The sequence below is a fragment of the Bacillus sp. KS1 genome, assembly GCF_020075515.1.
In the GTDB taxonomy this organism is placed as follows: domain Bacteria; phylum Bacillota; class Bacilli; order Bacillales; family Bacillaceae; genus Bacillus; species Bacillus velezensis.
Window position 1 is genome coordinate 115344 of sequence record NZ_JACAWW010000013.1, and the last position, 44734, is coordinate 160077.

General features: G+C 43.9%; 41 protein-coding genes and 1 tRNA gene (1 of these 42 running past the window's edge). 13 read left to right on the forward strand and 29 right to left on the reverse strand.

Features of this window, described 5'->3' with window-relative positions:
* Both HWY38_RS06455 and HWY38_RS06460 read right to left on the reverse strand, forming a co-directional pair.
* Window positions 1-567 carry the start of a DUF58 domain-containing protein gene (locus HWY38_RS06455; protein ID WP_224181478.1) on the reverse strand. 618 nt of this gene lie to the left of the window's left edge, so the window shows 567 of its 1185 coding nt (coding positions 1-567); it begins with the start codon at window positions 565-567; its stop codon lies off the left edge, out of view.
* Window positions 567-1529, reverse strand: a complete 963-nt coding sequence (locus HWY38_RS06460) for an AAA family ATPase (RefSeq protein ID WP_224181479.1) — start codon at window positions 1527-1529, stop codon at window positions 567-569. Before HWY38_RS06460 ends, HWY38_RS06455 begins: the two co-directional genes overlap by 1 nt.
* A 334-nt stretch (window positions 1530-1863) precedes the next feature.
* Here HWY38_RS06460 and gabP point away from each other — a divergent pair, with 334 nt between their 5' ends.
* From gabP to HWY38_RS06480, 4 genes are all read left to right on the forward strand, one after another.
* Entirely contained in the window at window positions 1864-3249 is a 1386-nt protein-coding gene (gabP, locus tag HWY38_RS06465; protein WP_224181480.1) for a GABA permease, read from the forward strand.
* 108 nt (window positions 3250-3357) lie between these two features.
* Window positions 3358-4896 (forward strand): outer spore coat copper-dependent laccase CotA, encoded by a 1539-nt coding sequence (gene cotA / locus HWY38_RS06470; RefSeq protein ID WP_014417082.1) that lies wholly within the window; start codon window positions 3358-3360, stop codon window positions 4894-4896.
* A gap of 201 nt (window positions 4897-5097) precedes the next feature.
* On the forward strand, window positions 5098-5307 hold the full coding sequence (locus HWY38_RS06475; RefSeq protein WP_007408879.1) for a cold-shock protein: 210 nt from the start codon (window positions 5098-5100) through the stop codon (window positions 5305-5307).
* A gap of 98 nt (window positions 5308-5405) precedes the next feature.
* Complete coding sequence (locus tag HWY38_RS06480; protein ID WP_044802062.1) at window positions 5406-5564, forward strand: hypothetical protein; 159 nt, start codon at window positions 5406-5408, stop codon at window positions 5562-5564.
* A 30-nt stretch (window positions 5565-5594) separates the two neighbouring features.
* On the opposite strand, the gene HWY38_RS06485 is transcribed toward HWY38_RS06480, so the two are convergent.
* Both HWY38_RS06485 and HWY38_RS06490 read right to left on the reverse strand, forming a co-directional pair.
* Window positions 5595-6641, reverse strand: a complete 1047-nt coding sequence (locus HWY38_RS06485; RefSeq protein WP_224181481.1) for a TolB family protein — start codon at window positions 6639-6641, stop codon at window positions 5595-5597.
* A gap of 65 nt (window positions 6642-6706) precedes the next feature.
* The gene (locus HWY38_RS06490) at window positions 6707-7075 is read right to left on the reverse strand and encodes a septal ring lytic transglycosylase RlpA family protein (protein ID WP_014417081.1); all 369 of its coding nucleotides are present in this window, start codon (window positions 7073-7075) and stop codon (window positions 6707-6709) included.
* 363 nt (window positions 7076-7438) lie between these two features.
* On the opposite strand from HWY38_RS06490, the gene HWY38_RS06495 reads away from it, so the two are divergent.
* The 4 genes from HWY38_RS06495 (at window position 7439) to HWY38_RS06510 (ending at window position 12227) form a co-directional block, all read left to right on the forward strand.
* Entirely contained in the window at window positions 7439-8479 is a 1041-nt protein-coding gene (locus HWY38_RS06495) for a 2,3-butanediol dehydrogenase (protein ID WP_007408876.1), read from the forward strand.
* A 187-nt stretch (window positions 8480-8666) separates the two neighbouring features.
* Entirely contained in the window at window positions 8667-9164 is a 498-nt protein-coding gene (locus HWY38_RS06500) for an RNA polymerase sigma factor (RefSeq protein WP_003155802.1), read from the forward strand.
* Window positions 9164-10024 carry an anti-sigma-V factor RsiV gene (gene rsiV, locus HWY38_RS06505; protein WP_045206913.1) on the forward strand — a complete coding sequence of 287 codons (861 nt, stop codon included), beginning with the start codon at window positions 9164-9166 and terminating at the stop codon, window positions 10022-10024. Before HWY38_RS06500 ends, rsiV begins: the two co-directional genes overlap by 1 nt.
* A gap of 271 nt (window positions 10025-10295) precedes the next feature.
* Entirely contained in the window at window positions 10296-12227 is a 1932-nt protein-coding gene (locus HWY38_RS06510) for an acyltransferase family protein (protein ID WP_224181482.1), read from the forward strand.
* A 42-nt stretch (window positions 12228-12269) separates the two neighbouring features.
* On the opposite strand, the gene HWY38_RS06515 is transcribed toward HWY38_RS06510, so the two are convergent.
* The 8 genes from HWY38_RS06515 to gutB form a co-directional block, all read right to left on the reverse strand.
* A complete protein-coding gene (locus tag HWY38_RS06515; protein ID WP_029973761.1) occupies window positions 12270-13274 on the reverse strand; it encodes an SPFH domain-containing protein in 1005 nt (334 codons plus the stop codon).
* Window positions 13275-13300: 26 nt separating this feature from the next.
* Complete coding sequence (locus HWY38_RS06520) at window positions 13301-14062, reverse strand: TPM domain-containing protein (RefSeq protein ID WP_101670701.1); 762 nt, start codon at window positions 14060-14062, stop codon at window positions 13301-13303.
* On the reverse strand, window positions 14062-15087 hold the full coding sequence (locus HWY38_RS06525) for a TFIIB-type zinc ribbon-containing protein (protein ID WP_003155811.1): 1026 nt from the start codon (window positions 15085-15087) through the stop codon (window positions 14062-14064). The genes HWY38_RS06520 and HWY38_RS06525 overlap by 1 nt, the downstream gene beginning before the upstream one ends.
* A 50-nt stretch (window positions 15088-15137) precedes the next feature.
* On the reverse strand, window positions 15138-15824 hold the full coding sequence (locus tag HWY38_RS06530; RefSeq protein WP_007609806.1) for a PspA/IM30 family protein: 687 nt from the start codon (window positions 15822-15824) through the stop codon (window positions 15138-15140).
* A 113-nt stretch (window positions 15825-15937) separates the two neighbouring features.
* Complete coding sequence (locus HWY38_RS06535; RefSeq protein ID WP_038463695.1) at window positions 15938-16255, reverse strand: YjdJ family protein; 318 nt, start codon at window positions 16253-16255, stop codon at window positions 15938-15940.
* Window positions 16256-16488: 233 nt separating this feature from the next.
* On the reverse strand, window positions 16489-17451 hold the full coding sequence (locus HWY38_RS06540) for a carbohydrate kinase family protein (RefSeq protein ID WP_224181483.1): 963 nt from the start codon (window positions 17449-17451) through the stop codon (window positions 16489-16491).
* A gap of 101 nt (window positions 17452-17552) precedes the next feature.
* Complete coding sequence (locus tag HWY38_RS06545) at window positions 17553-18929, reverse strand: MFS transporter (RefSeq protein ID WP_224181501.1); 1377 nt, start codon at window positions 18927-18929, stop codon at window positions 17553-17555.
* A 73-nt stretch (window positions 18930-19002) separates the two neighbouring features.
* Window positions 19003-20064 carry a sorbitol dehydrogenase gene (gene gutB / locus HWY38_RS06550; RefSeq protein WP_224181484.1) on the reverse strand — a complete coding sequence of 354 codons (1062 nt, stop codon included), beginning with the start codon at window positions 20062-20064 and terminating at the stop codon, window positions 19003-19005.
* 200 nt (window positions 20065-20264) lie between these two features.
* Between gutB and HWY38_RS06555 the strand changes: the two genes are divergently transcribed.
* A complete protein-coding gene (locus HWY38_RS06555) occupies window positions 20265-22754 on the forward strand; it encodes an NB-ARC domain-containing protein (protein WP_224181485.1) in 2490 nt (829 codons plus the stop codon).
* A 95-nt stretch (window positions 22755-22849) separates the two neighbouring features.
* Here the strand turns inward: HWY38_RS06555 and HWY38_RS06560 are convergent, their stop codons facing one another.
* The 5 genes from HWY38_RS06560 to HWY38_RS06580 all read right to left on the reverse strand — a co-directional run bounded on the left by HWY38_RS06560 (window position 22850) and on the right by HWY38_RS06580 (window position 30955).
* Window positions 22850-26008: a type I restriction endonuclease subunit R gene (locus HWY38_RS06560; RefSeq protein ID WP_095318553.1), complete on the reverse strand. Its 3159-nt coding sequence runs from the start codon at window positions 26006-26008 to the stop codon at window positions 22850-22852.
* A gap of 21 nt (window positions 26009-26029) precedes the next feature.
* Window positions 26030-27235: a restriction endonuclease subunit S gene (locus HWY38_RS19190; protein WP_224181486.1), complete on the reverse strand. Its 1206-nt coding sequence runs from the start codon at window positions 27233-27235 to the stop codon at window positions 26030-26032.
* Entirely contained in the window at window positions 27225-28817 is a 1593-nt protein-coding gene (locus HWY38_RS06570) for a type I restriction-modification system subunit M (RefSeq protein ID WP_224181487.1), read from the reverse strand. Before HWY38_RS06570 ends, HWY38_RS19190 begins: the two co-directional genes overlap by 11 nt.
* A gap of 20 nt (window positions 28818-28837) precedes the next feature.
* Window positions 28838-29407, reverse strand: a complete 570-nt coding sequence (locus HWY38_RS06575) for a restriction endonuclease subunit S (RefSeq protein ID WP_224181488.1) — start codon at window positions 29405-29407, stop codon at window positions 28838-28840.
* A 555-nt stretch (window positions 29408-29962) separates the two neighbouring features.
* Window positions 29963-30955 carry a hypothetical protein gene (locus HWY38_RS06580; RefSeq protein WP_224181489.1) on the reverse strand — a complete coding sequence of 331 codons (993 nt, stop codon included), beginning with the start codon at window positions 30953-30955 and terminating at the stop codon, window positions 29963-29965.
* A 701-nt stretch (window positions 30956-31656) separates the two neighbouring features.
* Between HWY38_RS06580 and HWY38_RS06585 the strand changes: the two genes are divergently transcribed.
* On the forward strand, window positions 31657-32739 hold the full coding sequence (locus tag HWY38_RS06585; protein WP_224181490.1) for a DNA sulfur modification protein DndB: 1083 nt from the start codon (window positions 31657-31659) through the stop codon (window positions 32737-32739).
* 524 nt (window positions 32740-33263) lie between these two features.
* Here the strand turns inward: HWY38_RS06585 and groL are convergent.
* Both groL and groES read right to left on the reverse strand, forming a co-directional pair.
* The gene (groL, locus tag HWY38_RS06590) at window positions 33264-34898 is read right to left on the reverse strand and encodes a chaperonin GroEL (protein WP_003155941.1); all 1635 of its coding nucleotides are present in this window, start codon (window positions 34896-34898) and stop codon (window positions 33264-33266) included.
* A gap of 41 nt (window positions 34899-34939) precedes the next feature.
* On the reverse strand, window positions 34940-35224 hold the full coding sequence (gene groES, locus HWY38_RS06595) for a co-chaperone GroES (protein ID WP_003155970.1): 285 nt from the start codon (window positions 35222-35224) through the stop codon (window positions 34940-34942).
* A 236-nt stretch (window positions 35225-35460) separates the two neighbouring features.
* On the opposite strand from groES, the gene HWY38_RS06600 reads away from it, so the two are divergent.
* Together HWY38_RS06600 and HWY38_RS06605 are read left to right on the forward strand one after the other, a co-directional pair.
* Entirely contained in the window at window positions 35461-36195 is a 735-nt protein-coding gene (locus HWY38_RS06600; RefSeq protein WP_224181491.1) for a CPBP family intramembrane glutamic endopeptidase, read from the forward strand.
* Window positions 36192-36383 carry a YdiK family protein gene (locus HWY38_RS06605; protein ID WP_003155975.1) on the forward strand — a complete coding sequence of 64 codons (192 nt, stop codon included), beginning with the start codon at window positions 36192-36194 and terminating at the stop codon, window positions 36381-36383. The genes HWY38_RS06600 and HWY38_RS06605 overlap by 4 nt, the downstream gene beginning before the upstream one ends.
* 37 nt (window positions 36384-36420) lie before the next feature.
* Here the strand turns inward: HWY38_RS06605 and tatC are convergent, their stop codons facing one another.
* The 4 genes from tatC to moaC are packed head-to-tail and all read right to left on the reverse strand — an operon-like array spanning window position 36421 to window position 38531.
* Complete coding sequence (gene tatC / locus HWY38_RS06610) at window positions 36421-37179, reverse strand: twin-arginine translocase subunit TatC (RefSeq protein WP_007609791.1); 759 nt, start codon at window positions 37177-37179, stop codon at window positions 36421-36423.
* A gap of 6 nt (window positions 37180-37185) precedes the next feature.
* Window positions 37186-37356, reverse strand: a complete 171-nt coding sequence (locus tag HWY38_RS06615; RefSeq protein WP_003155981.1) for a twin-arginine translocase TatA/TatE family subunit — start codon at window positions 37354-37356, stop codon at window positions 37186-37188.
* Between the two features lie 18 nt (window positions 37357-37374).
* Entirely contained in the window at window positions 37375-38022 is a 648-nt protein-coding gene (locus tag HWY38_RS06620; protein WP_003155984.1) for a redox-sensing transcriptional repressor Rex, read from the reverse strand.
* A complete protein-coding gene (moaC, locus tag HWY38_RS06625; protein ID WP_224181492.1) occupies window positions 38019-38531 on the reverse strand; it encodes a cyclic pyranopterin monophosphate synthase MoaC in 513 nt (170 codons plus the stop codon). Before moaC ends, HWY38_RS06620 begins: the two co-directional genes overlap by 4 nt.
* Window positions 38532-38670: 139 nt before the next feature.
* On the opposite strand from moaC, the gene HWY38_RS06630 reads away from it, so the two are divergent.
* Window positions 38671-40599 carry an ABC-F family ATP-binding cassette domain-containing protein gene (locus tag HWY38_RS06630; RefSeq protein WP_224181493.1) on the forward strand — a complete coding sequence of 643 codons (1929 nt, stop codon included), beginning with the start codon at window positions 38671-38673 and terminating at the stop codon, window positions 40597-40599.
* Window positions 40600-40821: 222 nt separating this feature from the next.
* Here the strand turns inward: HWY38_RS06630 and tsaD are convergent, their stop codons facing one another.
* The 6 genes from tsaD to HWY38_RS06660 all read right to left on the reverse strand — a co-directional run bounded on the left by tsaD (window position 40822) and on the right by HWY38_RS06660 (window position 44720).
* Complete coding sequence (gene tsaD, locus HWY38_RS06635) at window positions 40822-41862, reverse strand: tRNA (adenosine(37)-N6)-threonylcarbamoyltransferase complex transferase subunit TsaD (RefSeq protein WP_224181494.1); 1041 nt, start codon at window positions 41860-41862, stop codon at window positions 40822-40824.
* The gene (gene rimI, locus HWY38_RS06640) at window positions 41855-42310 is read right to left on the reverse strand and encodes a ribosomal protein S18-alanine N-acetyltransferase (protein ID WP_003155993.1); all 456 of its coding nucleotides are present in this window, start codon (window positions 42308-42310) and stop codon (window positions 41855-41857) included. Before rimI ends, tsaD begins: the two co-directional genes overlap by 8 nt.
* Before the next feature lie 10 nt (window positions 42311-42320).
* On the reverse strand, window positions 42321-43010 hold the full coding sequence (tsaB, locus tag HWY38_RS06645) for a tRNA (adenosine(37)-N6)-threonylcarbamoyltransferase complex dimerization subunit type 1 TsaB (RefSeq protein ID WP_224181495.1): 690 nt from the start codon (window positions 43008-43010) through the stop codon (window positions 42321-42323).
* On the reverse strand, window positions 42991-43467 hold the full coding sequence (gene tsaE / locus HWY38_RS06650; protein WP_224181496.1) for a tRNA (adenosine(37)-N6)-threonylcarbamoyltransferase complex ATPase subunit type 1 TsaE: 477 nt from the start codon (window positions 43465-43467) through the stop codon (window positions 42991-42993). Before tsaE ends, tsaB begins: the two co-directional genes overlap by 20 nt.
* A gap of 15 nt (window positions 43468-43482) precedes the next feature.
* Complete coding sequence (gene thiL, locus HWY38_RS06655; protein WP_224181497.1) at window positions 43483-44460, reverse strand: thiamine-phosphate kinase; 978 nt, start codon at window positions 44458-44460, stop codon at window positions 43483-43485.
* A 183-nt stretch (window positions 44461-44643) separates the two neighbouring features.
* Window positions 44644-44720 (reverse strand) — tRNA-Asp (locus tag HWY38_RS06660).
* Window positions 44721-44734: the final 14 nt, after the last annotated feature.

A 44734-nucleotide genomic window follows, 5' to 3' on the forward strand; every position in this document is an offset into this window, starting at 1 on the left:
GGCAGCCGCACCCTCTTCCCCGGAGGCAGCCTGCGGCTTATAGTGAACAGACCCGTACGCCGGGAAAACCAGAACCGTATCCGTTACGGAAAACGACGCCGTCTTGTCCAAAAGCCCGAGAACATCTCCCGTCCGCACTCTTATCGTATGTAAATGATGCTCTCCGCGCGGCACCTGCGGCAGCTCATATTGTAACGTCAGCTTCCTTTGAAACCACGGAAACACAAGCTGTTTCGCACTGCGCCTCTCGCCAAGCGTTTCCGGCATCACATCTTCAATGACCATATATGTCAGCGGAAACGGCAGGCGCCTCGTCAGCCTGATGGTGACAGACAGCCCGTCGCCTGAGGTTAACTGGGCGGAGGACACGTCACGCGTCACCTGAAACGCCCGCAGCGGGTACACAGCGACCAGCCCGGCGTAAACGGTAAACGGCAAAAACGCGTAAAATAAAAACCAGCTCACAAATCCGCCCTGAAACATGGCATAAGAAAAGACAGCCGCCGTCAGTACGGCCAACATAAGCAGCTTCCAGCCATATAGAAGCCAATGCATCTTCTTTCTCATCAGCGGACCGACATCCTTTGAACGGGCACTTTTTCCGTCTGCATGATGTCTTCTATAATCGCTTCCGGCGTCACATCGTTAAATTTCGCCTCGGCGGTCAAGATCATTCTGTGCGGCAGCGTATACGGAGCCAAATACTGGACGTCATCAGGAATGACGTAATCGCGGTCATGAAGCAGCGCGTACGCCTGCGCGGCTTTCATTAATGAGATTGAACCGCGCGGACTTACGCCCAGATGTACGGACGGATGCCGGCGGGTATGCTGAGTAATGCCGACGATATACGCTTTAATTCCATCATCCACCCGCACCTGCTCCAGTTTTTGCTGAAGGCTGATAAACTGTTCTTTAGAAATGACGGGCTCGATTGTGTCAAGCGGATTGCGCCCTTCCTGCAAAGACAGAACTTGAAGCTCTTCCTCGGCAGTCGGATAGCCCATGCGCAGCTTAAATAAAAACCGGTCAAGCTGGGCTTCGGGAAGCGGATACGTTCCTTCATATTCAACCGGGTTTTGTGTGGCCATGACGAAAAACGGCTCAGCCAGCCGCATTGTCTTTCCGTCAATCGTGACATTCCCTTCCTCCATTGCCTCAAGCAGGGAAGACTGCGTTTTCGGAGAGGTTCTGTTAATTTCATCAGCCAGCACGATATTCCCCATGATCGGTCCCGGGCGGTATTCAAATTCCATCGTTTTCGTATTATAAATAGAGACACCCGTCACATCTGACGGCAGAAGATCCGGCGTGAACTGAATCCTCTTAAAGTCAGCTCCGATCAGTTTGGCCAAAGCGCGGACCATCATCGTTTTTCCGACTCCCGGCACGTCTTCCAGCAGCACATGCCCTTTTGCGAGAATGGCGGCCAGACTGAGTATGGCGATATCCCGTTTTCCTATGATGATGTTTTCAATATGCTCAACGGCTTTCTCCAGCAGCGGATGCAGCTCTTCTTTATAAGCCATTCTTCTCCTCCTAGTCATCTCTCAAATTTCAATTATCGTAACCTAACTTTACCACAAAATATAAACAGTATAAAAAAACGTTTCCAGCGAATTGTTTCCAGTCCGAAAAAGGAAAAAGCTCCCTTTAGAAAGGAAGCTTTATTTCAGCTGGAGAGGCTCCATATGAACGTGTGAATGATCAATGGCATGTTCCTCTTTCATCCCGGCACCTTCTGCTGTACGGACGAGAAAAAATGTCATATTTTCTTACATCATTTTCAACTGCCTGTGGCATTTATGATAGAATAATACTTGTCGGAATATTCAGCATAAACAAACCAAAAGGAGGCAAAGAATGAATCAGCCTAACTCTTTATCAAAGGGATTAAAAACCCGGCATATGACTATGATTTCAATTGCCGGCGTGATCGGCGCCGGATTATTTGTCGGAAGCGGATCCGTCATTCATTCCACCGGACCCGGAGCGATTATCTCCTACGCATTAGCAGGACTATTAGTTATTTTTATTATGAGAATGCTGGGGGAAATGTCCTCCGTCAACCCGACAAGCGGTTCGTTTTCACAGTACGCGCATGACGCCATCGGTCCTTGGGCCGGTTTTACGATCGGGTGGCTGTATTGGTTTTTCTGGGTCATCGTCATTGCCATTGAAGCCATTGCAGGCGCCGGAATCATACAGTACTGGTTCCCGGGCATTCCGTTATGGCTGACGAGTCTGCTTCTGACCGTGCTGTTAACACTGACGAATATTTATTCAGTTAAATCGTTCGGCGAATTTGAATACTGGCTTTCCTTAGTGAAGGTAGCGACGATCGTTGTCTTCTTAATCGCGGGATTTGCGTTCATTTTCGGAATCGTCCCCGGCAGCAAACCGGTCGGGCTGGAAAATCTGGCGGGCAGCGGCGGATTTTTCCCTAAAGGTCCAAGTTCCGTTCTGCTTGGCATCGTCGTTGTCATTTTTTCTTTCATGGGATCTGAAATCGTCGCAATCGCAGCGGGAGAAACGTCAAATCCGGTCGAATCCGTCACAAAGGCGACCCGCTCAGTCGTTTGGCGGATCATTATTTTTTACGTCGGTTCCATTGCGGTTGTGGTCACACTGCTGCCGTGGGATTCAGCCAATATTTTGGAAAGCCCCTTCGTTGCCGTTTTGAGCCATATCGGGGTTCCCGCAGCCGCTCAAATCATGAATTTCATCGTCCTGACAGCCGTTCTGTCCTGCCTGAACTCCGGGCTTTATACGACGTCACGGATGCTGTATTCACTGGCAGAGCGAAATGAAGCGCCGCGGCGTTTTATGAAACTGAGTAAAAGAGGCGTACCGGTTCAAGCCATTATCGCCGGCACCTTTTTCTCCTATATTGCCGTTGTTATGAACTACTTTTCTCCCGACTCCGTATTTTTGTTCCTGGTCAATTCATCAGGGGCGATCGCACTGCTCGTCTATCTCGTCATCGCCGTCTCACATCTGAGAATGAGAAAGAAAATCGAACGGACAAACCCTGAATCTCTTAAAATCAAAATGTGGTTCTATCCGTACTTAACCTACCTGACGATCATCGCCATTTGCGCCATCTTGTTATCTATGCTGTTTATCAGTTCAATGCGGTCTGAATTTCTGCTGACAGGATTTATTACTCTGCTGGTACTTGCCTCATATGTATTCCGCAAAAAACAAAAACCGAAAGAGAGCGCTTCCGAAAGCCGGGTTGCGCAATAACCGCAAACACCCCCCTCAAAAAAGGGCGGGTGTTTTTTTAACCAACCTGTTCAAGGCAGCATTAACTGTAGTACAGGATTTCAATAAATGATAAGGACAGGATGAAAAATGGCACTAGAAAAATTTGCAGATGAACTGCCGATCATCGAAACACTCCAGCCGCAGAAGAAATCAGACGGCAGCACGTATTATGAAGTCACCATGAAGGAATGCTTTCACAAGCTGCACCGCGATCTCCCGCCGACCCGGCTGTGGGGGTATAACGGTTTATTTCCCGGTCCGACGATCGACGTGAACCAAGATGAGAACGTCTATATTAAATGGATGAATGACCTTCCGGATAAGCATTTTCTGCCTGTGGATCATACCATTCACCATTCAGAAAGCGGCCATCAGGAACCCGATGTCAAAACCGTCGTCCATTTACACGGAGGAGCAACCCCGCCGGACAGCGACGGCTACCCGGAAGCATGGTTCACAAAGGATTTTAAGGAAACGGGTCCTTATTTTGAGAAAGAGGTATACCATTATCCAAACAAACAGCGCGGGGCTCTGTTATGGTATCACGACCACGCCATGGCGATTACGAGGCTCAATGTGTACGCCGGGCTTGCCGGGATGTATATCATTCGCGAGCGAAAAGAAAAGCAGCTGAAGCTTCCCTCCGGAGAGTATGACGTACCGCTTATGATTTTGGACCGCACGTTAAATGACGACGGTTCCTTGTCTTATCCGAGCGGACCTGCTAACCCTTCCGAAACGCTGCCCGATCCTTCCATCGTCCCGTTTTTTTGCGGAAATACCATTCTCGTTAATGGTAAAGCGTGGCCGTATATGGAAGTTGAACCGCGGACATATCGTTTCCGCATCCTTAATGCCTCCAATACGAGAACATTTTCTCTCTCGCTCAATAACGGCGGCAAGTTTATCCAAATCGGTTCTGACGGCGGACTGCTTCCCCGCTCTGTCAAAACACAATCTATCAGCTTAGCCCCGGCAGAGCGGTATGATGTGCTCATCGATTTCTCCGCCTTTGACGGAGAACATATCATTTTAACGAACGGCACCGGCTGCGGGGGCGACGCCGATCCGGATACAGACGCCAATGTGATGCAATTCCGCGTCACAAAACCGCTGAAGGGAGAAGACACAAGCCGGAAGCCTAAATATCTTTCAACAATGCCTAATGTGACATCAAAGAGAATACACAATATCAGGACGCTTAAACTCACAAATACGCAAGACAAATACGGCCGGCCCGTTTTGACGCTGAATAACAAGCGATGGCATGATCCTGTGACAGAAGCGCCGAAGCTCGGCACAACGGAAATCTGGTCGATTATCAATCCGATGGGGGGAACCCATCCGATACACCTGCACCTTGTTTCCTTCCAAATCCTTGACCGGCGCCCTTTTGACTTAGAGCGTTATAACAAATTCGGCGACATTGTGTATACAGGGCCAGCCGTCCCGCCTCCTCCAAGTGAAAAAGGCTGGAAAGATACCGTGCAGGCGCACTCGGGAGAGGTCATCAGAATCGCGGCGACTTTCGCTCCTTACAGCGGACGCTACGTATGGCACTGTCATATTTTAGAGCACGAAGATTACGACATGATGAGACCGATGGACGTCACGGATAAGCAGTAAACAAACACCCCCCCTCCAGAAGGGGATTTTTTATTTATCCAAAAAGAAAAAATAAGAATACACTTATTTGCATATACTGTAATAACAGGAAGACGATGCACCCTCATTGGAAATCTGGATAGAAAAAGGAATTAGGAGATTAGGGAAAAGTATGAGACAATGAAGGAGTGCACGAAAATTCATAAGGGAAGAAGTGACTTTATGTCTTACTACAACAAACGTAATCAGGAACCGCTGCCTAAAGAAGATGTCAGTACATGGGAATGCACAAAAGAGGACTGTATCGGCTGGAGCAGAAAGAATTTTGCCGGCAGTGATACCCCGACTTGCCCCCTTTGCGGCAGTAAAATGATCGACGGCGTCCGTTCGTTGGTAAATCTCCAAAACAATAACCAAACGGCATCAAGTTAGACCTCCCTTTTACGAGTCTCAACATAGAGAAGGCCTCCATGTCTCATGAGAGGCCTTTGCGTTATCATGTCCTTTTATGATGCAAAGGAGCAATGAACATGAAAAACGATCGGCTGCAGAAAGATCTGAAGGAAATGGCAAAACGGCGGAAAATGAACCTTGCCGCACAGTCATTCATCGAAACGCTTCATTTTGCCGTTCCGATTCTCCGTTTTTTCAAATGGCTCGCCTCAGCCGCAGCCAGCTTTGTTCATTAAAAAACACCCAGCGGGCGCTGAGTGTTTTTTTCATGATTGGATGACGGAAAAACTGTTGATAATGCCGTTGTCATTTTCCCAGACTTTTTCGCATTTTTTCGTATCCAAATGATAAGCATAAATGGTCCGGACCTTCGCATTCCGCCCCGTTTCATCCTTCAGACGCTTAGCGCCTTTTGCTTCCGCCATGAAATAAATAATGCTGCCGTCTTTAGAAAACTGAGGCTGGGCATCAATCAGCGGAGTGAAGTCCTTCCCGTTTGTGATAATCGTTTCATCTTTTTTCGTTTTGACATTCATCAGACGGATGGACGCTTTTTGTTCCGTCCCTTTTTGGGTATAAGATGTAAAGACAAGGTTCTTTCCGTCCGGTGACACCGCCACGTCGCTGATAAACTGTTCAAGGTTTGTCAGATCCTGAAGGTGTTCGCCAGCTCCTGCTGCAAACCGGATATTCGTCGGTTCAGGGTCAATCCCCTTCTCATTTGCCTCATCCGTTTTTTGATAATCCTCTTTTACGGAATAATGCAGAAGCGCAAAATCGTTTTGGCTGCGGTTATAAAAGAAGCTGCTCACACTGTCGTCTTTCTCATCGGCGGCGGGATACAGATTTTCATAACGTTTCGTTTTCAAATCAAAAGATGCGAGACGGAAAATATCTTCATCCGCTTTTCCGAGACGGAAATAAATGTGCGACAGATCCTTTGATAAAAACAGACTGTCAGCGCTTGCCGTTCCTTTATAAAGCACCGTCTTCTTTTTCGTCTTCAGATCAAGCTTATACAGACGCATCTCATTTTGGTCATTATTCCCGACAAAATAGAGCACCTGATGGGCGTCATCCAGCGCAAACGCCGGATATGCCGAAAGCTTTTCCTCGTACAGCACGCGGCCGTCCTCGTAATATTTCGTCATCAGATCTTTGTCTGTAATGGAAACAAGCAGCTTGTCATGGCCGCCGGAGACAACGGCTTTTCCGCCGCCGTCGCTTTTTCCTTTAATCAGTAAAACGGCCGCGATGACCGCCGCCGCCAAAACGGCGGCCAGCAACACCCAGATCCATCGTTTCTTCTTCATTATCAATCTCTCCGTCAATCAGAAAAAGCAAGAATCAGTGTCCTTGCTTTTTAAGATGGTCTATTTTAATAGCTGTAGTGTCCGGATACTCTTCCTTTGCTTAACGGATATCCGAGCGCTTTGAACGCTTTCGGGCTGACATCCAATACGGCATTCGGCATACGGCCTACATCATTTTTGTATACGGTGATAACCTTTTTCGGTTTTGCTTTTGCATAAGCTCTGATTTTCGTTCCGTTTCTCGGAACGTCAAACCCTAATTTTGTCGCGCAATCCCAGTGTCCCAGTTTTTTACCGGACGATCCTTTTTTACCGACTCCATTATACCATGTAATATTTCCGTTCACTTTTTTAGCACTTGCATCAGAAGAGTAACTGATCGCTCCCAGCGTGCTTCCTGCTAAAATCAATAAGGCTAAGAATAACTTCTTCAAGCTTTCGTCCTCCTGATTCTTTATTCTAGGCAAAATTATACACCAAGAAGACGATTATAATATTTCAATCACTTTACATGTTCATTACAACGTGATGAGACATGCACATAACGACGGCACAATTTCCTGTTCTATATAATCCCATGGTAAATTATACTACAAAATTTAATTCATTAGCGTTATAATATTCATAGAGTATTTCTGCATTCAATATGGACTTTTTATAAGGCCTATTGATAGTTGCATAATATGATATATTTTGAGAAATCAGGCTTTAGGAAGCAGGCACTTTATTCCTTTTAACCGTGGTTCATATTGATCATGTACCTATACTCGTTTCAATCAGACTAGGAGTGATAATCAATGAAAGCGGCAAGATGGCACAATCAAAAAGACATTCGAATCGAAAACATTGATGAACCTAAAGCAGAACCGGGTAAAGTCAAAATTAAAGTCAAATGGTGCGGGATTTGCGGAAGCGACCTTCATGAATATTTGGGAGGCCCGATCTTTATTCCGGTCGGCAAACCTCATCCGTTAACAAACGAAATGGCGCCCGTCACGATGGGCCACGAATTCTCAGGAGAAGTCGTGGAAGTGGGCGAAGGCGTCAAAAATTACAGCGTCGGCGACCGTGTCGTCGTGGAACCGATTTTTGCCACACACGGACATCAGGGAGCCTATAACCTTGATGAACAAATGGGATTCTTAGGCTTAGCCGGAGGCGGCGGCGGATTTTCTGAATATGTATCCGTTGACGAAGAATTGCTGTTTAAGCTTCCTGAAGAGCTTTCTTACGAACAGGGCGCGCTTGTTGAGCCGTCAGCGGTAGCGCTTTACGCCGTCCGCCAAAGCAAATTAAAAGCGGGCGACAAGGCGGCGGTTTTTGGCTGCGGACCGATCGGGCTGCTTGTGATTGAAGCCCTGAAAGCGGCCGGCGCCACAGATATTTACGCGGTTGAACTTTCACCGGAACGTCAGGAAAAAGCGAAAGAACTCGGCGCTATCATCATTGATCCGTCAAAAACGGACGATGTCGTTGAAGAAATCGCTAAACGGACAAACGGCGGCGTTGATGTTTCTTATGAAGTAACAGGCGTTCCTGTCGTTCTCCGCCAGGCGATCCAGTCAACAAACATTGCCGGTGAAACGGTTATCGTCAGCATCTGGGAAAAAGGAGCGGAAATTCATCCGAACGATATCGTCATCAAAGAACGGACCGTAAAAGGCATTATCGGATACCGTGACATCTTCCCTTCCGTTCTTGCACTGATGAAAGAGGGCTACTTCTCAGCAGATAAGCTCGTCACGAAAAAAATCGTGCTCGACGATCTGATTGAAGAAGGCTTCGGCGCTTTAATCAAAGAGAAAAACCAAGTGAAAATCTTAGTCAAACCGAACTAAACCGTTCGCTGAATATCAGACACATCCGAAAAAGAGCCGTTCCGGCTCTTTTTTTCATCTCTTCGTCTTTCCTTCCTTTTCCTTTTAAAAATGATCCCCTCTGCGCAAACTATTTTTCACCCTGTCCCGTCTATCCTTAGGCAGCAGCCTATGATACGTATTTTTAAAAAAGGAGCCCTTTGAAGCAATGAAGAACGAAACAGCCAAAGCGTCGCTTGTGACGTGCATAACTGAGCGCAAGGAAGACTTTTACCGGCTTGCGTACAGTTACGTAAAGAACAAGGATGACGCGTTAGATATTGTTCAGGAATCAATTCAAAAAGCGCTGACATCAGTCGAATCCGTCAAAAACCCCGATGTGATCAAAAGCTGGTTTTATAAAATTTTAGTGCGCACGGCCATTGATTTTCTCCGCAAACAGAAAAAACTGAAAGTGATGGACGATGAAACGATCGAGTTTTTAAGCCGCGGAAAGGAAGATCACTACAAGGACACAGACCTTCACGAAGCGCTTGATGACCTGCCGCATCAATATAAAACCATTATCATTCTGCGTTTCTTTGAAGACCTGAAATTAGAAGAAATCGCGGACATCACGGGGGAAAACATCAACACCGTCAAAACACGCCTTTACAGGGGGCTGAAGCTCATGCGCATTCAGCTGACAAAGGAGGATCTTTCTTAATGGAAAAGAGATTAGAACAATTAAGAGAAGAGTATAAAAGTGTGCCCATTCCTAAGGAACTGGACAGCATTGTCGAAAAAGCCCTTCAGCAGAAACCGAAGAAAAAACGAATCGTGATGTGGCCGACATCCGCGGCAGTCGCTGCGGCCGTCTTATTTACCGCCGTTGTCAATATCAATCCGGATGCCGCACAAGCCATGTCTAAAATCCCCGTCATCGGCAAAGTCGTCCAAGCCATCACATTCACGGAGATGAAGGAAGAAAAGAACCAATCAAGCATTGATGTGAAAACGCCCGCTCTGTCCGGACTTTCCGATCATAAACTCGAAGACAGCATCAACCGGCATTATATGAAAGAAAGCAAAGAGCTGTATCGGGAATTTATGAAGGCGACCTCAAAAAGCAAAAAAGGCCACCTCAGTATTTACAGCGATTATGAAACCGTTACTGACACAGCGGATTTGATCTCAATCCGCCGTGATATCGAAAAAACGCAAGCTTCATCTTATACACAAAGCCGTTACATCACGATTGATAAAAAGAATGAGGCCGTGCTTACATTAAAGAGCTTATTTAAAGATGACCGTTATATTAAAGTCATCAGCGAAAATATTAAAGAACAAATGAAAAAACAGATGAAAGAAGATCCGAATAAAATATACTGGGTCGAAGATGATGATATGACGGAGCCTTTTAAAGCCATCCGCGCCGACCAGAATTTTTATATTACAGATAAGCACAAACTTGTTATTTCATTTGATGAATACGAAGCGGCACCCGGATATATGGGCGTTACAGAGTTTACAATACCGACCTCCGTCATCTCCAAGCTGCTTGTCGGAGACCGCTACATCAGATAAAGAAAGAAAAAAATCCATGATATCCGCAGATCATGGATTTTTTCTTTCGTCCCGCAACAGCCAAGATGCATAAGGGACCCTTTTCATATAACAGACGCCGGACGGGGGCTGAAAAGTTTAAGAAAATCACAGCATTTCATTCATTTTTTCTGAAACAAAATCCCCTTCCGAATGCGTCTAATTAACGGAACAAATGGAAGACTGTACAGAAATCTGCCATAGCCATCCGCAAAACAGCGAGAATTTCCGCACACATTATTGGAGGAATACCATGTCAGACAAGTCACTGCATCACCGCTATATTCCCGGACTGGATGGACTTCGCGCCTTTGCCGTCCTCGCAGTTATCGCATATCATCTGAATTTCAACTGGGCCGACGGCGGTTTCATTGGTGTTGATATCTTTTTTGTTTTATCGGGGTATTTAATTACATCTATTATATTGCCTGCCCAAGGCAATGCCATCACCCTTGATTTGCGTGATTTTTGGGTGCGCCGGATCAGGCGGCTTCTGCCGGCGGCTTATCTCATGATTATCACGACGGTCATTTGGGTCGTATTGTTTAACAGCGAGCTCCTGCATACCGTACGCGGGGATGCGGTCTCCTCACTTTTTTACATAAGCAATTGGTGGTTTATCTTTCATCAACTTTCTTATTTCGACAGCTTCGGCTCCCCTTCGCCATTAAAAAACCTTTGGTCGCTGGCGATTGAAGAACAGTTTTATATCATATGGCCCTTCCTGCTGCTTGCGGGAATGTACATATGTAAAACACGGGCCCGGCTTGCGGCCGCGGTCATGTTCCTCGCGTTATGTTCTGCAGTCGTAATGAGTATGATGTATGTGCCCGGCGGAGATCCGAGCCGCGTTTATTACGGGACGGATACCCGCTCATTTGAATTGCTGATCGGCTGCGCTTTAGCTTTAGTGTGGCCGATGAAACGATTATCTTCCAAACGGCTGCCGAGCAGCATGAAACACCTGCTTCACGGGACGGAGCTTGCCGCTTTTGCCGCGCTGCTGCTTTGCGTCTTTTACACAGATGAATATGAACCCTTCTTGTACAAGGGCGGCATGCTTTTGATCAGCATCACCGCAGCGGTTCTTGTCGCATGTTTATGCCATCCGAGCAGCTTTTTGGGACATGTCCTTTCATGGAAGCCGCTTCGCTGGATCGGAACGAGATCATACGGAATCTATCTTTGGCATTACCCGGTTATCGTGCTGAGCACACCCGTACAGGAAATCGGAAATCCGGTTTATTGGCACTGCGCCGTCAGAATCGGCGCCACTTTCATTCTTGCCGAGCTGTCTTACCATTTCATTGAACAGCCGATCCGCACTGCGGGCTTCCGGCCATTTTTACGCCGCGTGTTTCTGAACCGCTTTCTGGAATGGAAGACGTCCTCTGTCATCAGCAGAATGTCGCTCGGCCTTATTCTTGCCGCCATTCTCGTATTTGCGGGCGGGCTGTCAGGGATAGCCGAAGAGAAAAAACAGCCGCAATGGACGTACGCGCAAAATGATCAGCAAGAAACCGCCGCCTCTTCGCACAAAACGGCCGATCACGATCAGCCTGCAAAAGAAGAAGACAGCAAGAAAAAACACGGCGGCGAAAAAACGGATACCGCGTCAGACAAAAACAAGAAAGAACCAGCAGACAAATCAAAAACAAAGAAAAACGCAGAGAAAAAGGAACGGTCATCTCAAAAAGCGGCTGATTCAAAACAAACACAGCCTCAGCAAGACGTGCTGGCCATCGGTGACTCGGTGATGCTGGACATTGCGTCATACCTGCGGCAGTCCCTCCCTCATGTCACCATCGACGGAAAGGTAGGAAGACAAGTCTCTCAAGCACTCCAGCTCACTTCGGAATATGCGTCATTTAATCAGCCGGACAAAGCGGTCATCATCGAGTTAGGGACGAACGGCTATTTCACAAACAGCCAAATTGAATCACTGATCAGCTCCTTTTCAAAAGCCGATATCTATCTTGTCAACACGCGTGTGCCGCGGCAGTGGGAAAGCAAAGTAAACGAATCATTGCGCCGGCAGGCCGAGTCACGCAAAAATGTGACGCTTGTCGATTGGCACGCAAAAGCATTGCAGCACCCTGAATACTTCACACCGGACGGCGTCCATCTCATACCTGAGGGATCAAAAGCGCTGACATCCCTCATCGTCCAAACAATGAAATCATGACAAAAAAAAGAGGCCCAAAAAAGGCCTCTTTTTCGTATATCGTCAGGCAAGCTTCTGTCCGCAATTCGGACAAAAATTCGCGCCTTCCGTTTTCGTTCCGCAGTTCGGACAGAATTTCGGCTTAGCCGCTCCTTCCGAGCCGTTTGCCGGTGCCGTCCCCTGATTCTGCTGACTTTGATCTTGCTGCGGCTGGTTCTGCTGATTTTGGTTCATTTGGTTCATCATTTGATTTGCCACATTCATTCCCATCATCATGCCCGCCATGTCTGAGGCGGCGCCGCTTCCGTTCATTTTGCCGGATGACATTCCGTCCGTCATGGAAATCTGCTGATAGCGGTTCACATCGCCCACCATGCCGTAAGAAGCGTTTTTCGTAATCATATCCTGAACTTCCTGCGGATAGTTAAAGCTCATAATATTGAAGCCCGTAATCGACATGCCGTCTCCGATCAGCTGCATATCAAGATCTTCTTGAATCCCTTTTCCGATTTCAAAGGAATTCGACTGCAGATTGAACATGTCTTTTCCTTCTCTGGTGATCCATTTCATCAAAAGCTGATCGAGAATAGACGTAATCCGGATTTTAATGTCCTCCACTAAATAGCTGTCTTTGACACCCGCAATCTTATCAATCAATCCGATGTAGTCAATGACCTTGAAGTTAAATGTGCCGTTTGCGCGGATCGGCATACCGCCCGGCATACCTGCCGCCGGAATGTTGATAGCGTTTTTTGTGCCCCACTTCACGGTGAACTCCTTCGTATTCACAAACAGCACTTCAGCCCGCATGCCGCTGTTAAAGCCAAACTTAAACCCTTTTAGTGTAGATAGAAACGGAATGATTTCTGATTCGATATCATAATCGCCGTCATCACGGAAAATCCCTTCAATTTTCCCGTTGTATAAAAAGATGGCATCCTGTCCCGGCCGGATGATCAGACGGCTGCCTTTTTTAATTTCACGGTTGTTCCATTTATAGAAAACCATGTCGTCTCTGAATTCTTCCCATTCCACCACATTTGCTAACTGATTTCTGAAAAAACCCATGTATGCTCAAATCCTTTACATATAATTTAAAAACTTCCCTTGCTTCCGCTGTAACTCGTGCCGCCCCTCGTGACTCCGCCGTCATTGTCATTATCTTTATCAGGCTTTTTTTCTCTTGTAACGTCGGTTCGGATATATGTGTCGTGCTGGCTCAGCACTTCAGACGTATCGTGATCCATATACGTGCTGCCGGTGACGGTGACCTTGCCGCCGGAATTGTACACCATCACAGTGACGGCGATTCCGGCCGCGGCTGCGGCAATAATGAGCTGAAACCACCATGTGAGCAGCAGATTGTCAGACTTGTCGTCCGGGCTTTTCCCCATATCTTTATAAGCCAACTTGATGTAGGTCTGAAACGCCTTTTCATAATGGCCTGCGGAAATATCTGACGAGATCGTATTTCTGATCGTATTCAGCCGGCTGTTATTCAAATACGTCTCCGCCTTTTTATATCCGGAGATAAATACTTCCCGATTTTTCATATCAATGGTCAAAATCGCCGTGCTTCCGCTAAAATGACTGTCATAAAAATCACCGGCGTACTGCTCGATATCCTTACCGCCCGTTCCATTTGCGGTAAGAATGATAAAATCGGTATGGCGCTTTGCCCCGAGCTTCCCGGCCAATTCCTCAAGTTTCTTCGTTTCATCCTTCGTTAATAAATGAGCATTGTCATAAACATATTGCTTCTGTTCCGCGGCAGACGCCGATGTATGTAAACCAAAAGACAGCATCAGAAAAAGGACGAAGCAGAAGAGACACGCTTTTTTCATCGATACTTTCATCAAAAACCGCCTCCTATCATAAGTGAGACGAGTCTTAATGCTAAAAACGCACCGGCGGTTATGCCGCCGAACCACGCGGCCACTTTTCCGGCACTGATCGGCGGTTTGCCGACAACCTTGCCCGTCTGCCCGTTCATCGCAAAAATGTGTTCAGCCCGCTCATAGTCGTAGCTGACCATCCAGACCGGAAGCAGTACGTAAAAGCTGCTGATTTTATCGGTCTGAATCTGCTCATCCGTAATGTCAGCCGTCGTATATCCGGAGAAGGTGGATCTGATATAAGAATCAATATAATGGCTGATTTTATCCTTCGCCCGCGGAAAGAGATCGTCATCGGTATAATTGTACTTTTCCGCTATATATCCCGCTAAATAGGCCGTATTAAACTCCTTCAGCTCACTGTATGAGTAAGGCTCCAATTTGTCCATTAATTCATCATTCATTTTTTCTGAAGCGTCGACCGGAATTTTGAGATAATCAAGATTGATATCGCGGTACGCGTTGTAATACTCGGTCTCCGTCACCCGGTATTCTCCATCATCATAGTGATGCACTCTCGTACAAACGGCATTGACCTGAACCTTGCTGTTTAAGTCAAACATCCAAAACGGCACGTACATGCCCGTTATGCTCTTCACCCGATCGGCAGACATAAATCCTTTCGGTGTCAGACGGCCGTTTCGGCACCACTTTTTAAAAGCGCTCATGGCTTCTTCTTTACTGATCGTAAAAGGAATCACCATCGAAGGCGCGAGATTTCCCGATAATCGGTCGGCGAGAACGGCGGCTCCTCCGCAAAACCCGCACGTCGTGGCCGTCGTTTCCGCCTCAGTCATTAATACTGCGCCGCAATTCTCACACCGGTACTCGTTCGCCTCATTTTCAGAAAATCTCGTCGTTATATACTCTTTTGGCAGGCTCTCAATCTGATCCTGCCGCCCGCAGCTGTGACATGTCAGCATGCCGGATGAACTGTCAAAGACCATATCATCGCCGCAGTTCGGGCATTTATAAGAAATGATCATTCTGTTTCTCTCACTTTCTCTTTATATCGGACAAAACTGCAGCCCGCTGTCTATTGATCTTTACTGAAAAGCATTTTCTGCTTGAGCGCCGCCAATTCATCATCGACACTGCTTTGATTGCTGTCATATTTAGCCGTCAGATCGTCAATATCGTCTTTCGGAGACGCGTTCAGCTCAGCCATCGCATTGGCATGATCAAGCGCTTGGTTGACCTTGTCTTCCATTCTGCCGAAAGCTGTCATCGATTGGCCCGCATTTGACACAGAGGACCCCAATTTGTTCATTCTCTCCTGCGTCTTTGCCACAGACCACTTCGCTTTGATGGCATTTCGGCGCGACTCAAGCTCTCCGATATCAGCGACAAGCTTGTCATGCATTTTGCGCATTTGAGACGCGTTGGAAGAAGCGAGCTGATAAGCCGTCTGCAGCTCAGTCAGTCTTGATTCAACAGCCGCTTTCCTTTCCAAAAACGTCCGCGCATCGGCTTCATTGCCGGCCTGCAACGCTTTCATCGCATAACTTTCCATCTTTTCGGCATCAGCCTGGCATTCTGTTAACGCTCTTTTCGCCCGCTGTTCTTCAGCCATGACAGAAGCCGTCTCCGCTTTCACTTTTCCTAAATCATTGTTCAGATTCCGCAAATATTGATCAACCATTTTTTCAGGGTTTTCAGCTTTATCCAGCAGCGCATTGATATTGCTTGACATGATGTCTTTAAATCTTCCTAAAATACTCATTTTTCATTTTCCTCCTAAAATTAAATAGTAACAAGTTCATAGTTATATATACTGTTTTTTTCAAAAAAAGTTTCATTTTCTCATGAATTTATATATTTTATATGAAAATAGTCTCATTCAGCCCATTTGTGCCGGCGGAAATTCTTTATGACCAGATACAGTGAGAACAAAAAATAAATAAAAAGCCCGATCATCAACCCGCTCACTAACGGGTAATGCTTCGCCGCATACACAAAGAAATCCAGCTGCGAAATCTGTTCCGGACTTGTAATCGTATCCGTCCCATTCAAAAGCTTTGAGAATTTAGCCGTATAATTCCAATCAAACGAATCAGAAACAAGCTCACTCCCCTGATACCAATTGACAGCGGCGAGACAAAGAAAACAAAAAACAGAAAACGCGCATTGCACAATAAGAAAAACATGTTTCATGAAAAACATTCCTCCGCGGTTCAATATCATAGGCCGTCATACTATACATGACGGCAGCAGCAGAAACTTGGTTTTACTCAGAACTGATAAAAAAGTTATTGTATGTACTTCACAGCGGTTCAATTTACTGGATGCCTTTCTAAAGTATACCGTATATCGAAAAGGGTTTCAGACCTAAATAAAAGAGGATGCTTCCCGAAGTCCGATGACTTTCAAGAAGCATCCTCGATATTTTACAGTGATACTTCAACCTCTTTTAAACTCGGCAAAGCATCGATCGCACCGATTTTGGTGCACACGAGCGCCCCCACCTTATTGGCAAATGAGACAATATCACGCAGCTTCGCAAAATCTTCGGCTGCTGTCTGAATCTCATCGGTGCGTGCCAGCTGATACAGCGCCGCGCCGACAAACGCATCTCCCGCTCCCGTTGAGTCTATTGATGTCACCGGAATGCTCGGAATGATGTCAATATCCTTCCCATTTGAAAGAAGGGTCCCGCTTTTCCCGAGTGTCACCGCCACAATACCGGCCCCGAGCTCATGAAGAACCGCAACACCTTCTTTATGATCCTTCGCACCGCTGATGATCTCAAGCTCCTCGTCACTGACTTTCACAAAATCACTTATGGCAATGGCTTTTTTTGCGGTATTTATAAACTCTGAAACTCTTCCTTTCCATAAATCCTCACGGTAGTTAGGATCGAAGGAAATAAACTGTCCATTGTCTTTCGCAATCGACATCAGCCGTAAATAGGCTGAGCAAAACGGATCAGATAACAATGCCGTCGCTGATCCGAAATGAAGGATTTTGGCATCGTTTACCTTTTCCTGATCAATATCATCCAGTGTAAACAAAGCGTCCGCTCCTCTGTTAAACACAAAGTCGCGCTCCCCGTTTTGTTTTAATGAAACAAACGCAAGCGTTGTAGGCGCTTTCTCATCCATGACGAGCATAGAGGTATCGACGTGTACGGCGTCCAATGTCTGCTTCAGAAAATACCCGAACGGATCTTTGCCTGTTTTTCCGCTGAAAGCCGCGTCTCCGCCCAGCTTAGCAATCGCTGCCGACACATTCGCCGGTGCGCCGCCGGCACTTTTTAAGAAATTACGCCCTTCCGTCAAATCAACATCCACATCGGTACAAAAGAAATCAATTAACAATTCTCCAATACAAATAACAGATTGGCATCCCACATTATCACACTCTTTTATCAATTCTCGATTATAGTTTCAGTATAGTGTTTTCTGTCATAAATACAACCGTTTACATAGAATATTTTAAATTTTACGTATACTTATCTGGCAGCCCTTTGCTCCAGATCAGACATCATCTGCTGATATTTTTTTTCAGTTAAAGGATAAAAAGAAATAAGAATAATAGACAGCAGAATGAACAATCCCGGGATGAGCGCATTCATATTTTTAATCGCATTCAATGACGAGACCGTCTGATCGGTATTCGCGGCATATCCGGCGATTCCGAGATAAACGGCCGAAAATGACCCGGCTAACGCAACTCCGAGCTTATTGATGAAACTCATGCTCGAAATCACCACGCCATCAGCCCGGACTCCGGTTTTCCATTCCGCATAATCGACACAATCGGCAACCATTCCCCAAGCAAGCGTATTTAAAGGCGTCGTAAAAAATCCCGAAACGAAAAGCCAAAAGAAAATAAGAGGCAGCGAAGAATACGATGTAAACTGAAGGCCCGCATAAGAAATCAGCGATAACGCCGCCGTGATGATCATAACCTGATTCCGGCCCCGCTTCTCAGAAAAGAAAGGAATAAACAGATTGCTGATCAGCGCTGCGCCGAAAAACAACACGGTTCCTAAAAACACAAATTCCTTATGGCTGACGTTATACGTAAAATAGTACACCATCGTACTGAGCTTAATGTTAAACCCAATCGCAAACGCCAAAAATGCAGAAACCAAAATGAGCAAAGGCTTGTTTCGGAATAAAACAGACAACGTTTTTTTCATTCCTTGTTTTTTTCTTTTTTCAGGCTGAATCCGCTCCCGCACAGTAAAGAAACTGAACAGATTCAATGCGATGCTCACCGCCGCATAGATAAGCGCCGTCATCTGGAATCCAAACGCCTGATCTTTCCCGCCGATCAGATCTGCAAGCGGTGTCGCACAGGAAATCGATAACAGAATTCCGATATAAACCAAAATCATCCGAGTCGTCGTCAGAACCGTCCGTTCCTCCACGGAATTCGTCATCCGCCCCGTTAAGCTGTTGACCGGAATCGTCTGCATGCTGAAGGACATCCCAAGCAGAATATAAGTGATATACGCATAAACCATGTTCCCCGTCTCGCCGAAATGAGGGGTCGTGAAGCATAAGAACGTAAATAGCGCAAAAGGAAACGCCACCCACAAAAGATACGGCCTTGCCTTTCCCCATCTTGTATTCGTCTTGTCTAAAATCACGCCCATAATCGGGTCAAAAATAGCGTCCAGCACCCTTACGATAAGAAACAAAGCTGCAATGACCGCAGGCTTAATGCCGCCGACGTCTGTATAGTAGAATAATAAGTATGCGTTTACAAACTGAAAGATAATATTGTACGACATATCGCCGAATCCGTAGCCGATCCGTTCCATCCAGGACAGGCCGCGATATTTCGTCTTTACTGCCGCTGCTTTTTCTGTTTCAATCATCATTTCCCACCCCAAGAATCCGTTTTCATTTTTGATAAGCAAGAGGGAGAATGCAAAGATCCTCCCCGTTCACTCAGCGATTTGGATACACCATCACTTTTAAGCATTCATTTTTGTATTGAAAGGCCCGTTCCATCGCCTCTTGCGTCTGCTCCAGCGGATATTGGTCCGTTATAAGGTGCTTCGTGTCCACTATGCCGGAAGCGAGAAATTCAATTCCCTTCGGATACGTATTCGCATAACGGAAGATTCCATATATATCAATCTCGTTATCTGCAATAAACGGCACATTGAGCGGAATCTCGTTCTGAGAAGGCAAACCGACAATCGCCAGTTTTCCGCCCCGGCGCACGGAAGCCAGTGCGGATTGCAATGCCGCCGGATTCCCCGCTGTTTCCCAGGCAGCATCAACGCCTATGCCATTCGTGATCGTTTTGATTTCTTCACCGGCATCCTGTTCCCGGACATTGATGACATGAGTCGCTCCCATTTTTTTCGCAGCTTCTAACCGCAGCGGCTCCAAGTCGGTCACAATAATTGTGCCTGCCCCGTATGCTTTCGCTGCCGCAACGGCCATCAGACCCACAGGGCCCATTCCCATGATCGCAACCGTTGAACCGGGCTGAAGCTTCGTTCTGGCCGCCGCATGGATGCCGACAGAAAACGGCTCGATCAAAGCAGCATCTTCATAAGAAAGTGAGTCTGGGATTAAAAAAACAAAGTCCTGGCGCATTTTGATATATTGGACAAACGCGCCGTCAACCGGCGGTGTCGCCAAAAACTGTACATCCGGGCAAAGGTTATAACGCCCCTCCTTACACGCCTCACAGCGTCCGCATGTGACACCGGGTTCGACGGCGACCCGGTCTCCTATTTTAAATTGATCGACAGACGATCCGATGGCGGCAATTTCTCCCGCGCATTCATGACCGAGGATAAATGGTTTTTCCACTACATAATTGCCTATTCTGCCATTTGTATAGTAATGCAGATCAGATCCGCAAATTCCGACAGCCATCACCTTAATCAACACTTCATCATGATTGATGTCAGGCACGGGCAATGTTTCGATTTTGATTTCTCTCGTGTTGTGCATAACCGCCGCTTTCATATTTTGAGGCACTGTGTGAGTCATTTGGCAAAATCCTTTCTCTGCTTTGAAATGTAAGTGCATACATTTTTGTTTTCTCTGTTACTGCCCCCATTTTATCTGCTTTTCCATACGTTCAACAGCCTTTCCTGCTGTATAAAAGGACAGCCGCACTGTACTTTTTATTTTTTCATATACAAAAAACACTCAATTGATAAAATAGTACTAATAGGAGGTGCAGGCTAATGGCTGAACTTGAAAACCGGGCACAATTTGCAGAACTGCTGGCACCTGCCGTCAAATCGCTGAAACATCATCCTGATTTCAAAATTAAAAGGACAAAGAACGTAAAATCCGGACAGTCTTATATAGATCAAATCGCACTCCGAATAGGCGTTTCCTCTAACACGATCAAAAGCTGGATCGGACAGATGGGCGCAAACTACATTCCCGGACGAATTGACGACGGAAAGCTGTTCGGCATGATCTGGATCATTATAGAAAAGACTGACATGGATCCTGAATGGCTGACCGGCCTTCTGGAAACCACCACCATTCCCGTCATCAAACCCGCATTGCCCGTTTGGACGGCGTCTTGTCTAAAAAAAGCAAAAATACTCCGGAAAGACGGATCATTCGGAGCGCCGAGTGATGACGATGTTGAAAAAGCAGTAAAGCGGCTGTTTCATGACAGACCAAGCCACGAAACGAATGCGCTTACAAGAAAGTCCGTCACGCATAACTTACCGTCACACCGGACCGGGAACTTTATCGGACGCGGCTTTGATATGGAAGCAATCCGGCAATGGATGCTGTCTCCGTCACCGGTCTGTTTAATCACAGGCTGGGCCGGCATGGGGAAAACAACGATCGCTCTTGAAGCAGCCTACCTTTGTGCCGGCGGTTCACCAGATTGGCCGGCATTCAACAGCATCATCTGGATTAGCGCGGACTGGAAAGGATTGAGCTTCGGCGATTTTTTAAACACGATCGCCTATCAGCTCGGACGCACCGAACAAATCGACAAATCAATCAACAAAAAACGGTTCGTCGTCCGCAATGCATTAGCCGCTCATTCAAATGAAAAACCGGTATTGCTGATCGTTGACAGCATTGATACAGCGGAACGTGACATTCACGAATTTATCATCGGCCTTCCGCAAGGCGTAAAAGTCCTCCTTACGGCACGGGAAAACGTAAAACAGACATACCGGGACGGCCTCGGGGAACTGGCGGCCATCCAGCTGAGCGGCCTTGAACAAACGGATGCCCTTGAATTTTTCCATCAAGAAGTGCACCGCTGTCTGCAAACATGCAACCTCCCGCATAAACGGGAAAAGCTGGAGCAACTGTTGCAGCTATCACCTAACCTTAAGAATGAATTCGTCTCGGCAGCCGCCGGCAACCCGAAGGCCATGGCACTGAGCATTGCATACATGTCAGACGACGACATCCCCGCTCCCCAGCTCATACAAGAGCTTAAACAAGCGGGTTACTCATTATTGGAATTGTTTGAGGTTCTCTTTGGCCGCACATGGGACAGATGTCATGAAGACACACGAAAACTATGGCAGACGCTTTGCTTTTTCGCTAAGCCTCCTGATGAAAAAAGCTTGGCTCAAGCGGCCGGATTAGACGTCCGGCGGTTTCATTACGCGATTGAGCAAATGCGGTCATATGCTTTAATACAGCCGGAACGAAGCGCAGGAAGTATCCAATACGCTGCCCATCAAACCGTTGTCGCTTACGGAGAACAGCACTTATCCGAAAATCACGAATTTGCAAAAGGAGCCCGCAGCCGCTGGGCGCATTATTATATTGATTATGCGGAAACCCATATAAAGCGGGAACGGCCCAATTCTGTCTATTGGAGCTATCTGCTGGGACGGAATTTAGAGCAAATGAAAAAGGAATGGCCGAACATCCTAAAGGTCATCGAATGGTCGAGCGAAACCGGACAACATGACATCCTGATCAAACTCATCATCCGCATCAGCCATTTTCTTAGCAGAATCAACCTGCCCCTGCGAATCGAATACGGATTAAAAGCCGCCGATGCCGCCCGTCAATCAGGCGAACACACGCGGGAAGCTTACTTTCGGATCGACACGGCAGGCTGGGCGCTGATGGAAGTCAACGATTCAGACGGAGCTCTCAGGCAAATAGAAGCCGGCCTGAAGATACTCGAACAATCAGGCGCGCCGGATCACGACGACTTGAAAGTTTGGGGAACCGCCCTGCAATCGAGGCTGCTGTTAAAAATCGGAGAACCGGACAAAGCGGCAGCAATGCTGGACGGCATCAAAGATCAGCCCGTCTCCCCCATTATCCGCCACAGAGTTCTTCTGGTTCGCGGCGACCTGAGTTTCGCCCGCTCTCACTACGAAGAAGCCATCACATTATACGAAGCGGCAAATACAACCAGTGCCGCATACGGCGGCGAAAAAACGATAGAAGCCTATTTCAACCTGGGCATGGCTTACGTAAAGTGTGATCAGCTCGAAAAAGCGGAAAAAACCTTTGAACAGATGCTCTATGACAAACATAACGCCAATCAAGTTGAGTTGATCTATTACTATTACGGAATGGCACAGCTGTTGTATCGTAAAGGAGAGAAAACGAAAGCAATGGAATCGAATCAGAAGGCGATTCGTCTGATTGATTCGTGGGAGCCTGGGATTGGGATTCGGGGTGAGGTGGAGCGATTGAAAAAGGTGATTAAAGAAAACGACTAGTACGCATAGTAGTTCTGTCAGCAATCTCAAGATGTTTCTTCATAACAAACAGAATAGGCCAACTCAAGATTCGCAGTAGTTGGCCTATATAAACTTTATCTCAACTCGCCATCCAAAGGTACAATGACTTCATCTAACGTCTTTCTCCACTGACGCTTCAACTCTGGTCCGTATTTCAATGGTTTTGCATCTGAATGTACGGCTTTATACTGATCAAATTGTTTGCTATTGATGATTCCCCCGATATTCGGAATAGGAGCTGCCCCTATCACATATTGAACTGCAGATAAATGCAGTTCATCTTCTTCCACAAACCAAGTATTTGCAAATTCATGAATTGCTTTGTCTCGTGCTTTCGTGAAAAAGCTTCGTTTCACGACAAGAATATCTTCCTCTTCATCTACGTTTTTCGTATCAATGGCATTTAACATCTCACGGTATACATCTTTAACAATGTCTGATTTCTCCAGTTTTTGAAGTGCGCTTTCGATCTCATCACGGATATTCTGGTTATTGGCCGAGTATGTTTCTAATAGTCGATCAATATACGTTGAATCAATATCATAGATCTTCACTGCGTTTTCTCCGTAGAATTCAATGTCCGAAAAATCCGGCTCCGGGCCATCTTGACGCTCTTCATCTATAAGTGAACCTTTCATCGTGTTATAGATACCAATATATTCTTCTAGTGTTTCCACCTGTTCTTGAAGTGCTGCTGATTTTTCCATATCATCATTGTAGTCATCATATGTCACTAACGCTTCGTAAGAATTGTTTAGCTCTTGAAATGCTTTCACGAACTCAATTCGGGTTTCAAGAGATGTGTGCTCATCAATATCGATTGGATTGGGAATTAACGTAGTTAGCGCTTTGTGGGCCTTCTTAAAACGTTTCTTCGATTCATCATACGTTGGATAAACAAGACTAGACTCCTCTTGTGCATGAGAATATAACTTCGTCGCATTCTTTACGTTTTGTTCCATTGTAAAAGGTTTACGGAATGTTACAATTAACCCTTTAGTCTTTCCTGGATACGTACGATTGGTTCTGGAAAAGGCTTGAATCAAATTGGCATAACTTAAATTTCGATCGACAAATAACGTTTGAATCGTTGGTGCATCGAAACCTGTCAATAACCGATCGACTACAATGACTAGGTCAATTTGTTTCCCAAATTCTTTAAATTCCCCTTTTTTACGAGCTAACCGATTGTTAATATCGCCGTTATATCGTTCAATATCTTCTATCGACCAAGCAGTGTGATAGTAATCGTTATAATCCTTAATAATCTCCATCATTTCATCTTGAGTTTGCTTGGAATCTTCCTCGTTTTCTTGCATTGAATACGTAATTGCAATACGGGGAAAGTCAGGATCCTCAATTGTACGACCTGTTCGGATCGGGTGTCCCGCAAACTCTTTCGTTAACCAATCTGGACCTGTCGTCATTTCTTTAATTGCCTGATAGTAACGTTTCGCCATATCAATGGAACTCGTTGTTAAAATAGCTGATTTTTGCGGGCGGCCGTTTTGAAAATCAAATTTAATATAGGCATTATCCGGCCTAAAAATCTTATGAATGACTTTTTGAATATGTTCATCATTCTCGAACGAAGATGGTTCAAGATATGCTTCTTTTTCCATTCCATCCATTTGATCAATCATATCGTTCACTTCATCTGCACTACAATTGGCGTATTTTTCAAGATGACGCAGTTGTTCAAAAATATGATTATTTAATGAAGTGAGCTCAATCGTATCTTCGTGCTCTACTTGAAACCCTAAAACAGCACCATCGTCTAACGCATTCTTAATGGTATACGTGTGCAAAACGTCTCCATATTGGTCACGAGTGGTACGAGCTAATCGACCTTTAGCCTGTTTTTTATTTTCATTAAATATCGGTGTCCCTGTAAATCCAAACCAAGTTGAATTTGGAAAGAATCCCTTAATGACTTCCATACCTTCTGCACTTAACGCACGATGGCATTCATCCACGACAAAGACAATATGTTGTCCTAGCAGTTTCTTAAAGCGCTGAGTACCTTTTTGCTCCTCTTGCCTTTGGGCATAGCGCAAGGCAGCTTCTAGTTTTTGGCGAGTGGTAATGATCACTGTATTCGAATTGGTATCAGACAATAGAATTTGACTTAACTCCTTTGCGCTCCCAGTTCCGACAATCAAACTATTTGATTTAGCATGACCAGAAGAAATCCCCGTGTTAAACTCAGACGCAAATTTAGTAAATTCTGTCGTCGTTTGGTTATCTAAGTCTTTTCGGTCAATGAGCATAATCGTGCGGTCTACACCTGTTTTGCGGGCTAATAACTTCGTAGAAACAAAACTTGTCAACGTTTTTCCTGAGCCGGTCGCATGCCAAACATAGCCGGATTGATGTTTCATGGCAGATGTAAACAAGGCTTGGATCGCATGAATTTGATACGGTTTTAATACTATTATAGCTTTGTTGTCTTGATCCTCACTTACAATTGTATAATCGGCAATCAATCGATGGGCATCCGGAATATTTAAGACTCGTTTAACAAATTCATAAAGATTTTCTACTTTTTGATTATCCTTTGTTCGCCAGCTAAAGATCCATTTCTTATGCATATCTTTTGGTAGCGCATTGGCGAAATAGCGAGTCGTTTGTTCATTGGAAATGACAAATAACTGCAGGGTAGAAAAGATATTATTTCGAAACATTCCTTCTTCTGCGTATTTCTTAATTTGATGATAGGCTTGAAATACGCCGTCTTTGGCACTGGCCTGCTTTAATTCAATTTGAACAATAGGCAATCCATTGATAAGAAGTGTCACATCAAACCGGCGATCACGTCCATCAACATTTGTCTTTTGTTTCGCAATCTGATGAACGACTTCGTATGTAGAAATGCCGCCCCCAATATCTTGATTGGAATACAGCACCAATGACATGGAACCTAATGAAACATCTTCACGTTCAATCGTTATACGAGCAATTCCATTTGCCCCTTTGAGCCATTTAGCAGCATCAAAGGGTGTCTGTGTTTTCGATAATAACTCTGTCTTTATTGTGTCAAATTCCTTATCAGTCATTGGATGTTCTCCAATTTCTGCTAAGTTATTTTGCGTAATCTTTTGACGCAAGTTCTTCCATAGGTCTTCTTCTGATTTTAAATCAGGACGATAATTCCACTGATTATTTCCCTCGCCCAACACTTCAATCAGGCGGCGCTCTACCTCTGCTTCATCTTTATGCTGGATCGTTGCCATATTTCTCCCCCTCTTAATACGTTAGACAAACATCTTTTGTAGGAAAGCTTTTTTCGTTTCTTTTAAGGCGTCTAATTCTCGTTGATGAAGGGTGATGGTGTCGTCTAGTTGTTTGAAGAAGTTGCCGATTTTAGTTTGCTCATCTTTGCTAGAAGTGTAAGGGAACTTAATATTTTTAAAATTTTCAAAGAATAAATACTCTCTTACGCTTCCTTCCGTATTTTTTCTTACCTCATCAATAAAAAATTGCGATTTAATAAATTGTAAAATAAACTCATTATCCAATTCCTCACTCATTTTTAATATTACATAAAGTGAGCTCACAATTACTGTTTTATTGAGGTCATTGAATGCTATGGAACCAACATTTATTCTAGCTGGATTGTATGCGAATTCATTAGGATTAACTAGCTTATAAGATGTTTTATCAAGATTATCTAATCGACTCCCATCAAATTGTTCTGATTGGCTAACTAGTCCCACTTTATTACTTACAGAATATGCTGGATAATTTTCACCCATTGTATTTTTCTTACCAGCCTTCGAAATAAAGTCTTTAAACTTACGCTGTTCCCACTCTCCAGTAAATCCAGGAAACCGAACCTCCGGCACAGACTCCCCTTCTTTTGGAAACATTTTTTGCAAGAATCCCTGTTTTGTTTGTTTGAGGGTAGTTAGTTCTTGCTGATGAAGAGCGATCATGTCGTCTAGTTGTTTGCAGAAAGAACCGACTTGGATTTGTTCATCTTTATTGGTAGGTAATGGTATAATTAAATCTTTTACTATAGAGCCTGATAAATTTCCTTGTCCGCCTTGCAAGTAGGTATTAATAATTGTACTTTTTTGTTTCTTAAGCCATTGAATAATAAAGTAAGAATCATCATCGAACTTAGGTTTTATTGCTAATATTGCTTGATTAATAGCACCATGTATTTTTGCTATACCAACTTCTCCGCTAGTTGCACCATACAAAGCATACAGGATAACACCTTTTTCCACCATTTTAGCTGATGAGTTATTTAATCCATCTTCTGTTATGAACAGTTCAGTGCTTTTTGAATTAATCTCTGCAGACCTAATAAAAGGAATGCTTCCACCATAATATAATTTATTTCCTGCACTCGGTGTTCCACCTGAATAAGATTCAGTGAAATCTCCCAACTTTCGCTGTTCCCACTCTCCACTAAATCCCTCAAATCTCACTTCTGGCACTCGTTTATTTCCCACGCTTAAACACCTCTAACGCACCCTTGATCCACTCTGCATTTTCTTCATCATATTGTAGCGAAGAAATCATGTCATATAGGCTAGACTCTAATTCCTCTTTTTCTTTTCGAATGTCTTTGATTTTTGAGCCAATCGCAGCCATATCCACAGGTTCTTCTTCTTCAAAAGTATCTACGTATCGAGGAATATTCAAATTGAAATCATTCTGTTTGATTTCATCGAATGTTGCAACGTGGGCATATTTCTCAACGTCTTCTCGTTTCTTATACGTTTCGACAATTCTATCAATATGTTCTTTGGAAAGTTTATTTTGGTTCTTTCCTTTTACGAACTCTTTACTTGCATCAATAAACAACACATCACGGGTACTGCGATTTTTCTTCAAGATGATGACTGTTGTTGGAATCGATGTGCCAAAGAATAAGTTACCTGGCATACCAATCACGGCATCAATACTGCCATCTTCCAATAATTTTTTGCGTATTACACCCTCTGCCGCTCCACGGAACAGGACCCCATGCGGTAAGACGATGGCCATTGTGCCCGAATCTTTCAAATGGTAGAACCCATGTAAAAGAAAAGCAAAGTCGGCTTTTGATTTTGGCGCTAACTTGCCGTAACGATTGAAACGTGAATCATCTAAAAATGTAGCATCCGCAGACCATTTGGCAGAGTACGGCGGATTCATCAGAACAGAATCAAACGTATATGGCTCATCTGTCGGCCAATCTTTGTTCAATGTATCTCCATTGCGTAACCGCATATCTTCTTTATTCACACCATGCAAGATTAAGTTCATTTTCGCTAGGTTAAACGTCGTTGTGTTTAGCTCTTGCCCGTGGTATTTTATACTTTCTGGATGATGAATATAGTTTCGAATATTTAACATTAAAGAACCAGAACCCATCGTTGGGTCAAATACGCTAAACAATTTTTTGTCTTCTTGACCGATTGCGGCAATACGCGCCATCATGTCAGATACTTGGTGAGGCGTGTAAAACTCTCCCGCTTTCTTACCGGCTTCGGAAGCAAATTGGCCAATTAAGTACTCGTAAGCATCCCCAATCACATCTCCATCATGACTGATTACATTGACAGCATTTAATTCTTTCAGTACTTCCGTTATCGTAATGTTTCGTTGTTGATCATCTGATCCCAGTTTTTTTGATGTCAAATCCACATCATCAAACAGACCGTTGAATTGGTCATATTTCGTAGACAAATCGATAAATGCTTTATTCAAGTCATTCAGCTGAAACGTATTTTGTTTCGCTTGATTGGCTAATACATTGAATAAATGCTTTGGCGCAATATCATAACCTAATGTATCGACTAACGTCTCGATCAAATCATTTTTGATCTCTTCATCCGCTAATAAACTCCGGTACAATTGCGTTTGTTTTTCTTGTGTGTTGTATTCTTCTAAAGATTCATCTGCAATTTCAACGACTTTTTCTAATAACTTATCAGATAAGTATTTGTAAAAGATCAATCCTAATAAGTAGTTTTTATATTCTGATGCATCCATTTTGCTTCGCAAGCTGTCTGCGGCGCTAAATAATTTTGAGTGTAATTCAGCCATAGTTGTGTTCCTCACTTTTTCTATTGTTGGTCTAATCTCTTCAATGCCTCTAAATAAAGTTGCTCTTCAAGTACCGCTTGTTTCTTCGCCAAAGCTTGACGCTTTCGCAAACAGAAATAAGCATTTCCAATCGTCTGTTGTTTCTCAATACTTGGTAACTCAATTTCCAATTCTTTTAATATCGCTGGAGTCAATTTCGGTACATTACTTCCTTGCATGGAAATCGCCATTTGCTTTTTCATTGTGTGCGACTCATTTAATGCATAACATAAATATCGACGATCCAACTCATGATGTTCAATCATGAGTTTCGCAAAGTTTTGATTAATGATCTTCCCATGATTTAAGTCACTCACGATCCCAGCCTTGGAACTGACAAAGCTGAAAACAACATCCCCGACACTGCTCAAATAGTTTTCTTTATGATTTGATTGTTCAGCATCAGGACTAACTTGTGAGTCTAGAAACGAGCCATCTAAATCATTTATTAAATCCTCATATGTATAAGCAACTAATGTCGGATCATTTTTCTCATGTCCTCTAGAGAGGTTTCTCCCTATTTTAACTGTTACAATCTCTTCAAGTCGCATATCCCGCCCTCTTCAAAAAAGTATTTCTTTAGAATTACTTAGTCTAATACAATTTGAATCTTATCACTCTGAAAATACGCCGTCAATAATGTTTACGTATTTTTTAAGAATTACAAAAAAATTACTAGTTATAAAAAGTCGCCTCAATTCAAGTTGAGCAAACAATACATTGATCTAAGTAATAAGTGAGGTGACCTTTCTCCTACATATCAGAACTTAATTAGCTTGTGAATTTAAGTTCTATGCTTATGGACTTAAAAAGAAAAACTCAATCATGCAGAAATAAAGGCTATGGGCTGTCGTCTTTCAGGAATATTTTAAACAGCGGAAAAGACCTCCCGTGAATTTCCAAGAGGTCCTTCTAATCCTATTAATATTAAATGAATTCATTAAGAAGTTAGCATTTATCTACTCAAAACCTTCAGAATATCTAGAAAGAAAAATTATAACATTCCACCGATCATCTGGATCTATAGTAATAGTTAATAAAGAAATTTGTAAACCTACTTTTTAAATAAGGAAGTTGTAATAATATAATAGTTCAATAAAAGCTCTTTATTCTCCAAACAATTTTTCATAAACATTATTAAATAAATGAATTTGGGCTGTCCGAATAATCCAAATGGTGATATTATGATACTTCACCTTATTGTGTGTTGAAGTATTGACCGTTACATAAGGGTCTCCGTAAACGATTATTTGTTTATTATGTTTTTTGTAATTAGATTCCACATATTCGATTAACTTTTCATGTTCCTCGTAGATATTCAAACTTACACTCGGAATATGCCTGAAGCCTTCTGTATCCGTATCTTCTACATAAGGTTTTTCTAACTTAAAAGAATAATACTTTTTATACTTTTTGTCCTTTTTTATTTGATACTCCTTTATCATTCCTTCTATACATATAGGGTGCTTCGGCTCCGGCTTAATTCTAAAATACTTCGATAATACTAGAAACTCCTTATAATCAGGACCAAAATAAAATTTATCCCAACTAATCGTCTTGCTCTTATATTCTAACTTTAAATGTTTTTTTACATCCTTATTCTCTTCCATTTTAGAACGCAGAATCATGATATCTTTCATCCTGCTTAGATAGGGTGCCATTGATCCACTATTTTTATATATCTTATTCGTACCATCTCTTTTTCCTGTTGGATTTATGGTTGTTCCTTCTTCCTCTTCTTTTGGCGGTTCCAGCATTGCTTTCTTAACAACTTGCAGCCTTATAGCATATTGATCTTTTTTCTTCTTTTCCATGAAGTCCTTCAATGCCATTGGTTTACGAGCTATAATTTCAATCTGCCCAAAAGTATTATATCCACATTCCCCTTCATGTTCGAGACCTTTTTCCAAGCGAAAGTAAGGAGATACGTCAATCACTCTATTTTCTAATTGTCTCTGTCCTGATCTTCTAAATGATAATTCTACCTCACAATAAGGGCATGTGAACTTTTCCCCATTCAATTCCTGTTTATCTGCCTCGATATTCGTCATGAGTTCTTTTGTTTTAGCATAAACCGCCTTATCTATTTTTACCCCCATATATATCACTCCCTTCTATTACCCAACTAGTTCACTATATAAAAACAAATTTTTCTTTGAAGTTTAAACAAGAGTAAAGTTTCAAACCTTCACACTTGATTTTCAACACAAATCATCTCTTACACTTGTTATTGAAGAACTATACTTTCTGTATTTTTTAATCTTATCTAATATTTATAAATCCGAACTCCACACACAGTGGCTATTTGACTTTAATACCTCGTTCCCTAAATTGTAGAGTGTAAGTACGTTTATTTAACAAAACCCCTTTTTAAGCCTACTCCATTTTATTTTACTCAAGAACCGAATGACTTTACTAATTTCCAAAACTAGAGTATTTATTTTCATTGTCACTTTCCAAATCTATTGTCGTACAAATGATTACTTTATTACTTCAAAACACAAACTAATCTCTTCTATAATCATATTAATATACTCTATACAATTTCACGAGCCGCTCATTATTCATCATTAAACAACAGGTCTTTTTATTTGTCAAACTTTTCATAAGAAATTAAATCCAATTATTAATATTACAGCAAAAACATTTGAATATCATGGAACATCTCCTACTGAGCGGCTGTGTAACCATTATAAAGAGATGTTTTTTAGCGGCTTTAAAAACCTTCGTGAAAAAACATAAAATTGAAAAAATTCATATTAGTGATAAATTTAGCACATAACAATTTTGAGGTGATAAAATGTCTGTAACAAATTCAATTAAAATTTCATTTAAAGGTTCAAAAGTAAGGCAATTTGGAAAGGATACTTATGTAACAATGATTCCTTTTAATAAACTTGAAAGTTTTTTTAAGGTTTTTCCAGAAGTTCAGCGTAAATTAAATAAGCCCCGTGTTAAATCAATTGCAAAGTATATTTTAGATGGGATTGATAAAAAAAGAATGACTTTTTTTAGTGCTATTACAGTAACATGTAAAGATGAAATTCAATATAATGAAGAGTTATCAACTATTGATGTCGATATCAGCACTATCTTCTCTATAAATGATGGACAACATCGATCAGAAGCAATTAAGTTAGCAATTTCTACCTTGAAAGGAGGTATTGAAAATTCAAGTAACAATAATGAAAAAGATAGACTAATAGAAAAGCTTAATATTTTGGAAGGTATGACTATTCCTGTGGTTATTTTCACTGGAATTGATCAGAAAGGAGAACAACAATTGTTTCATGATTTAAATCTTTTAGCTGGAAAGCCTAACAAATCAATTGCATTGAACTTCGATTCAAGTGATCAGTACAATAGATTAGCTAAAGATTTAGCTCAAAATAACGAACAATTACTAAGATTGAATATCGAAACTGAAAAAACACAAATACGTAGCAATAATAATCAAATTATGGTTCTTTCCACATTAAGAAACATGTTGTGCTATATAATCACAGGTGCAAATAAAGATAAAGAAAGCAAATTAAACATCGAGACTTATAATGAATTCCATAATACGCTTGATGAGATTATTAATTTACTATTCGAAGTATTGCCAGAAGATGCTTCGAATCGCGAAAAGTACATTATTGGCACAGCGGCCACACTACAAGGAATTGGTAAGTACTTAAACGAAGTGATTTATAATCAAAGTACTATCGATTGGGAAGGTGAAATTAAAAAGTTAGGCACTATAGATTGGTCTCATAGAAGTTCTGTATGGGAAGGTTACGGAGGTAGCTATATTCCTGAAAAAAATAAGTTTGTTTATACTGGTACTAGCGCTGGCATTAATGGGGTATATGAAGCTTTAATAAACGCTTTGAAAAAATGATAAAAAAATGAGCCGCTCATTTTATAAAGCGGCTTTTTTTGCAAAATTTATAAAGGATTAAAAATTTTTTTAAAAGTAATTAACTGAGTCTCTCAGGTTATTCCAACGTCATATGCTCTTAATCCGATAAGTTTTCTCCTCCGACCACGAATTAATCCTTTCCTGCTAACACAATCGTTCCGACACGATCACCACCAGAATTCCTCTTTATTTTTAGACTTTTAAAAAGCAGCCAAAATAAGAACTTTACCCCACACTCATTTAGACATACTTATACTTTTTATTGAGTGAATCTAAAAACAGGACTTGGACATACAGATATTAATATCTCAATGAATTTCTATACACTCATGAACTTAAATAGATAAGAAAAGGCCTCCCAACAGTTTAGTAAACTGATGAAAGACCTTCTCCTATAGTAAGAACTATTCTTGCGTGCATGGTATGCCTTGACTTTTAGAAAACAAGGACAAGAAACATATTATCATTTCAGACGTTGATATAATAAGGTTTTTACACCCTTATTACATCATTCCTCCCATACCGCCCATGCCGCCCATGTCAGGCATTCCTGCGCCGCCGGCGTTTTCTTCCGGTTTGTCAGCGACAACGGCTTCAGTTGTTAAGAGCATTGCTGCTACAGAAGCTGCGTTTTGCAGGGCTGAACGTGTAACTTTTGTCGGGTCAACGATTCCTTTTTCGATCATGTTTACCCATTCGCCGGTTGCAGCGTTGAAGCCTACGCCGATTTTTTCGTTTTTCAGGCGCTCAACGATGACAGATCCTTCAAGACCTGCATTGTGCGCGATTTGACGGATCGGCTCTTCAAGCGCGCGAAGCACGATGTTGATACCTGTTTGCGCATCGCCTTCAGCTTCAACTGCAGCAACTTTGTTGTATACGTTGACAAGCGCTGTACCACCGCCGGATACGATGCCTTCTTCAACAGCTGCGCGAGTTGAGTTGAGGGCGTCTTCGATGCGAAGTTTACGCTCTTTCAGCTCAGTTTCAGTCGCAGCGCCGACTTTGATGACTGCTACGCCGCCGGCAAGTTTCGCAAGACGCTCTTGTAATTTTTCTCTGTCGAATTCAGAAGTTGTTTCTTCCACTTGAGCGCGGATTTGGTTGACGCGTGCAGCGATTTTTTCAGTGTCGCCGGCGCCTTCTACGATTGTTGTGTTTTCTTTCGTTACCACAACTTTAGAAGCGCGTCCCAATTGTCCGATTTCAGTAGATTTCAGGTCAAGGCCTAAGTCTTCTGTGATTACTTCTCCGCCTGTAAGAACAGAGATGTCTTCAAGCATTGCTTTACGGCGGTCACCGAAGCCAGGAGCTTTAACGGCAACAGCGTTGAATGTGCCGCGAAGTTTGTTGACAACGAGTGTAGCAAGAGCTTCCCCTTCAACATCTTCAGCGATCAGAAGCAATGGTTTGCCTTGCTGTACAACTTGCTCAAGCACAGGAAGGATTTCTTGAATGTTTGTGATTTTTTTGTCTGTGATTAAGATGTAAGGATTGTCAAGAACCGCTTCCATCTTATCAGAGTCAGTCACCATGTAAGGAGACGCATATCCGCGGTCGAATTGCATACCTTCAACAACTTCAAGCTCAGTTGTGAATCCTTTAGACTCTTCGATTGTGATGACGCCGTCGTTTCCTACGCGCTCCATTGCTTCAGCGATAAGGCTTCCGACTTCCTCATCAGCAGCAGAGATCGCAGCAACCTGAGCGATAGACTCTTTGCCTTCGATCGGCTTAGAAATTTCTTTTAAGTTTTCGATTGCTACAGTCACGGCTTGTTCCATACCTTTACGCACGCCGACAGGGTTAGCCCCCGCAGTTACGTTTTTAAGGCCTTCGCGGATCATAGCCTGCGCAAGTACAGTCGCAGTCGTCGTACCGTCACCAGCAACGTCGTTTGTTTTGCTGGCTACTTCAGCTACAAGCTTCGCACCCATGTTTTCAAACGCATCTTCAAGTTCAATTTCTTTTGCGATTGTCACACCGTCATTTGTAATTAACGGAGAACCGAATTTTTTCTCCAGAACCACGTTGCGTCCTTTTGGCCCTAAAGTTACTTTTACAGCGTCAGCAAGCGCATCGACACCGCGAAGCATAGCGCGGCGTGCTTCTTCACTAAACTTAATATCTTTTGCCATGTTAACGAAACCTCCTCGAATTTTTAAAAATATTTATTTGCTTAGCCGATTACAGCTAAAATGTCGCTTTCACGTAAGATTAAGTATTCAGTACCTTCGTATTTCACTTCAGTACCGGCGTATTTTGAGAAGATAATGCGGTCGCCCTCTTTTACTTCTAAAGCAACGCGCTCTCCGCTTTCCAACACGCGACCTGAACCGGCTGCCACGATTTTGCCTTCTTGCGGCTTTTCTTTTGCAGAATCCGGTAATACGATTCCGCTGGCAGTTTTTTCTTCAGATTCTACGAGTTCAATGACAACGCGATCACCTAATGGCTTTAACAATGTAATAACCTCCTCAATAGTATGAATATGTAATTTTAGCACTCAGCTCTAAAGAGTGCTAACACAGTTATTATAATAAAGAATCTCACTTCCAATTTCAAGTCATAAGAATAAAAAATTTTCACGCTTACATGATTCTCTCTCGCACTGATTTTCTCCTTTTTTCACGTCAAGTTCACTTGTGTTACAATAAGAACAAATAAGTTGATTTTATAGGATAAAGGAGTACATATCATTTGAGAAAACAGTATTGGTATATCATTTTGACATATGTTATCATGCAGCTTTCCGCATTGATCGGCATTCCTTTAATGTACAAATTCGGCTATGCGGGCGGGCACCCTACGAATGAGAATCTCACCATGGCTCAGGGGATTTATTCCGTCGTAAGCTTTTTTATCTGCCTGATTATCGTTCTCTTGATTTTGAGAACCGCGCCGAAGCAGACATTAAGAAACGGGAAGAAAGCATCCGCCGGCATGTCCGTTCTCTGGGCGGTCGCGGGAATATGGCTCGCTTTATTTTCTCAGGGAATCGCCGGGATGATTGAGCAGTATGTCTTTCATGTGGGCAGCGGTTCCGAAAACACGAAAGCCATTCTCAACATTATTAAAGCCATGCCGCTCATGATTATCGTTTCTTCTATCGTCGGGCCGATTCTTGAAGAAATCATTTTCCGGAAGATCATCTTCGGTGTATTATATGAAAAAACGAATTTCTTTATCGCCGGACTGATCAGTTCCGTCATTTTCGGCATTGTGCATCAAGACCTCACGCACCTGCTGCTGTATACGGCCATGGGCTTTACCTTTGCGTTCTTGTATGTGCAGACGAAACGGATTATTGTGCCGATATTCGCCCATGTCATGATGAATACCATTGTCGTGGTCATGCAGCTCGGCCCCGCCCAAAAATATATTGAACAGCATAGTGAGCAAATGCAATTAATTATTGGAGGATTGTTTGTATGAGGAACCCAATGACTTGGGGCTTGATTTATTTCGCAGTCGGCTGTATCTTTACGTATTTGGCCGCAAGCTCTCCGGGAAGCATGTGGTCTTTTTATTCCATACTGCTGATGGTTTTCGCCGCTTATAATATCAGCATCTCGTTTAAAATGTTCGCCTTCTCATTTAAAGTGAAAAAAAATCAAAAATAAAAGAAAAGCCATTTCTCATCATTGAGAAATGGCTTTTTTATGCTGATACGTCCTGGTCAGATTCACTGCCGGTCTGCCTTTTCCGGTACGCCGCTTTTGAAATCAGGATACTGATCTCGTATAAAATGCAAAGCGGAATGGTAATCATCAAGTGAGACAGCAGCTCAGGCGGCGCAATCATCGCGGCGATCACAAGCAGCACAAAATATGCGTACTTCCTGATCTTCGATAAAAACCTCGGCGTGATAACACCGAGTCTCGTTAAAAACATGATCAGCACCGGCATCTGAAACAGCAGTCCGAACGGAATCGTCAGCTGCAGCAGAAAATGAAAGTACTCGGTGATCCCGATCACCTGGTTGACATCGAGGTCATTCGAGACCCGCTTCATAAAATCAACGACCAGCGGAAATAAAATATAATAAGAAAACGACACACCGCCGACAAACAGCACGATCGAAATCGGAATATAGCTGAGTGTTACTTTGCGCTCCTTCTCGTACAGACCCGGGCTGACAAACGCCCAAATCTGATAGAGAATAATCGGCGAAGTCAAAATGATGCCGATGATAAACGCGAACTGCAAAAAGATAAACAGCGGATCCGTCAGGTTAAAAGCATTAAGGGTGAGCTCTTTTACTTCATCGGCTTTTTGAAGATACACAATGATAGGTTTTGCCAGAAAAAAGCCGGCAATAAAGAAAACCGTAAAGGATAACGCCACAATCAGCAATCGTTTCCGAAGTTCGGCAATATGCTCCACAAGCGTCATTTGATTCACTCTCATACGCGTCATCCTATCTTACTGTTCTTCTTTCTTTTTTTCCTCTTCTTCACCGGCTAATCCCTTAGTAGCGTTCTTAAATTCTCGAAGCGTGTCCCCCGCCGCTTTTCCTAATTCGGGAAGCTTCTTCGGACCGAAAATAATCACCGCCACCACACCGATAACCGCCAGGCTTCCAGGACCAATCATGTGCAGCTCCTCCTTTCGCTATTCAATTTCTTCCAAAACAGAATAATGCTTTAAGAAATAAACCAATGATTGAAGCTCTACAGCTAAATCTATATGATGAATTCGAATGTGATCCGGCACATTCAAACGGGCCGGCGTAAAGTTAAGGATTCCCTTGATTCCGAGCGACACGAGCCGGTCGGTGATTGACTGGGCGGCAACCGCCGGAACGGTAAGAATCGCCACGGGTTCATCCTTAATGTGAAGCTCTAAATCATTAAGATCAAAGACAGGCACACCGCCTACCTCAGTTCCTATTTTACTCTGATTCACATCAAAAGCCATAGATATTTTTGTGTTATTATTTTTTGTGAAATTATAGTGAAGAAACGCCGTCCCTAAATTCCCGACACCGATCAAAATGACGTTCGTCGTTTCATCCTGATCCAGTGTTTTTCTGAAAAATGACAGCAGGTAATCCACATTATAGCCGTATCCTTTTTTGCCGAGCGCCCCGAAATAGGAAAAATCCCGGCGGATCGTGGCCGAATCGACTTTTACCGCGTCGCTCAGTTCAGCTGATGAAACACGCTGCTTTCCTGACGCGTGTAAATTCTTTAAAAAGCGATAATAAAGCGGCAGCCGTTTTGCCGTCGCCTGTGGAATTTTTGATTGATCCTTGTTCATGATTGGTCCTCCACTTTATACTCAGATGCATCTCTTTTAAAATCACCGTTTTTGCCTCCTGTTTTTTCCATGAGGCAGGTCGGGCCGATGACCATTCCTTTATCCAGCGCCTTGCACATATCATAAACGGTCAAAGCGCAGACTGAAGCGGAAGTTAGCGCTTCCATTTCCACACCTGTACTCCCTTTCGTTTTTACGCTTGCCTGTATATGAAGAACGGCTTCGGAATCGTTTTCCTCCCAGCCGAATGAAATGTCGACGCTGCTTAAAGAAAGCGGGTGGCACATCGGGATAATCGCTGACGTCTGTTTTGCGGCCATAATTCCTGCCACCTGTGCGACAGCCAGCACGTCTCCTTTTCCGATCTCGCGGTTTTTGATTCTGCTGTACACGTCATGCTTCATGTGTACGCTGGATATCGCAGCGGCAGTACGGACTGTTGAAGATTTATCGCTTATATCCACCATGCGGGCACGGCCTTCTTCATTAAAATGAGAAAATCCATTCATATTTAAACTCTCCTTACTTCTGATCATACACTATTTTCTCCCTGATGTCTTATCCTATAATGTTCCAATTCTGATGTATTGTTTGCTGACAGCAGGTTGATAAGCTACACTTAACTTATTATAACAGAGGTGAAATAATATGATGATCTTACAAATTAATCAGCTATCCAAATCTTTTGGCGCTGATCCTATTTTAAACAATATAAAGCTTGAAGTCAGATCTCGGGATCGCATCGCCATAGTAGGCAGAAACGGAGCCGGCAAATCAACTCTCCTTAAAATTATCGCAGGTCACCTTTCATATGAAAAGGGTGAATTAATCAAACCGAAAGAATTAACGATGGGATATCTTGCCCAGCACTCAGGCTTGGAATCCCAGCTTACCATAAAAGAAGAACTGCTGAGCGTTTTTGATTTCCTGAAAGCAATGGAAAAAGAGATGCGCTCTATTGAAGAAAAGATGGCCACGGCCGCCCCCGCGGAGCTTGAGACGCTGATGAAAACCTATGACAGGCTTCAGCAGGATTTCAAGGATAAAGGCGGCTATCAATATGAAGCGGATGTCCGATCTATCCTTCACGGCCTCGGCTTCGGAAAATTTGACGATTCCGTGAAAGTGCAAAGCCTGAGCGGCGGCCAGAAAACAAGGCTTGCGCTCGGAAAGCTGCTGCTGACCCAGCCTGATCTGCTTATTCTGGATGAACCGACGAACCATCTCGACATCGATACGCTTACATGGCTTGAGCATTATTTACAGGGATATTCAGGCGCAATCCTGATCGTTTCCCACGACCGATACTTTCTTGATAAAGTCGTCAGCCAAGTGTACGAGGTCTCACGGACAGAAAGCAAAAAATACCTCGGCAACTACAGCGCCTATTTAGAACAAAAAGCCGAGCAGTATGAGAAAGACCTGAAGCTGTATGAAAAACAGCAGGACGAAATCGCCAAGCTTCAAGATTTTGTCGACCGCAATCTGGCCAGAGCTTCTACAACGAAAAGAGCTCAAAGCAGACGAAAACAGCTTGAACGGATGGACGTCATGGCAAAGCCGCTCGGGGATGAAAAATCAGCCGCCTTCCGTTTTGACATTACAAAACAGAGCGGAAACGACGTCCTGCGCGTACAGGATGTTTCCATCAGCTATGACGGCCAGCCGCCGCTCTTGAAAAACCTTACCTTCGGCATCACAAGAGGCGAAAGCGCCGCCCTCGTCGGACCGAACGGAATCGGCAAATCAACCTTGCTGAAAACCATTATGAATACAATCACTCCGGAATCCGGATCGATCACGTACGGTTCCAATGTCACAATCGGCTATTATGATCAGGAGCAGGCTGAACTGACCTCGTCCAAACGCGTGCTGGACGAGCTGTGGGATGAATATCCGGACATGCCGGAAAAAGAGATCAGGACATGCCTCGGCAACTTCCTGTTCAGCGGAGACGATGTCCTGAAACCGGTCCGCTCGTTAAGCGGCGGGGAGAAAGCAAGAGTCGCGCTTGCCAAGCTGATGCTTCAAAAAGCAAACTTTCTCATCCTAGATGAACCGACAAACCACCTTGACCTGGACAGTAAAGAGGTGCTGGAAAACGCCCTGATCGACTACCCGGGAACACTGTTATTTGTATCGCATGACCGCTACTTTATTAACAGAATCGCCACAAGAGTGCTGGAGCTGTCACCTGATCATGCAGAAGAATATTTGGGAGACTATGACTATTACACCGAGAAAAAAGCCCAGCAGCTGGAACTGGAAGAAATGAAGCGGCAGGAAAAAGAGCAGGCTCAGCCTGCCGGCAAAGTCAAACAGGATACGAAAAGAACTTACGAGGAAGAAAAAGAATGGAAGAAGAAGGAACGGCAGCGCCTGAGACGTATTGAAGAAATTGAAGCAGCCGTCTCATCCGCCGAAGAGAAAATCAGCGCCAATGAGGAGCTGCTGTGCGATCCTGACGTGTATCAGGATCATGAAAAGGTACAGACCATTCACGCGGAGAATGAAGCTCTGAATCAAGAGCTCGAAAACTTATTAGCAGAATGGGAGGAACTCTCCTCAGAAGAATAGAAAAAGTCAAGCACCTCTTTAAGGGGTGCTTTTTTATCCACAGCTATCCTCCTTGTCAGCCATGTAAGTAAGCGTGTTATACACACTATCCACAAAATTTTCTGACTTTATCCACTTTACTAACAACTTACAGCCTCTTATCCAGCCTGGATTTCTGAATATAATCACAATCCTGTGGATATGTTAGAATTATCTGTTAATAAGTAAAAAAAGCCTCACGTTTTACAACGTGAGACGATCAAAGGATGTTAATTCCAAACCAGGCTGTCCGTTCATATCATATGAGCCCTTGATCCCCTTTTCAAAAGCAACGGTTCCGGCAGCCGCAATCATCGCTGCATTGTCCGTGCATAAAGAAAGCGGCGGGATGATAAGCTCGGGATCTCCCGAATGGCTGAATTCCTGCTGCAGTGCGGCTCTCAGCCCTTTGTTAGCGGCTACGCCCCCTGCCAGCAGCACTTGTTTAACCCCGTATTCTTTCGCGGCCTTAGAGGTTTTTGCCGTCAGTACATCAATGACACTCTGCTGAAAGCTTGCGGCAAGATCCTCCGGAGGAATCACCTCATTTTTTTGCGAGGCGTTATGAAGCGTGTTAATCACGGCTGACTTCAGGCCGCTGAAGCTGAAATTGTAAGACCCTTCTTCCAGCCACGCACGCGGAAGCGGAATGGAATCCGTTCCCACAGCAGCCAGCTTATCAATCTGCGGCCCTCCCGGATAAGGAAGCCCCATCGTTCTTGCCACTTTGTCGTAAGCTTCGCCTGCGGCATCATCCAGCGTTTCACCGATAACCTCGAATGAACCGTGCTCTTTCATATAAACCAATTCCGTATGTCCGCCTGACACAACCAAAGCAAGCGCCGGGAATTGAAGTTCTCCTATCAGCCTGTTTGCATAAATATGGCCCGCGATGTGATGGACGCCGACTAACGGTATTTGATGGGCAAAGCTTAACGCCTTTGCCGCATTGACTCCGATTAACAGGGCTCCGACAAGTCCGGGTCCTTCCGTTACAGCAATCGCATCAAGATCATCAAAGCCCATCTCCGCTTTTGAAAGAGCTTCCTCAATCACAAGGGTAATCTGCTCCACATGATGTCTGGACGCTATTTCAGGCACGACCCCGCCGAAACGTTTATGGCTTTCTATTTGAGAAGCGACAACGTTTGAAATAATTTCATTCCCGTTTTTTACGACTGAGGCCGCTGTTTCATCACAGCTTGTTTCGATTCCTAATACATAAATATCTTGTTTTTCACTCATGTAATGTCACCCACATTAATAACGCATCTTCCCCGTTATCTGTATAGTATTGTTTTCTGATTCCTCCGGCCTGAAGACCGAATTTTTTATATAAGGATTGGGCGGGATGATTTGAGACCCTGACTTCGAGAGAGAGCCTTCTTGCCTTTTTTTCTCTGCACAATTCTATCGCAGAGCGAAACAGCGCTTCTCCCAATGATTGGCCCCGATATTCCGGCTTAATGGCTATGTTCGTAATCTGCGCGTCATCTATAATAATCCAGATTCCGCAATACCCTGCCAGACAGCCGTCCTTTTCAATGACAAGGTAGTGGGCATACGGATTTTCCAAAAGCTCATGATAAAATGAATCCTTCGTCCACGGAGAAGTAAAGGATGCTGTTTCAATTTCATAAATTTGATCAATATCTTCCGGCCGCATGCTTCGAATCGCCGTTTTCGTTTTCATCCCTATCACCCTATTTTTGAGATTCCATCCATTTCGCTTCAGCCTCTGCCAGACGCAAATAATCCGGAACAAGGCTGTGGACATCCGTTTCTTCTTTTTCCAAGCCTAAAAACGCCAGCTCTGACGGCCGTGGATTATGCTGTGCAGCCGTTCCTATCACTGCTTGAGATGTAAGCTCATGCAGAATGGTTTCTTCATGAATGGCTGTATCGTGCCCTAAAAATAAAACCGGAGACGCTTTTTCTTTCAGCATGCCGAGCCAATCAGTCAAAAGAACATTCTGATCAGGAAGAACGGATTGTAATCGGCCGTCCTGATATTCATAAAGTCCCGTATATACCTGTCCGCGCCGGGCATCAAATAACGGGCAGATCAGTCCTTGAAAGTGCCGTCCGTTAGCCGCCAGCACCTCCAGACTCGAGACAGCGGAAACCGGAAGCTTCAGCGACCATGCCAATGTTTTTGCCAGTGTCACACCGATTCTGACACCTGTGTACGATCCCGGTCCTTTCGCCACCGCTATTTTTGTAAGGTCCTGCGGTGTTAGGCCGCAATCCTGCAGCAATGAATTGACAGCAGGCATGGCCCGCACGGAATGATTCTTTTTTAAATATGTAATATACTCCGCCATCACCGTTTTGTCACGAACGAGCGCGGCACCCAGCGTGTAATTTGACGTATCAATTGCCAGTATTGTCATGTTTATTTATCTCCTCACAAAGCGTTTCATACCGTGTTCCGCAAGCCGTAAAGGTAATGTCCCTTGCCTCATCACCGGCTCTTGTGATGACGATCTGCAGCCGTTCAGCAGGCAGCTGATCCTGAATTAAATGAGCCCATTCAATTAAACAGACGCCTTGTCCCTCAAAATATTCTTCAAGCCCTAAGTCTTCGCTTTCATCCTCCATACGATACACATCCATATGATATAGAGGAAGCGAACCGTCATGGTATTCTTTTATAATTGTAAAAGTCGGGCTGTTTACCACTCTCGTGATTCCCAGTCCTTCGGCAAAACCCTTTGTAAAAGTCGTTTTTCCCGCGCCTAAGTCGCCTTCCAGTGTCAAAATGTATCCCGGCTTTGCCAAAGAAGCGGCAAGCTTAGCTACGGCTTTCGTTTCTTCGGGGTTTTTCGTTCTCCATTGTAATGTCTTCAAAGTGAGTCACCCGTCTTATTTAAAATGATTGTATCCTTTTTTCTCAAGGACGATTTGTCTCTGATCATTGGCTGTCAAAAGAACACAGGCTTCCTTCCGTTCAGATACCGCTCCTATCTTCGCAATCGGAATGCCTGATTGAGTGCAGTAATCAAGCAAAGAAATCCACTCTTGCTGAGAAACCGTTCCAACCAATTCAAAATCTTCACCGCCGAATAACACCCATTTTCTCCACTTAGAATCTGCCTCAGACAAATCCGGATGCACCGGCAGAAGTTGCTCTTCAATTTCTATCGTAACTGAACTTGCCGCAGCTATTTCATGCAGCTCACTGGCCAATCCGTCACTGATATCATTCAGAGCCGCGCGCTGAAGCTGAGAGCAGAAGCGGCCGACCTGAACTCTCGGAACGGGCCGTTTATGTTTTCGAATAAAATAATCACTCGTATGAAAAGCAGAAGGGAGTGTTTCTCCCAATAAAAGAGACAGTCCTGCTGCAGACGAACCGATATCCCCCGTAACAAACACAACATCCCCGGGTCTTGCCGAGCTTCGCAGACAAGCGCGATCCTTCTCAACTTCTCCGATGACAGTAACGGTAATAACAGCTTGACCGGAAGCGGAGACGGTATCTCCCCCGATCAAATCCATTTGATATAGTTTCGCCAGTTCCGCCATTCCTTCATACATTGCCTGGACGTCAGCTTTCTGCCAGCAAGAAGGAACCGCTAGAGACACCAAATAAAACTTCGGAATGCCTCCCATCGCCGCCACGTCACTAATGTTAACAGCAAGCGCCTTATAACCGATATCATGAGGAGAGGAATACTCTAATTTAAAATGGACATTCTCCACCATTGTATCAAGGCAGATAATTTGCTGCATATGGGGTGACGCTGTATAAACCGCACCATCATCACCGATCCCTACATCGACGGAAGGATGATGATGCGAATGCGGCGTAATACTGTGAATCAAATCAAACTCATCCATATATCTCCCGTCTCCCTTTCTGACGCTCTTGTGAAATACAGCTCTTTCTAGTGTATAGGATTATGTTTCAATATCCAAGACTTTAACGATATAAAAGAAAGCTTGGTTAGATACCAAGCTGCCAGCATTTAAAAGAAAACACAAAAAAAAACGAAAACATGATCGTTTCGTTTACAATAAAAATGGCGGTCCGGACGGGACTCGAACCCGCGACCTCCTGCGTGACAGGCAGGCATTCTAACCAACTGAACTACCGGACCATTTTTTGGTTGCG

What these genes read in the sequence shown, in the direction of transcription:
- HWY38_RS06460 (WP_224181479.1), bottom strand. Translation starts at nt 1,529, where the DNA reads ATGGCTTATAAAGAAGAGCTGCATCCGCTGCTGGAGAAAGCCGTTGAG.
- gabP (WP_224181480.1), top strand. Translation starts at nt 1,864, where the DNA reads ATGAATCAGCCTAACTCTTTATCAAAGGGATTAAAAACCCGGCATATG.
- cotA (WP_014417082.1), top strand. Translation starts at nt 3,358, where the DNA reads ATGGCACTAGAAAAATTTGCAGATGAACTGCCGATCATCGAAACACTC.
- HWY38_RS06475 (WP_007408879.1), top strand. Translation starts at nt 5,098, where the DNA reads ATGTCTTACTACAACAAACGTAATCAGGAACCGCTGCCTAAAGAAGAT.
- HWY38_RS06480 (WP_044802062.1), top strand. Translation starts at nt 5,406, where the DNA reads ATGAAAAACGATCGGCTGCAGAAAGATCTGAAGGAAATGGCAAAACGG.
- HWY38_RS06485 (WP_224181481.1), bottom strand. Translation starts at nt 6,641, where the DNA reads ATGAAGAAGAAACGATGGATCTGGGTGTTGCTGGCCGCCGTTTTGGCG.
- HWY38_RS06495 (WP_007408876.1), top strand. Translation starts at nt 7,439, where the DNA reads ATGAAAGCGGCAAGATGGCACAATCAAAAAGACATTCGAATCGAAAAC.
- HWY38_RS06500 (WP_003155802.1), top strand. Translation starts at nt 8,667, where the DNA reads ATGAAGAACGAAACAGCCAAAGCGTCGCTTGTGACGTGCATAACTGAG.
- rsiV (WP_045206913.1), top strand. Translation starts at nt 9,164, where the DNA reads ATGGAAAAGAGATTAGAACAATTAAGAGAAGAGTATAAAAGTGTGCCC.
- HWY38_RS06510 (WP_224181482.1), top strand. Translation starts at nt 10,296, where the DNA reads ATGTCAGACAAGTCACTGCATCACCGCTATATTCCCGGACTGGATGGA.
- HWY38_RS06515 (WP_029973761.1), bottom strand. Translation starts at nt 13,274, where the DNA reads ATGGGTTTTTTCAGAAATCAGTTAGCAAATGTGGTGGAATGGGAAGAA.
- HWY38_RS06520 (WP_101670701.1), bottom strand. Translation starts at nt 14,062, where the DNA reads ATGAAAGTATCGATGAAAAAAGCGTGTCTCTTCTGCTTCGTCCTTTTT.
- HWY38_RS06525 (WP_003155811.1), bottom strand. Translation starts at nt 15,087, where the DNA reads ATGATCATTTCTTATAAATGCCCGAACTGCGGCGATGATATGGTCTTT.
- HWY38_RS06530 (WP_007609806.1), bottom strand. Translation starts at nt 15,824, where the DNA reads ATGAGTATTTTAGGAAGATTTAAAGACATCATGTCAAGCAATATCAAT.
- HWY38_RS06535 (WP_038463695.1), bottom strand. Translation starts at nt 16,255, where the DNA reads ATGAAACATGTTTTTCTTATTGTGCAATGCGCGTTTTCTGTTTTTTGT.
- HWY38_RS06545 (WP_224181501.1), bottom strand. Translation starts at nt 18,929, where the DNA reads ATGATTGAAACAGAAAAAGCAGCGGCAGTAAAGACGAAATATCGCGGC.
- gutB (WP_224181484.1), bottom strand. Translation starts at nt 20,064, where the DNA reads ATGACTCACACAGTGCCTCAAAATATGAAAGCGGCGGTTATGCACAAC.
- HWY38_RS06555 (WP_224181485.1), top strand. Translation starts at nt 20,265, where the DNA reads ATGGCTGAACTTGAAAACCGGGCACAATTTGCAGAACTGCTGGCACCT.
- HWY38_RS06560 (WP_095318553.1), bottom strand. Translation starts at nt 26,008, where the DNA reads ATGGCAACGATCCAGCATAAAGATGAAGCAGAGGTAGAGCGCCGCCTG.
- HWY38_RS06570 (WP_224181487.1), bottom strand. Translation starts at nt 28,817, where the DNA reads ATGGCTGAATTACACTCAAAATTATTTAGCGCCGCAGACAGCTTGCGA.
- HWY38_RS06575 (WP_224181488.1), bottom strand. Translation starts at nt 29,407, where the DNA reads ATGCGACTTGAAGAGATTGTAACAGTTAAAATAGGGAGAAACCTCTCT.
- HWY38_RS06580 (WP_224181489.1), bottom strand. Translation starts at nt 30,955, where the DNA reads ATGGGGGTAAAAATAGATAAGGCGGTTTATGCTAAAACAAAAGAACTC.
- HWY38_RS06585 (WP_224181490.1), top strand. Translation starts at nt 31,657, where the DNA reads ATGTCTGTAACAAATTCAATTAAAATTTCATTTAAAGGTTCAAAAGTA.
- groL (WP_003155941.1), bottom strand. Translation starts at nt 34,898, where the DNA reads ATGGCAAAAGATATTAAGTTTAGTGAAGAAGCACGCCGCGCTATGCTT.
- HWY38_RS06605 (WP_003155975.1), top strand. Translation starts at nt 36,192, where the DNA reads ATGAGGAACCCAATGACTTGGGGCTTGATTTATTTCGCAGTCGGCTGT.
- tatC (WP_007609791.1), bottom strand. Translation starts at nt 37,179, where the DNA reads ATGACGCGTATGAGAGTGAATCAAATGACGCTTGTGGAGCATATTGCC.
- HWY38_RS06615 (WP_003155981.1), bottom strand. Translation starts at nt 37,356, where the DNA reads ATGATTGGTCCTGGAAGCCTGGCGGTTATCGGTGTGGTGGCGGTGATT.
- HWY38_RS06620 (WP_003155984.1), bottom strand. Translation starts at nt 38,022, where the DNA reads ATGAACAAGGATCAATCAAAAATTCCACAGGCGACGGCAAAACGGCTG.
- moaC (WP_224181492.1), bottom strand. Translation starts at nt 38,531, where the DNA reads ATGAATGGATTTTCTCATTTTAATGAAGAAGGCCGTGCCCGCATGGTG.
- HWY38_RS06630 (WP_224181493.1), top strand. Translation starts at nt 38,671, where the DNA reads ATGATGATCTTACAAATTAATCAGCTATCCAAATCTTTTGGCGCTGAT.
- tsaD (WP_224181494.1), bottom strand. Translation starts at nt 41,862, where the DNA reads ATGAGTGAAAAACAAGATATTTATGTATTAGGAATCGAAACAAGCTGT.
- rimI (WP_003155993.1), bottom strand. Translation starts at nt 42,310, where the DNA reads ATGAAAACGAAAACGGCGATTCGAAGCATGCGGCCGGAAGATATTGAT.
- tsaB (WP_224181495.1), bottom strand. Translation starts at nt 43,010, where the DNA reads ATGACAATACTGGCAATTGATACGTCAAATTACACGCTGGGTGCCGCG.
- thiL (WP_224181497.1), bottom strand. Translation starts at nt 44,460, where the DNA reads ATGGATGAGTTTGATTTGATTCACAGTATTACGCCGCATTCGCATCAT.